The organism is Streptomyces fuscichromogenes, from assembly GCF_014645815.1.
GTDB lineage: Bacteria > Actinomycetota > Actinomycetes > Streptomycetales > Streptomycetaceae > Streptomyces > Streptomyces fuscichromogenes.
Genome location: NZ_BMML01000021.1, coordinates 1 through 55,968 on the forward strand (window position 1 = coordinate 1; position 55,968 = coordinate 55,968).

General features: G+C 70.7%; 53 protein-coding genes and 2 pseudogenes (1 of these 55 only partly in view). 26 read left to right on the forward strand and 29 right to left on the reverse strand.

Going from position 1 to position 55,968, the window contains the following annotated elements; all coding sequences use genetic code 11:
* The coding region (locus tag IEZ11_RS35355) for a biotin carboxylase N-terminal domain-containing protein (protein WP_308426560.1) at positions 1-488 on the reverse strand (488 nt) is incomplete at its 3' end.
* Between the two features lie 375 nt (positions 489-863).
* Here IEZ11_RS35355 and IEZ11_RS35360 point away from each other — a divergent pair.
* On the forward strand, positions 864-1,418 hold the full coding sequence (locus IEZ11_RS35360; protein WP_189267069.1) for a hypothetical protein: 555 nt from the start codon (positions 864-866) through the stop codon (positions 1,416-1,418).
* On the opposite strand, the gene IEZ11_RS35365 is transcribed toward IEZ11_RS35360, so the two are convergent.
* From IEZ11_RS35365 to IEZ11_RS35375, 4 genes are all read right to left on the reverse strand, one after another.
* Entirely contained in the window at positions 1,390-1,992 is a 603-nt protein-coding gene (locus IEZ11_RS35365; protein ID WP_189267070.1) for a Maf family protein, read from the reverse strand. The two genes, IEZ11_RS35360 and IEZ11_RS35365, sit on opposite strands and share 29 nt — an antisense overlap.
* A 95-nt stretch (positions 1,993-2,087) precedes the next feature.
* Entirely contained in the window at positions 2,088-2,216 is a 129-nt protein-coding gene (gene mmpB, locus IEZ11_RS52075) for a morphogenic membrane protein MmpB (RefSeq protein ID WP_268239945.1), read from the reverse strand.
* A gap of 135 nt (positions 2,217-2,351) precedes the next feature.
* A complete protein-coding gene (locus tag IEZ11_RS35370) occupies positions 2,352-2,564 on the reverse strand; it encodes an acyl-CoA carboxylase epsilon subunit (protein ID WP_189267071.1) in 213 nt (70 codons plus the stop codon).
* Positions 2,565-2,573: 9 nt separating this feature from the next.
* Positions 2,574-4,169: an acyl-CoA carboxylase subunit beta gene (locus IEZ11_RS35375; protein ID WP_189267072.1), complete on the reverse strand. Its 1,596-nt coding sequence runs from the start codon at positions 4,167-4,169 to the stop codon at positions 2,574-2,576.
* 110 nt (positions 4,170-4,279) lie between these two features.
* Between IEZ11_RS35375 and IEZ11_RS35380 the strand changes: the two genes are divergently transcribed.
* Together IEZ11_RS35380 and IEZ11_RS35385 are read left to right on the forward strand one after the other, a co-directional pair.
* Positions 4,280-5,155, forward strand: a complete 876-nt coding sequence (locus tag IEZ11_RS35380) for a biotin--[acetyl-CoA-carboxylase] ligase (protein ID WP_189267073.1) — start codon at positions 4,280-4,282, stop codon at positions 5,153-5,155.
* A 192-nt stretch (positions 5,156-5,347) separates the two neighbouring features.
* Positions 5,348-6,454: an adenylate/guanylate cyclase domain-containing protein gene (locus IEZ11_RS35385; RefSeq protein WP_189267074.1), complete on the forward strand. Its 1,107-nt coding sequence runs from the start codon at positions 5,348-5,350 to the stop codon at positions 6,452-6,454.
* Here IEZ11_RS35385 and IEZ11_RS35390 read toward each other — a convergent pair.
* The gene (locus tag IEZ11_RS35390; RefSeq protein WP_229713551.1) at positions 6,429-6,998 is read right to left on the reverse strand and encodes a hypothetical protein; all 570 of its coding nucleotides are present in this window, start codon (positions 6,996-6,998) and stop codon (positions 6,429-6,431) included. The two genes, IEZ11_RS35385 and IEZ11_RS35390, sit on opposite strands and share 26 nt — an antisense overlap.
* Positions 6,999-7,227: 229 nt before the next feature.
* On the opposite strand from IEZ11_RS35390, the gene IEZ11_RS35395 reads away from it, so the two are divergent.
* The 3 genes from IEZ11_RS35395 to hutH all read left to right on the forward strand — a co-directional run bounded on the left by IEZ11_RS35395 (position 7,228) and on the right by hutH (position 11,110).
* Positions 7,228-8,022, forward strand: a complete 795-nt coding sequence (locus IEZ11_RS35395; protein WP_189267075.1) for an enoyl-CoA hydratase/isomerase family protein — start codon at positions 7,228-7,230, stop codon at positions 8,020-8,022.
* Positions 8,023-8,326: 304 nt separating this feature from the next.
* Positions 8,327-9,472, forward strand: a complete 1,146-nt coding sequence (locus tag IEZ11_RS35400; RefSeq protein ID WP_189267076.1) for a GGDEF domain-containing protein — start codon at positions 8,327-8,329, stop codon at positions 9,470-9,472.
* Between the two features lie 99 nt (positions 9,473-9,571).
* On the forward strand, positions 9,572-11,110 hold the full coding sequence (hutH, locus tag IEZ11_RS35405) for a histidine ammonia-lyase (protein ID WP_189267242.1): 1,539 nt from the start codon (positions 9,572-9,574) through the stop codon (positions 11,108-11,110).
* Between the two features lie 113 nt (positions 11,111-11,223).
* On the opposite strand, the gene IEZ11_RS35410 is transcribed toward hutH, so the two are convergent.
* Both IEZ11_RS35410 and IEZ11_RS35415 read right to left on the reverse strand, forming a co-directional pair.
* Positions 11,224-12,006, reverse strand: a complete 783-nt coding sequence (locus IEZ11_RS35410; RefSeq protein ID WP_229713552.1) for a hypothetical protein — start codon at positions 12,004-12,006, stop codon at positions 11,224-11,226.
* 41 nt (positions 12,007-12,047) lie between these two features.
* Entirely contained in the window at positions 12,048-12,365 is a 318-nt protein-coding gene (locus tag IEZ11_RS35415; protein WP_189267077.1) for a hypothetical protein, read from the reverse strand.
* A 109-nt stretch (positions 12,366-12,474) separates the two neighbouring features.
* On the opposite strand from IEZ11_RS35415, the gene IEZ11_RS35420 reads away from it, so the two are divergent.
* From IEZ11_RS35420 to IEZ11_RS35440, 5 genes are all read left to right on the forward strand, one after another.
* Positions 12,475-12,816, forward strand: coding sequence for a hypothetical protein (locus IEZ11_RS35420; RefSeq protein WP_189267078.1), 342 nt, complete (start codon positions 12,475-12,477; stop codon positions 12,814-12,816).
* 223 nt (positions 12,817-13,039) lie between these two features.
* Positions 13,040-14,284, forward strand: coding sequence for a L,D-transpeptidase (locus tag IEZ11_RS35425; protein WP_189267079.1), 1,245 nt, complete (start codon positions 13,040-13,042; stop codon positions 14,282-14,284).
* 173 nt (positions 14,285-14,457) lie between these two features.
* Positions 14,458-15,948: an ABC transporter permease gene (locus tag IEZ11_RS35430; protein WP_189267080.1), complete on the forward strand. Its 1,491-nt coding sequence runs from the start codon at positions 14,458-14,460 to the stop codon at positions 15,946-15,948.
* A gap of 148 nt (positions 15,949-16,096) precedes the next feature.
* Positions 16,097-16,780, forward strand: coding sequence for an ABC transporter ATP-binding protein (locus tag IEZ11_RS35435; protein WP_189267081.1), 684 nt, complete (start codon positions 16,097-16,099; stop codon positions 16,778-16,780).
* A 230-nt stretch (positions 16,781-17,010) separates the two neighbouring features.
* A complete protein-coding gene (locus IEZ11_RS35440; RefSeq protein WP_229713553.1) occupies positions 17,011-20,316 on the forward strand; it encodes a S8 family peptidase in 3,306 nt (1,101 codons plus the stop codon).
* Positions 20,317-20,397: 81 nt separating this feature from the next.
* Here IEZ11_RS35440 and IEZ11_RS35445 read toward each other — a convergent pair whose 3' ends face one another.
* On the reverse strand, positions 20,398-21,321 hold the full coding sequence (locus tag IEZ11_RS35445) for a helix-turn-helix domain-containing protein (RefSeq protein WP_189267082.1): 924 nt from the start codon (positions 21,319-21,321) through the stop codon (positions 20,398-20,400).
* A gap of 174 nt (positions 21,322-21,495) precedes the next feature.
* Here IEZ11_RS35445 and IEZ11_RS35450 point away from each other — a divergent pair, with 174 nt between their 5' ends.
* Positions 21,496-22,539 carry an NAD(P)-dependent alcohol dehydrogenase gene (locus IEZ11_RS35450; protein WP_189267083.1) on the forward strand — a complete coding sequence of 348 codons (1,044 nt, stop codon included), beginning with the start codon at positions 21,496-21,498 and terminating at the stop codon, positions 22,537-22,539.
* 1 nt (position 22,540) lies between these two features.
* Here the strand turns inward: IEZ11_RS35450 and IEZ11_RS35455 are convergent, their stop codons facing one another.
* From IEZ11_RS35455 to IEZ11_RS35465, 3 genes are all read right to left on the reverse strand, one after another.
* Positions 22,541-23,551: a FecCD family ABC transporter permease gene (locus IEZ11_RS35455; protein ID WP_229713554.1), complete on the reverse strand. Its 1,011-nt coding sequence runs from the start codon at positions 23,549-23,551 to the stop codon at positions 22,541-22,543.
* A 179-nt stretch (positions 23,552-23,730) separates the two neighbouring features.
* On the reverse strand, positions 23,731-24,723 hold the full coding sequence (locus tag IEZ11_RS35460; RefSeq protein WP_189267084.1) for a FecCD family ABC transporter permease: 993 nt from the start codon (positions 24,721-24,723) through the stop codon (positions 23,731-23,733).
* Positions 24,724-25,749, reverse strand: coding sequence for an ABC transporter substrate-binding protein (locus IEZ11_RS35465; protein ID WP_229713568.1), 1,026 nt, complete (start codon positions 25,747-25,749; stop codon positions 24,724-24,726).
* A 115-nt stretch (positions 25,750-25,864) separates the two neighbouring features.
* Here IEZ11_RS35465 and IEZ11_RS35470 point away from each other — a divergent pair, with 115 nt between their 5' ends.
* Positions 25,865-26,248, forward strand: a complete 384-nt coding sequence (locus tag IEZ11_RS35470; RefSeq protein WP_189267085.1) for a VOC family protein — start codon at positions 25,865-25,867, stop codon at positions 26,246-26,248.
* Here the strand turns inward: IEZ11_RS35470 and IEZ11_RS35475 are convergent.
* Together IEZ11_RS35475 and IEZ11_RS35480 are read right to left on the reverse strand one after the other, a co-directional pair.
* Positions 26,230-27,027: a type 1 glutamine amidotransferase family protein gene (locus tag IEZ11_RS35475; RefSeq protein ID WP_229713555.1), complete on the reverse strand. Its 798-nt coding sequence runs from the start codon at positions 27,025-27,027 to the stop codon at positions 26,230-26,232. The two genes, IEZ11_RS35470 and IEZ11_RS35475, sit on opposite strands and share 19 nt — an antisense overlap.
* A gap of 29 nt (positions 27,028-27,056) precedes the next feature.
* On the reverse strand, positions 27,057-28,172 hold the full coding sequence (locus IEZ11_RS35480; RefSeq protein WP_189267086.1) for a serine hydrolase domain-containing protein: 1,116 nt from the start codon (positions 28,170-28,172) through the stop codon (positions 27,057-27,059).
* A 621-nt stretch (positions 28,173-28,793) separates the two neighbouring features.
* Here IEZ11_RS35480 and msrA point away from each other — a divergent pair.
* The 3 genes from msrA (at position 28,794) to IEZ11_RS35495 (ending at position 30,330) form a co-directional block, all read left to right on the forward strand.
* Positions 28,794-29,306: a peptide-methionine (S)-S-oxide reductase MsrA gene (msrA, locus tag IEZ11_RS35485; protein WP_189267087.1), complete on the forward strand. Its 513-nt coding sequence runs from the start codon at positions 28,794-28,796 to the stop codon at positions 29,304-29,306.
* A 99-nt stretch (positions 29,307-29,405) separates the two neighbouring features.
* Complete coding sequence (locus IEZ11_RS35490; RefSeq protein ID WP_189267088.1) at positions 29,406-29,903, forward strand: hypothetical protein; 498 nt, start codon at positions 29,406-29,408, stop codon at positions 29,901-29,903.
* Positions 29,904-29,940: 37 nt separating this feature from the next.
* Positions 29,941-30,330 (forward strand): cupin domain-containing protein, encoded by a 390-nt coding sequence (locus tag IEZ11_RS35495; protein ID WP_189267089.1) that lies wholly within the window; start codon positions 29,941-29,943, stop codon positions 30,328-30,330.
* 121 nt (positions 30,331-30,451) lie between these two features.
* Here IEZ11_RS35495 and IEZ11_RS35500 read toward each other — a convergent pair whose 3' ends face one another.
* Entirely contained in the window at positions 30,452-31,219 is a 768-nt protein-coding gene (locus IEZ11_RS35500; RefSeq protein ID WP_189267090.1) for a helix-turn-helix domain-containing protein, read from the reverse strand.
* Positions 31,220-31,306: 87 nt separating this feature from the next.
* Between IEZ11_RS35500 and IEZ11_RS35505 the strand changes: the two genes are divergently transcribed.
* A complete protein-coding gene (locus IEZ11_RS35505; protein WP_189267091.1) occupies positions 31,307-32,254 on the forward strand; it encodes an LLM class flavin-dependent oxidoreductase in 948 nt (315 codons plus the stop codon).
* A 68-nt stretch (positions 32,255-32,322) separates the two neighbouring features.
* Here the strand turns inward: IEZ11_RS35505 and IEZ11_RS35510 are convergent, their stop codons facing one another.
* Together IEZ11_RS35510 and IEZ11_RS35515 are read right to left on the reverse strand one after the other, a co-directional pair.
* Positions 32,323-33,303, reverse strand: coding sequence for a threonine ammonia-lyase (locus IEZ11_RS35510; protein ID WP_189267092.1), 981 nt, complete (start codon positions 33,301-33,303; stop codon positions 32,323-32,325).
* 443 nt (positions 33,304-33,746) lie between these two features.
* Positions 33,747-34,280: a hypothetical protein gene (locus tag IEZ11_RS35515; protein ID WP_229713556.1), complete on the reverse strand. Its 534-nt coding sequence runs from the start codon at positions 34,278-34,280 to the stop codon at positions 33,747-33,749.
* Positions 34,281-34,538: 258 nt separating this feature from the next.
* Between IEZ11_RS35515 and IEZ11_RS35520 the strand changes: the two genes are divergently transcribed.
* The 3 genes from IEZ11_RS35520 to IEZ11_RS35530 all read left to right on the forward strand — a co-directional run bounded on the left by IEZ11_RS35520 (position 34,539) and on the right by IEZ11_RS35530 (position 38,314).
* Complete coding sequence (locus IEZ11_RS35520; protein WP_229713557.1) at positions 34,539-35,777, forward strand: hypothetical protein; 1,239 nt, start codon at positions 34,539-34,541, stop codon at positions 35,775-35,777.
* Between the two features lie 378 nt (positions 35,778-36,155).
* Positions 36,156-37,475 carry an aminotransferase class I/II-fold pyridoxal phosphate-dependent enzyme gene (locus IEZ11_RS35525; RefSeq protein ID WP_189267093.1) on the forward strand — a complete coding sequence of 440 codons (1,320 nt, stop codon included), beginning with the start codon at positions 36,156-36,158 and terminating at the stop codon, positions 37,473-37,475.
* Positions 37,476-37,594: 119 nt separating this feature from the next.
* Positions 37,595-38,314, forward strand: a complete 720-nt coding sequence (locus tag IEZ11_RS35530; protein ID WP_189267094.1) for a glutamine amidotransferase-related protein — start codon at positions 37,595-37,597, stop codon at positions 38,312-38,314.
* A gap of 216 nt (positions 38,315-38,530) precedes the next feature.
* Here IEZ11_RS35530 and IEZ11_RS35535 read toward each other — a convergent pair whose 3' ends face one another.
* Positions 38,531-38,815 (reverse strand): hypothetical protein, encoded by a 285-nt coding sequence (locus tag IEZ11_RS35535; protein ID WP_189267095.1) that lies wholly within the window; start codon positions 38,813-38,815, stop codon positions 38,531-38,533.
* Between the two features lie 586 nt (positions 38,816-39,401).
* Between IEZ11_RS35535 and IEZ11_RS35540 the strand changes: the two genes are divergently transcribed.
* Positions 39,402-40,922, forward strand: coding sequence for a lysyl oxidase family protein (locus tag IEZ11_RS35540; RefSeq protein ID WP_189267096.1), 1,521 nt, complete (start codon positions 39,402-39,404; stop codon positions 40,920-40,922).
* A 497-nt stretch (positions 40,923-41,419) separates the two neighbouring features.
* Here the strand turns inward: IEZ11_RS35540 and IEZ11_RS35545 are convergent, their stop codons facing one another.
* Positions 41,420-42,013 (reverse strand): hypothetical protein, encoded by a 594-nt coding sequence (locus IEZ11_RS35545; RefSeq protein WP_229713558.1) that lies wholly within the window; start codon positions 42,011-42,013, stop codon positions 41,420-41,422.
* A gap of 401 nt (positions 42,014-42,414) precedes the next feature.
* On the opposite strand from IEZ11_RS35545, the gene IEZ11_RS35550 reads away from it, so the two are divergent.
* A complete protein-coding gene (locus IEZ11_RS35550) occupies positions 42,415-43,008 on the forward strand; it encodes a DUF4291 domain-containing protein (protein WP_189267097.1) in 594 nt (197 codons plus the stop codon).
* Between the two features lie 61 nt (positions 43,009-43,069).
* Here the strand turns inward: IEZ11_RS35550 and IEZ11_RS35555 are convergent.
* Positions 43,070-43,225: pseudogene (locus tag IEZ11_RS35555) on the reverse strand (DUF4291 family protein); the annotation flags it as partial.
* 384 nt (positions 43,226-43,609) lie between these two features.
* Here IEZ11_RS35555 and IEZ11_RS35560 point away from each other — a divergent pair.
* A complete protein-coding gene (locus IEZ11_RS35560; protein WP_229713559.1) occupies positions 43,610-44,812 on the forward strand; it encodes a DUF11 domain-containing protein in 1,203 nt (400 codons plus the stop codon).
* Positions 44,813-45,116: 304 nt separating this feature from the next.
* Here the strand turns inward: IEZ11_RS35560 and IEZ11_RS35565 are convergent, their stop codons facing one another.
* Complete coding sequence (locus tag IEZ11_RS35565; protein ID WP_189267099.1) at positions 45,117-45,554, reverse strand: GNAT family N-acetyltransferase; 438 nt, start codon at positions 45,552-45,554, stop codon at positions 45,117-45,119.
* A gap of 51 nt (positions 45,555-45,605) precedes the next feature.
* Positions 45,606-45,761, reverse strand: a pseudogene (locus tag IEZ11_RS35570) (peptide-methionine (S)-S-oxide reductase MsrA); the annotation flags it as partial.
* Positions 45,762-45,805: 44 nt separating this feature from the next.
* On the opposite strand from IEZ11_RS35570, the gene IEZ11_RS35575 reads away from it, so the two are divergent.
* On the forward strand, positions 45,806-47,293 hold the full coding sequence (locus tag IEZ11_RS35575) for a recombinase family protein (RefSeq protein WP_189267100.1): 1,488 nt from the start codon (positions 45,806-45,808) through the stop codon (positions 47,291-47,293).
* A 326-nt stretch (positions 47,294-47,619) separates the two neighbouring features.
* On the opposite strand, the gene IEZ11_RS35580 is transcribed toward IEZ11_RS35575, so the two are convergent.
* The 4 genes from IEZ11_RS35580 to IEZ11_RS35595 form a co-directional block, all read right to left on the reverse strand.
* Positions 47,620-48,987 carry a replication initiator gene (locus tag IEZ11_RS35580; RefSeq protein ID WP_189267251.1) on the reverse strand — a complete coding sequence of 456 codons (1,368 nt, stop codon included), beginning with the start codon at positions 48,985-48,987 and terminating at the stop codon, positions 47,620-47,622.
* Between the two features lie 299 nt (positions 48,988-49,286).
* Positions 49,287-49,484, reverse strand: a complete 198-nt coding sequence (locus IEZ11_RS35585; RefSeq protein ID WP_189267101.1) for a hypothetical protein — start codon at positions 49,482-49,484, stop codon at positions 49,287-49,289.
* A complete protein-coding gene (locus tag IEZ11_RS35590) occupies positions 49,481-50,782 on the reverse strand; it encodes an FtsK/SpoIIIE domain-containing protein (protein WP_189267102.1) in 1,302 nt (433 codons plus the stop codon). Before IEZ11_RS35590 ends, IEZ11_RS35585 begins: the two co-directional genes overlap by 4 nt.
* Entirely contained in the window at positions 50,782-51,129 is a 348-nt protein-coding gene (locus IEZ11_RS35595) for an SCO3933 family regulatory protein (RefSeq protein WP_189267103.1), read from the reverse strand. The genes IEZ11_RS35590 and IEZ11_RS35595 overlap by 1 nt, the downstream gene beginning before the upstream one ends.
* A 160-nt stretch (positions 51,130-51,289) precedes the next feature.
* On the opposite strand from IEZ11_RS35595, the gene IEZ11_RS35600 reads away from it, so the two are divergent.
* The gene (locus IEZ11_RS35600; protein WP_189267104.1) at positions 51,290-52,069 is read left to right on the forward strand and encodes a GntR family transcriptional regulator; all 780 of its coding nucleotides are present in this window, start codon (positions 51,290-51,292) and stop codon (positions 52,067-52,069) included.
* A gap of 949 nt (positions 52,070-53,018) precedes the next feature.
* Here IEZ11_RS35600 and IEZ11_RS35605 read toward each other — a convergent pair.
* Positions 53,019-53,315: a hypothetical protein gene (locus IEZ11_RS35605; protein WP_189267105.1), complete on the reverse strand. Its 297-nt coding sequence runs from the start codon at positions 53,313-53,315 to the stop codon at positions 53,019-53,021.
* Between the two features lie 317 nt (positions 53,316-53,632).
* The gene (locus IEZ11_RS35610) at positions 53,633-54,190 is read right to left on the reverse strand and encodes an ATP-binding protein (protein WP_189267106.1); all 558 of its coding nucleotides are present in this window, start codon (positions 54,188-54,190) and stop codon (positions 53,633-53,635) included.
* Between the two features lie 199 nt (positions 54,191-54,389).
* Between IEZ11_RS35610 and IEZ11_RS35615 the strand changes: the two genes are divergently transcribed.
* Positions 54,390-55,766, forward strand: a complete 1,377-nt coding sequence (locus IEZ11_RS35615; RefSeq protein ID WP_189267107.1) for an NsdA family TPR-like regulatory protein — start codon at positions 54,390-54,392, stop codon at positions 55,764-55,766.
* A 3-nt stretch (positions 55,767-55,769) separates the two neighbouring features.
* Here the strand turns inward: IEZ11_RS35615 and IEZ11_RS35620 are convergent, their stop codons facing one another.
* Positions 55,770-55,968: the final stretch of an aminoglycoside phosphotransferase family protein gene (locus IEZ11_RS35620; RefSeq protein WP_189267108.1), read on the reverse strand. 716 nt of this gene lie beyond the right edge of the window; the window shows 199 of its 915 coding nt (coding positions 717-915); the start codon falls outside the window, past its right edge — the gene reads right to left on this strand; it ends in the stop codon at positions 55,770-55,772.

A 55,968-nucleotide genomic window follows, 5' to 3' on the forward strand; every position in this document is an offset into this window, starting at 1 on the left:
CCGCCGCCGAAGGCCGCCTTGATGGCGATCGGCAGGCCGTGCTCCTCGGCGAACGCCACGACCTCCTCCGCCCCGGAGACCGGGTCCGGGGTGCCGGCCACCAGCGGCGCGCCCGCGCGCTGCGCGATGTGCCGGGCGGCCACCTTGTCGCCCAGGTCGCGGATCGCCTGCGGCGGCGGGCCGATCCAGGTCAGACCCGCGTCCAGGACCGCCTGCGCGAACTCCGCGTTCTCGGAGAGGAACCCGTAGCCCGGGTGGACGGCGTCCGCGCCCGCCTCACGGGCCGCGTTGAGGACCTTGCCGATGTCCAGATAACTGGTGGCCGGGGTGTCACCGCCCAGGGCGAACGCCTCATCCGCCGCTCGGACATGCAGAGCGTCCCGGTCCGGATCCGCGTAGACGGCCACGCTCGCGATCCCGGCGTCCCGGCAGGCCCGGGCCACGCGGACAGCGATTTCGCCACGGTTGGCGATGAGCACCTTGCGCACGATTGAGGCTCCCTCCTTGAAACAAGCCGAGTTTAGGGACTGCCGACACGGCACTTCGACCCGTCCCCAATGGTGAGCTTGCCCACACGGAGCGTGATGCGAGGCTCACCCGACCCGGGAAATCCCTTGTCGCACCTCGGTACGCAGGACTCCTTCGGGAAACCCTAGCTCCGTCATGTGGTCAAGGTCTCTGTGAGAGCGTGCCGCGCCCCACTCTGTTTCTTTGTTGAGTCCCTACGAATGGCCCAACGTTTCTTTGCTGCCGACCTGACCCTTGTCCCACGGTTTACCCGTTAGTAGCGTTCGCGATGTCTTGAACGAACTTCAAGTAACACCGGCTCGGTCCGGGCCGTGATCGAAAGTGGGTGGGGACCGGTGGTGCGCAGACCGGTGGCGTGGGTGGTGGCGGTCGTACTCTTCGCCGAGGCATTCGGCATCGCGGCACTCAACTGGTTCATGGGAGTGGTGGTCGACCGTCAGGACATGTCCCTGGCCGGCCTCGACCCGGACAGGATGTCGATGTCCGCGAAGGCCGGCGCCGTCGTCTTCGGCCTCTACTTCGCGCTGTGCGGCCTGGTGGCCCTGCTGGTCGCCGTCCGCAACCGCGCGCCCGCCGGCCTCGGCCGGGTGCTGCTGATCAGCGTCGCGGTCGTGCACGCCCTGCTGGGTGCCTTCGCGTGGGGCCTGATCGGTCCGGCCGCGTTCGTGTACATGGTGGTCGTCCTCGCGCTCGTGCTGCTGCTGCTCATGACGTACGACCAAGTGGCGGACGGGGCCGGTGACGCCGGGGCGCGGACCGACGGCGGGGACGGGGGCGGGGACGGCTCCGGTTCCGAGAACGCCCCGGACCCGGCGGAGCCCGAGCCGGAGGCGAAGAACGACACGCCGCCCGCGGGGCCGTTCACTCCGCCGGCGCCCACAACTCCGTGATGCCGACGCCGAGCTCCTTGAGCAGCCGGCGGATCAGGGGCAGGCTGATGCCGATCACGTTGCCGTGGTCGCCGTCGATGCCCTCGATGAAGGGCGCGCTGCGGCCGTCCAGGGTGAAGGCTCCCGCCACGTAGAGGGGTTCGCCCGAGGCGACGTACGCGGCGATCTCCGCGTCGGTGGGCTCGCCGAACCGTACGACGGTGGACGCGGTCGCCGACACCCGGCGCTTGCTCGCCGTGTCCCAGACGCAGTGCCCGGTCTGCAGGGTGCCGGCCCGGCCGCGCATCGACTTCCAGCGGGCGGTGGCCTCCTCGGCGTCCGCCGGCTTGCCGAGGGCCTGGCCGTCGAGGTCCAGCACGGAGTCGCAGCCGATGACGAGCGCGCCCTGGACGTCGGGGCGGGCGGCGACCACGGACGCCTTCGCCTCGGCGAGGGCGAGGGCCAGTTCGGCCGGGGTGGGGGCGGTGACGGCGTCCTCGTCGACGCCGCTGACGATCACCTCGGGGGCGAGGCCCGCCTGCCGCAGGAGGTTCAGCCGGGCGGGGGACTGGGAGGCGAGGACGAGTCTGCGCATGGGGGCAGCGTATCGGGGCGGGCCGACAGGGGGTCGCTCACCTCACGCGATGCCGACGGGGGGCGCTCAGCTCATGCGAGGCCGACCGGGGCCGGTCACCTCACGCCGAGCACGATCATCAGGACGACCATGACCAGGGCCAGGACGACGCCGAGCCGCCGGAGGGTGTTCTGCATGTCCTGCAGGTCCTTCGGCGGCTCGTCTTCGGGGTCCGACCACAGCATGTCACCAGCGTGCGGCTCGGCCGGGGGCGGCGCCTGAGTAGGGGTACTCAAATCGGTGCCCCGGGTTCCTCTTGGAGGCGCTCACGCGGCGGAGCCGCAAGTTGATACGGCCTCGCGCCCCTGAGGGGTCGGAGGCTAGCCCGGCCAGTAGGTGCGGGTCCATGCGTTCTGGCTCGGCTGGGGCAGCCGTTGGCGGGCGATGCGGGACGGGTCGGACCAGGCGTCCTTCGTTCCCGGGGGCTGGTCGGGGACGGCCGCCGCCAGGGCCGCCGCGCGGGCCCTGACCACTGCCAGTGCGGCGGCCAGTTCCTCCGGGGTCGGGTTGCCCCGTATGACCTTGATCGTCACAGCGGCTCCTTACAGGGGGATGTTGCCGTGCTTCTTCGGGGGCAGGGTCTCGCGCTTGGTGCGCAGCTGGCGCAGGCCGCGTACGACGTGGCGCCGGGTGTCCGACGGCATGATGACGGCGTCGACGTAGCCGCGTTCGGCCGCCGTGTAGGGGTTGAGGAGGGCGTCCTCGTACTCCCGGATCAGTCGGGCGCGCACCGCCTCCAGGTCCTCCCCGTTCGCCTCCGCCTCGGCGATGGTGCGGCGGTGCAGGATGTTGACGGCGCCCTGGGCGCCCATGACGGCGATCTGGGCGGTCGGCCAGGCCAGGTTGAGGTCGGCGCCCAGGTGCTTGGAGCCCATGACGTCGTAGGCGCCGCCGAAGGCCTTGCGGGTGATGACGGTGATGAGCGGGACGGTGGCCTCGGCGTAGGCGTAGATCAGCTTGGCGCCGCGCCGGATGATGCCGTCGTGCTCCTGGTCGACGCCGGGCAGGAAGCCGGGGACGTCGACGAAGGTGATGACCGGGACGTTGAAGGCGTCGCAGGTGCGGACGAAGCGGGAGGCCTTCTCGCTCGCCTTGATGTCCAGGCAGCCGGCGAACTGCATGGGCTGGTTGGCGACGATGCCGACCGGGTGGCCCTCCACCCGGCCGAAGCCGGTGACGATGTTGGGGGCGAACAGGGCCTGCGTCTCGAAGAACTCGCCGTCGTCGACGACGTGTTCGATCACCGTGTGGATGTCGTACGGCTGGTTGGCGCTGTCCGGGACCAGGGTGTCCAGCTCGCGGTCCTCGTCGGTGACCGTGAGGTCGGCCTCCTCGGGGAAGACCGGGGGCTCGGAGAGGTTGTTGGACGGCAGGTACGACAGCAGCTGCTTGACGTACTCGACGGCGTCCTTCTCGTCGCCGGCCATGTGGTGGGCCACGCCGGAGACGGAGTTGTGGGTCCGGGCGCCGCCCAGCTCCTCGAAGCCGACGTCCTCGCCGGTGACCGTCTTGATGACGTCCGGGCCGGTGATGAACATGTGCGAGGTCTGGTCGACCATGACCGTGAAGTCGGTGATGGCCGGGGAGTACACCGCGCCGCCCGCGCAGGGGCCGACGACCAGTGAGATCTGCGGGATCACGCCGCTGGCGTGGGTGTTGCGGCGGAAGATCTCGCCGTAGGCGCCGAGCGAGGCGACGCCCTCCTGGATCCTGGCGCCGCCGGAGTCGTTGATGCCGATGACCGGGCAGCCGGTCTTCAGGGCGAAGTCCATCACCTTGACGATCTTCTGGCCGTAGACCTCGCCGAGGGCGCCGCCGAAGACGGTGAAGTCCTGGGAGAAGACGGCGACGGGACGGCCGTCGACGGTGCCGTACCCGGTGACGACGCCGTCGCCGTAGGGGCGGTTCTTCTCCAGGCCGAAGTTGCCGGAGCGGTGCCGGGCGAACTCGTCCAGCTCGATGAAGGAGCCCTCGTCGAGGAGCAGCTCGATCCGCTCACGGGCCGTCAGCTTGCCCTTGGCGTGCTGCTTCTCGACCGCGCGCTCCGAACCGGCGTGTGTCGCTTCGTGGACACGGCGCTGGAGATCCGCGAGTTTCCCCGCGGTCGTGTGAATGTCGATCTCTTCCGGCTCGGACATCGGGATGCGGCTCCCTGCCTGCTCAAAAGGGGGGACGGTTACTCATCCGTAGCGTAGTGGGGTGCCTACCAAACGGCAGTGCGGCGTACAACACACCTAGGGTGGCTTGCATGACGCCCCGAGATGCAGCAGATGCGAACAACAGTCGTTGGTCCGATCTGGACCGTCCACCGCTGAACGCGGCGGGGCTGCGCAGGGCCCTGGTGCGGGACGGCGGGCACGGGGGCCTGTACGCCGACATCGAGGTCGTGGACCGCACCGGCTCCACCAATTCCGACCTCGTGGCGCGGGCCGTCGCCGGGGGCGCCGACGAGGGTGCGGTGCTGGTCGCCGAGGAGCAGACGGCGGGGCGGGGCCGACTGGACCGGCAGTGGACGGCGCCGCCGCGCTCGGGCCTGTTCTTCTCGGTGCTGCTGAAGCCGGCCGAGGTGCCGGTGGCCCGCTGGGGCTGGCTGCCGCTGCTCACGGGGGTGGCGGTGGCGACGGGGCTGGCACGGGCGGCGGGCGTCGACACGGCACTCAAATGGCCGAACGACGTTCTGGTGACCGTGGCGGGCGAGGAGCGCAAGGCCGGCGGCATCCTCGCGGAGCGGGCCGGCGAGGACGCCGTGGTGGTCGGCGTCGGGATCAACGTCACGCTCCGGGCGGCGGAGCTGCCGGTGCCGCAGGCGGGGTCGCTGGCGCTGGCCGGGGCGGTGAGCACGGACCGGGAGACCCTGCTGAGGGCGGTTCTGCGGTCCCTGGAGGACTGGTACGGGCGCTGGCGCGCGGCAGGCGGCGATCCGGCCGCGAGCGGGCTCCAGGAGGCCTACGCGGCGGGGTGCGCGACGCTGGGGCGGTCGGTACGGGCGGAGCTGCCCGGGGACCGGTCGCTGGCCGGGGAGGCGGTGGCGATCGACGGCGACGGGCGGCTGGTGATCGCCACGAAGGAGGGCGTTCAGGAGCCGGTGGGAGCGGGGGACATCGTGCACCTGCGCCCGGCGTGACGGTCGTGCGGCTATGACGTGCCCCGTAAGGGGCGCGGGGAACTGCGCGAGCAACCCCCACCGGTCCGCACCGGAAAATCGACCCCTCACCACCCCGATGTCGGCTTTCCTCACGAAGTGAGCTACCGCACAGCTGCCGTAGAGTTGAGGCCGGTCGGTATGCGACCGCGGTAGATCGGAAGGGCAGCAGGCGTGACCGTCGACGACACGGGCTCCGGCGCGGGCGCGGACGCCGCCGACTCCGGCGAGGACCCCCTCGCGCTGCGTCTCGAAGGCCTGATCCTCGGGGCCGAGCGTCGCTACACCCCCTTCCAGGCGGCCCGCAGCGCCGGTGTCTCCATGGAGCTGGCGTCGCGGTTCTGGCGGGCGATGGGCTTCGCCGACATCGGACAGGCCAGGGCGCTGACGGAGGCCGACGTGCTGGCCCTGCGCCGGCTCGCCGGCCTCGTCGAGGCGGGGCTGCTCAGCGAGGCCATGGCCGTGCAGGTGGCGCGGTCGACGGGGCAGACCACCGCCCGTCTGGCGGAGTGGCAGATGGATTCCTTCCTGGAGGGCCTGACCGAGCCGCCCGAGCCGGGCATGACCCGTACCGAGGTCACGTACCCGATCGTCGAGCTGCTCCTGCCCGAGCTGGAGGAGTTCCTCGTCTACGTCTGGCGCCGCCAGCTGGCCGCCTCGGCCGGCCGGGTCGTGCAGGCCACCGACGACGAGGAGATGGTCGACCGCCGCCTCGCCGTCGGCTTCGCCGACCTCGTGGGGTTCACCCGGCTGACCCGGCGTATGGAGGAGGAGGAACTCGGCGAGCTGGTCGAGGCCTTCGAGACCACCGCCGCCGACCTGGTGGCGGCCCGCGGCGGCCGGCTCATCAAGACCCTCGGCGACGAGGTCCTGTACGCCGCCGACGACGCCGGTATCGCCGCCGACATCGCGCTGCGCCTGGTCGAGACGATGGCGAACGACGAGACGATGCCGGAACTGCGCGTCGGCATGGCCTTCGGCACGGTGACCACCCGAATGGGCGATGTCTTCGGTACGACCGTGAACCTCGCCTCCCGCCTCACCTCGATAGCGCCACGCGACGCCGTGCTGGTGGACAGCGCGTTCGCGGAGGAGCTCATCCGGGTGGGCGAGGCGCCGGCCTCGGAGGCGGCCGCCGCGGAGGAGGCGGCGACCGCCGAGAAGGAGGGCGAGGAGCCCCCCACGTACCGTTTCGCGCTCCAGCCGATGTGGCAGCGCCCGGTGCGTGGCCTGGGTGTGGTGGAGCCCTGGCTGCTCACCCGCCGGGACGGGGAGCCGTAGCCGCCGGCGGGCTCACGCACAGTCCGACCACCGGCAGGCAGACGCCGTCGCCCGGCTGGTCCGCGGTGGGCGTCGGGGTCGGAGCCGGTGCCGGGTCCGCGGCCGGCGGCGGAGCGCCCGTCGGCCGGGTCGGGGCCGTCGGGATGGTGGTCGGGACCGTGCCGCCCGCGCCGGGCAGCGCGGTGGGCGAGACGGACGGTGACACGGCGGCCGTACGGGCGGCGGCGCCGGCCGGCGCTGTCGTGGCCGGTGCCGTGGTGGTGCCCGCGCCGTCCGGCACGGTGGCCGCCGAGGGCGTCGCCCTGAGGAGCGTGCCGACGGTCGCGGCCGCGTTGGCCGGCCGGGCGGTGGCGTCGGCGGTCGGGTCGAGGTGGGGTTCCGCCTCGGCGGTGCCGGGCGCACTGACACCGCCCCCGTCCGGTGTCAGCCGTACGAGACCGAGCACCCCGGCGGCCAGCGCGAGCCCTCCGGCGGCGAACAGCGGCTTGCGCGGCCGGGGCTTGCGGTGTCGTCCCCGGCGGCCGGCCGCCGACGTTCCTGTCATGGCGTTCCCTCCCCACGTGCTCCCGGTGCCCGCCGCGCGCGCCCCCGGGTGCGCTGCGGCGAGCGCACGTTATGCGCTCCCATGGGGCGTGCGCCGGGAGTCTCCCTGAATGTCACTCGAACGAGGTTGTCCAGGACCGGTCGGTGCCTCTTTCCCCCGGCCTGCCCCGGCTGCGATGATCAGGGAGTTAACAGGCGTTAACGCGTGGGCGAGTCGAGCGGAGGGTGCCATGAGCGAGGAGCGGTACGGGGAGTTCGTGCTGGTGCGGCGGCACGGACATGTCGCGGAGCTCGTACTGGACCGGCCCAAGGCGATGAACGCGGTGTCGACGGCGATGGCCCGCTCGGTCGTCGCCGCGTGCGCCGCGCTCGGCGACGACCGGGACGCGCGTGTGGTGGTGGTGACCTCGTCGCACGAGCGGGCGTTCTGCGTCGGCGCCGACCTGAAGGAGCGCAACGCGATGACCGACGCGGAGCTGCTCAGGTCGCGGCCGCTGTCGCGCGGGGCGTACACCGGCGTGCTGGAGCTGCCGATGCCGACGATCGCCGCCGTGCACGGCTACGCGCTGGGCGGGGGCTTCGAACTGGCCCTGTCCTGCGATGTGATCGTGGCCGACGACACGGCCGTGGTGGGCCTGCCGGAGGTGTCGGTGGGCGTGATCCCCGGCGGTGGCGGTACGCAGCTGCTGCCGCGCCGGGTGGGCGCCGCCCGGGCGGCCGAGCTGGTCTTCTCGGCGCGGCGGGTGGCGGCGCCTCAGGCGCGTGAACTGGGTCTGGTCGACGAACTGGTGGCGGCGGGACAGGACCGGGAGGCGGCGCTGGCGCTGGCGGCCCGGATGGCGGCGAACTCGCCGGTGGGGCTGCGGGCGGCGAAGCGGGCGCTGCGGCTCGGGCACGGGCTGGACCTGCGGGCGGGCCTTGAGGTGGAGGACGCGGCCTGGCGGACGGTGGCGTTCTCGGGGGACCGTGCGGAGGGGGTCGCGGCGTTCAACGAGAAGCGGACACCGCAGTGGCCGGGGGAGTAGGGCGCGGGTAGCCGGGGCCGGGGGGTGGGGACGCTTACCGGCGCTTGCCGGGTGCCGCCGCGCCCGCCCTCCCCCACTCTCGGCTTCGCGCGAGCGGGGGGACCCCCATCGCCCTGCGGCACGCCTGCCCGCGGCTGAAGAGGGGGGCGGGGGAGATGCGGCGGGCAAAGCGCCCCGTCAGGGGCGCGGGGAACTGCGCGAGCAAGCCCCGCCGGCCCGCGGCCCGCGACGATGCGCCCGCCCCGCAACACCTGTTCGCCGCACCAATGTCCCGAATGCACCTAATAATCCCTAACCTGGAGTGATGGGTGAGGACAACCGGCTGGCCGCCGTCGTCGCGCTGGCCCAGGGCATGGCTGCGGCTCACACCCCACACGAGTGCTGGCGCGCCGCCGCGGTCGGCGCCTGCCGCGCGCTGGACGGCAGCTTCGCCGCGCTCTCCGTCTGGGAGCGCGAGCTCGGCCGGCTCCGGGTCCTCGTGAACGTCGGCGACCGCGCCGCGGACGAGGCGGAGTTCCCGGAGGCCGAGGCCTATCCGGTGCACCAGTTCCCGGAGATCACCGAGTTCCTCCACGAACGCTGGGCGGGCGGCGGCGGCCCCAACGCCTGGGTCGAGACGGCCGAGGGTCCCGCCGCCGGCCGCCCCGGCTACTCGCACCAGCGCGTCGCCGCCCTGCGCCGCCGGGGCCGCGGCTGCTGCCTGGTCGCCCCGATCATGCTGCACGGCAGGGCCTGGGGCGAGCTGTACGTGGCCCGTGCCGCCCGCGTCGCCGTGTTCGGCCGTGCCGACGCCGACTTCGCCACCGTCCTCGCCTCCGTCGTCGCCGCCGGGATCGCGCAGACCGAGCAGCTGGAGGAGGCCCGCCGGCTCGCGTACACCGACGCGCTGACCGGGCTCGCCAACCGCCGGGCCGTCGACGCGCGCCTCGACGAGGCGATCGAGCGGCACCGCGCGGACGGGGCGGTGGTCAGCCTCGTCGTCTGCGACCTCAACGGGCTCAAGAAGGTGAACGACACCCGTGGGCACGCCGTCGGTGACCGGCTCCTGGAACGCTTCGGCTCGGTGCTGTCGCTGTGCGGGGCGATGCTCCCGGGTGCGCTCGCCGCACGGCTCGGCGGCGACGAGTTCTGTCTGCTCGCGGTCGGTCCGGCGGCCGACGACGTGGTCGAGGCGGCCGACGAACTCTGCCGTCGGGCGGCGGAGTTGGAGCTCGGGGAGGGGGTCGCGTGCGGGGTCGCCTCGACCGCGGACCCGATCGGTCCGGTGCGCTCGGCCCGACGGCTGTTCAGGCTCGCCGACGCGGCCCAGTACCGGGCGAAGGCGCTGCGCGCGGACCGGCCGGTGGTGGCCGGGCGGGAGGGGCCGGACGACCCCGTCGTACGGCTGGCCGACGCGCCGCCGCCGGAGCGGGCCGAGCGGCGCAGCTTCCGCGGGCGCCGGGGGCTGTGACGCGCGAGTCGTCGGGGCTGTGACGCACAAGTAAGGGGCAACCCCGTGCCCCAGTAGTGACAGCAGCCGCATTCAATGCGTACGCTCCTGAATATGGATATGCACACTGTGGTGGTGGGGACGTCCGGTGTCACCGCGTCCGACGTTCTCGCCGTGGCGCGCGGCGGCGCCCGGATCGAACTCTCCGCGGAGGCCGTCACCGCCCTCGCGGCGGCCCGCGAGATCGTGGACGCGCTGGCGGCCAAGCCGGAGCCGGTCTACGGCGTCAGCACCGGCTTCGGCGCCCTGGCGACCCGGCACATCAGCCAGGAGCTGCGGGGCCGGCTGCAGCGCAACATCGTCCGCTCGCACGCCGCCGGCATGGGGCCGCGGGTGGAGCGCGAGGTCGTCCGGGCCCTGATGTTCCTGCGGCTGAAGACCGTCTGCTCCGGACACACGGGTGTGCGTCCCGAGGTCGCGCAGACCATGGCCGACGTGCTCAACGCCGGCATCACCCCGGTCGTGCACGAGTACGGCTCGCTCGGCTGCTCCGGGGACCTGGCCCCGCTCTCGCACTGCGCGCTCACGCTGATGGGCGAGGGCGACGCCGAGGGCCCCGACGGGACCGTCCGCCCCGCGGGCGAGCTGCTCGCCGAGCACGGCATCGCCCCCGTGGAGCTGCGCGAGAAGGAGGGGCTCGCCCTCCTCAACGGCACCGACGGCATGCTCGGCATGCTGGTGATGGCCCTCGCCGACCTGGACATGCTGTACAGGTCCGCCGACGTCACCGCCGCGTTGAGCCTTGAGGGGCTGCTCGGGACCGACAAGGTGCTCGCGCCCGAGCTGCACGCCATCCGGCCGCACCCGGGGCAGGGCGACAGCGCCGCCAACATGCTCGCCGTGCTCCAGGGCTCCCAGCTGACGGGGCACCACCAGGACGACGCGCCGCGCGTCCAGGACGCGTACTCGGTGCGGTGCGCTCCGCAGGTCGCCGGGGCGGGCCGGGACACCCTCGCGCACGCCCGGCTGGTGGCCGAGCGGGAGCTGGCGTCGGCCGTCGACAACCCCGTCGTGCTGCCCGACGGGCGGGTCGAGTCCAACGGCAACTTCCACGGGGCGCCGGTCGCCTACGTCCTCGACTTCCTCGCGATCGCGGTGGCCGACCTCGGGTCCATCGCCGAGCGGCGGACGGACCGGCTGCTGGACAAGAACCGCAGCCACGGGCTGCCGCCGTTCCTCGCGGACGACGCGGGGGTCGACTCGGGGCTGATGATCGCCCAGTACACGCAGGCGGCGCTGGTCAGTGAGCTGAAGCGGCTGGCCGTTCCGGCGTCGGCCGACTCGATCCCGTCCTCGGCGATGCAGGAGGACCACGTGTCGATGGGGTGGTCGGCCGCGCGCAAGCTGCGGACGGCCGTGGGGAATCTGACGCGGATCATCGCCGTCGAGCTGTACGCGGCCACCCGGGCCATCGAGTTGCGGGAGGGCCTGACGCCGGCGCCGGCCTCGCGGGCGGTGATCGAGGCGGTGCGCTCCGCGGGGGTGCAGGGGCCCGGTCCGGACCGGTTCCTGGCGCCGGATCTGGCCGCCGCGGAGGAGTTCGTGCGGGGCGGGGGCGTGGTCGCGGCGGCGGAGACGGTGACCGGGGCGCTGCGGTAGTCGTTCGGCCGCGGGTGCGCGGGGGCTGGTCGCGCAGTTCCCCGCGCCCCCGAGAGTGCGGAGTTCCCCGCGCCCCTGGGCCCGTTTCCGTGCGGTCCTTCGCAGGGGTGCGGCTAACCCAGCTTCTTCGACTGGGCCTTGATCACTGCCGGTGGCACCGTGTACGTCTTGCCGGTCATCATCGCGCCGATGTTCATCGTGAAGTACGTCGCGACCGTGTTGCCGTGGCGGACCACCTCCGCGTGCAGGGGGCCCTTGTCGCCGTCGATGTCGGTGGTCGCGGTGAAGGCGACGGACTCGTCGCCCGATCCCGACGCCGTCGTGGGCGTCACCTTCGTGACCTTCTGCTCGTCGCCGGAGGCGCCGCCCGTGAAGCCCGTCGTGCAGTTCTCAAGGGCTGTCGAGACGGCCCGCACGGCTTCCCGGGCGCCGTCGCCGTCGTACGACGACAGGTCCAGCGAGGTGATGTCCAGGTTCAGGGAGTCCTTGAGCGCGCTCTCGAACTTGCCGTCGGCCAGGTCGTCGAGCGAGGTCGCGTCGTCGGTCGGGTCCTTCTTCTCCTCCCGTACCGTGCGGCCGATCTCGGTCGCCGGGGTGGCCGGGGCGAGTCCGGTGAGGACGTAGACCAGCGGGCGGCACTTCTCGTCGCTGGACCTGATGGTGCTCCGGGACGGCGCGGCTTCGCCGATCGGGTTGACCTTGTAGCCGGTCACCTCGCCCTGCGCCAGGATCCGCTGCTTCAACTCCCCGGTGCTCAGCGCCTTCACGGCGGCCGATTCCCGGGCGGTGCCCGCGGCGTCCTCGGAACTCCCGCCGGAGCAGCCGGTGATGAGGGCGAGGGACAGCGCGCCGCCGACGGCGAGGGCGCGGATCCGCACGCCCGGAGATCTCTTCATGAGAGGACTGTGCGGCTCTGGTCAAGAGCCGGTCAAGTTGTTTAAAACTCCAGCCGTTCCCGGCGCACCGAATAGGTCACGAAGCCCGCGCCGACGGCGAGGAAAAGGGTGCCGCCGATGACGTACGGCGTGGTGTCCGGGCTTCCGGTATCGGCGAGTTGGGTGGCGTCCCCGGTCGCCGCGGACGTGGCCTCCGACAGCGCCCTGGCCTGCTGGGTGACGCGCGACGCCGCCCCCTGCGACGTGCCGGTTCTCGCCGGGGCGTCCTGCGACGCGTTGGCGGACGGGACGAACCACAGCGCGCACAGGAGCGTGCCTGCGGCGGTGGCGGTCAGCAGCGGGCGGCGAGCGGATGACACGGAATATCGATCCCCTTGTGACGCTGGCGAATTGGCCGTGTGGAGCGATATTAGTGAAAGTCGCGGGTCACGGGAAAGTCACGGGAGGTTTCGGTCGTACGCTCCCGCCATGAGCACTCCAGAGACATCACGTTTTGTGCGGCTTCGGGTGGAGCTGGTCCTTGAGGTCGAGGACGCCGGCGAGGTCACCAAGGCCGCGCTGCGCCGGATCGCCGGGGACCCCGACCTGCCGGACGACGAGCGGACGCAGGCCGAGACCGCTGTGACGGAAGACACCGCCGAGGCCCTCGCCTATCTCGTGGATCCGTTCGACCTGGTCAGCGAGGTGCCCGGGGTGGAGCTCCAGCAGGCCTCCTGGTCCAGCGAGCGGATTTCCTATGATCCGGATTCGCCGGACTGGGATCTCGACGAAGATGATGGCGAGGACGACGAAGAGGGCGGCATCGGCTGAGCGATCCGGGGAACCGGTGACCCCGGACGGCAACCGCCGTCCGGGGTTTCGTCGTCTCAGAGGGCGCACGGACCGGCCCCTCCCGCACCAGCCGCCTCTGCGGACGTGGTGTGCCCCACAGATCCGAAGAATGTGGAACGGGACGACACGGCCGTAGCGTTGAGGTTTTCTGACGGGGACTCCCGGCGTGTTCGCGGACTCGGCAACGATGGAGAAGCGTGTGATGACGGACAGTAAGCGGCGCAAGGGCCTGATGGCCGCGTCCGCACTGCTCGGCGGTGTAATGGTGCTCACGGCGTGTTCCGGCAGCGACGACAAGGCGTCCGGCGGCACCAGCAGCTCGCAGTCCCAGGCGGACGAGGCCGCTGCCAAGAAGTCGTCCAAGGCCGACATCACGATCACGCCGAAGGACGGCTCGGACGGCGCGTCCATCAACAACTCCGCCGCCGTCACGGTCAGCAAGGGCACGCTCACCGGCGTGACCATGACCACCGCGACCGGTACGGCGGTCGCCGGCACCCTGTCCGCCGACAAGACGAGCTGGAAGCCGAACGCCCAGCTGGAGCGGTCCACCACCTACAAGGTCGCCGCCGAGGCCAAGGACTCCGCCGGTCTGGTCGCGCACGAGAACGCCTCCTTCACCACGGTCTCCCCGGCCAACAGCTTCATAGGCACCTTCACCCCCGAGGACGGCTCGACCGTCGGTGTCGGCATGCCCGTGTCGATCAACTTCGACAAGCAGATCACCGACAAGGCCGCCGTCCAGAAGGGCGTCACGGTCACCTCCAGCAGCGGCCAGGAGGTCGCCTGCCACTGGTTCTCCACCCAGCGCATGGACTGCCGTCCCGAGGACTACTGGAAGGAGAACTCCACCGTCACGCTGAAGCTCGCGCTCGACGGTGTGCAGGGCGCCTCCGGTGTCTACGGCGTCCAGCAGAAGACGGTCACCTTCCACATCGGCCGCAACCAGATCTCCTACGTGGACGCCAAGACCAAGGAGATGAAGGTCACCGAGGACGGCAAGACCGTCAAGACCATCCCGATCTCGGCCGGTTCGCCGGAGCACACCACGTACGAAGGCATCATGGTGATGTCGGAGAAGTACAAGCAGACGCGGATGAACGGCACGACCGTCGGCTTCACCGACAACGACGGCAAGGCCGAGTACGACATCAAGGACGTGCCGCACGCCATCCGCCTCACCAGCTCCGGCACCTTCCTGCACGGCAACTACTGGGGCGCCAAGTCCGTCTTCGGCTCCGTGAACACCAGCCACGGCTGCGTGGGCCTGTCCGACACCAAGGGCGCGAACGACACCACCACACCCGCCTACTGGATGTACACGCACTCCATCATCGGTGACGTCGTGGTCGTCTCCAACACCGGCGACAAGACCGTGGCCCCCGACAACGGCCTCAACGGCTGGAACATGAACTGGACCCAGTGGAAGGCCGGTTCGGCCGTCTGAGCCACCCGCACACCGCACGGAAGGCGGCCGCCCCCCGGGGGCGGCCGCCTTCCGCGTGTCCGGCCGGTGCTGACAGCCCGGTGCGGGGCGATTCCTGGCCTCCGGACAGCCTTCTCATGCATCTCTTATTTACGCCTTATCGAGCCATCACGGTGCGTCCCTACCTTGCGGTCATGTTCTTCACCTACCTGAGGCGCGAACTGCGCCGCCGCAGAAAGGCGGCTCTCGTCGTCGCCTCCGGCCTCGCGCTGGGCATCGCACTGGTCATCGTGGTCAACTCCGTGTCCAACGGCATGGGGAAGGCACAGGACAAGGTCCTCCAGTCGCTGTACGGCCTGGGTACGGACATGACGGTCACCAAGGCCGCGTCGGCGACCACGAGCGCCTCGCAGCGGCCGCGCTTCAACTTCGACGCGCAGAACAACGGCTCGTCGAGCACGCAGAGCAGTGACCGTGTCATGGTGCAGGGCTTCAGCACCCTCGCCTCCACGACCGTCACCAAGGTCGGCGCCCAGAAGGGCGTCGCGACCGCGGTCGGCGGGCTGAACCTCAACGTGGTCAAGATCAGCGGCCAGTTCACCCGGGGTCAGTTCAAGCAGAACCAGGGTTCCGGGGGCACCGGCACCGGCGGCAACCGTGGCGGCGGTGGCGGCACCGGAGCGCCGCAGGGCGAGGTCCAGGGCGGTGGCGCCAACTTCGACGTCAACTCGTACACGGTCTACGGCACCGACGTCACCCAGACCGAGGTCGGCCCGCTGACCTCGTCGAAGATCACCAGCGGCCGTACCTTCAAGACCACCGAGACGAACGCCAAGGTGCTGGTCGCCGACTCGGCGTTCGCCAAGGAGAAGAAGTACAAGGTCGGTTCGACCGTCACCATCAACAAGGTCAAGTTCACGATCATCGGTATCGCGACGGCCGACAGCGGTGACGCGGCCGCCAACCTGTACATGCCGCTCAAGCAGGCGCAGACGCTGGCCGACGAGAAGAACAAGGTCACCACGATCTACGTCAAGGCGACCGACTCCAAGCAGATCTCGGCCGTCAAGAAGACCATCCAGGGCAACGTCTCGGGTACGACGGTGACCACCTCCGCGGACCTCGCGAGCACCGTCTCCGGCTCGCTGTCCACGGCGTCCTCGCTCGCCACCAACGTCGGCAAGTGGCTGTCCATCGCGGTGCTCGTGGCCGCGTTCCTGGTCGCCGGTCTGCTCACCTCCTCGGCGGTCTCCCGCCGCGTCCGCGAGTTCGGCACGCTGAAGGCGCTGGGCTGGAAGTCCGGCCGGGTCACCCGGCAGGTCATCGGCGAGGCCATGGTCAACGGCCTGGTCGGCGGCGCGCTCGGGATCGGGCTCGGTCTGGCCGGCGCGTACGTGGTCACCGCGATCAGCCCCACCCTGGACGCCTCCCTCGGCGGTGGCGGCGGCGGTGGCGGCGGTGGCACCGGTGCTGGCGGCTTCGGCGGTGGCGGCGGCGGCTTCGGCGGCGGTCCCGGCCGGCAGACCGCGAAGACCCTGGAGGTCGCCCTCACGGCCCCGGTCAGCGTGACGACCATCGCGCTGGCGGTGGGCCTGGCGGTGGCCGGCGGCCTGATCGCGGGCGCGTTCGGCGGCTGGCGCGCGTCCAGGCTGCGGCCGGCGGACGCGCTCAGGCGCGTCGAGTAGCCGACGTCCGTCGAGGCTGGGGGCCCTGCGGCACGCCTGCCCGCGGACATCGTGCCCCGTAAGGGGCGCGGGGAACTGCGCGACCAGCCCCCACCCGCCCGCGGCCGACAACGCACCGCCCCACCCCGAAAACCCTCCAGGAGCCACCATGTACGAACTCAGAAACGTCACCAAGCTCTACACACGCGGCAAGGACACGATTCGAGCCCTCGACGGCATCGATCTGACCATCGCCGACGGCGACCGTCTGGTCATCCAGGGCCCCACGGGCGGCGGCAAGTCCACCCTTCTGCAGATGCTGGGAGGACTCGACCGCCCGACCTCCGGCGAAGTCGTCCTGGACGGGACCGACCTGGCCAAGCTCTCCGAAACGAAGCTCACGTCGGTCCGCAGCGAAAGCATCGGCTTCGTCTTCCAGTCCTTCAACCTCATCCCGACGCTCACCGCCCAGGAGAACGTCGAGACCGCGCTCGTCCCGCTCGGCGTCAAGACCAAGGAGCGGCGCGAGCGCGCCGCCGAGGCGCTGACCTCGGTCGGTCTCGGTGAGCGCCTCGGCCACCTGCCCTCCGAACTCTCCGGCGGCCAGCAGCAGCGTGTCGCCATCGCCCGGGCCCTGGTGAAGCACCCCAAGGTGCTGCTCGCCGACGAGCCCACCGGCAACCTCGACGAGGGCATGCGCGACGAGATCATGGAGGTGCTGGAGCGCATGTGGAAGGAGCACGGGCTGACCTTCATCATGGTCACCCACGACTCCGCGATCGCGAAGAAGGCCCCGCGCCTCGCGACCATCCGCAAGGGCAAGATCACCGTCAAGGAGAACGCCGGCGCGTAACACCGGCGCGCCGCGTACAACCACGCGGTTGTGTAACGGTGTTCGCCCCGGCGCGTAACAGTTGTCCCGCGCTCTTCTTACCGGCCTCTCATCTATTGAGCCCGCTGATCACCCCCCGGCATACTCCGTATTCCGGGGGGTTGACGTATGTGCGTACGAGACTGCCCCCGGCCGGGTGAACGGGGAATTCGCCCGGCACACCGTCTCCTGGGGGAGTCTTGCGCAGACAAGTGAAAAGAGCCGCCGCGGCCACGGTGGCCACGGCGGCAGCCGTCGCGCTCGCCGCGGGCATGACCAGCCCGGCGTCCGCGAAGCCGGAACAGCGCGCCGCCACGGCCGCCGCTGCCTCTTCGCTCACCGCCAAGCACCACGTCACCCTGATCACCGGTGACCGGGTCGCCCTGGACGCCAAGGGCCGCGTCGTCGGCCTGGAGCGGGCCGAGGGGCGCCGGCACATACCCTTCCGCATCAGCAAGGCGGGCGGGCACACCCTTGTCGTCCCGGGTGACGCCGTCCAGCTGGTGGCCTCCGGCAAGCTGGACCAACGGCTTTTCGACGTCACCGAGTTGAACAAGGCCGCGACCCGCAGGGCGCAGCGCAACGGCCTGAAGGTCATCGTCGGCTACAAGGGCGCCGCCACGGCCGCCAAGGCCGACGTGCGGGACGCGGGCACCCTGCGGCACAGCCTGAGGACGCTCAACGCCGACGCCGTGCAGACCCCGGTCAAGGACACGCCGGAGCTGTGGGACGCGGTCACCGACGGGGACAGGGCCGCCGCCGGCATCGCGCACGTCTGGCTGGACGGCGTCCGCAAGGTCAGCCTGGACAAGTCCGTGCCGCAGATCGGCGCGCCCACGGCCTGGAAGGCCGGCTACAACGGCAAGGGCGTCAAGATCGCGGTCCTCGACACCGGCGTCGACACGACCCACCCGGACCTCAAGGACCAGGTGATCGAGTCCAAGAACTTCAGCGGGGCCGCCGACGCCACCGACCACTTCGGCCACGGCACGCACGTCGCGTCCATCGCGGCGGGCACCGGCGCCAAGTCGCACGGCAAGTACACGGGTGTCGCGCCCGGCGCGAAGATCCTCAACGGCAAGGTCCTGGACGACACCGGCTCCGGTGACGACTCCGGCATCCTCGCCGGCATGGAGTGGGCGGCGGCCGAGGGCGCCTCCGTCGTCAACCTCAGCCTCGGCGGCTACGACACCCCGGAGATCGACCCGCTCGAAGCCGAGGTCAACAAGCTCTCCGCCGAGAAGGGCATCCTGTTCGCGATCGCCGCGGGCAACGAGGGCCCCGAGTCGATCGGTTCGCCGGGCAGCGCGGCCGACGCGCTCACCGTCGGCGCCGTCGACGGCAACGACAAGCTGGCCGACTTCTCCTCCACCGGCCCCGCCGCCGACGGTTCCATCAAGCCGGACGTCACCGCCCCCGGCGTCGACATCACCGCGGCCGCCGCCAAGGGCAGCGTCATCGACCAGGAGGTCGGCGAGAACCCGCCCGGCTACCTGACCATCTCCGGCACGTCGATGGCGACCCCGCATGTCGCGGGCGCCGCCGCCATCCTCAAGCAGGAGCACCCCGACTGGGGCTTCCAGGAGCTGAAGGCGGCCCTGACCGGCTCCGCGAAGGGCGGCACGTACACGCCGTTCGAGCAGGGTTCGGGCCGGATCGCGGTCGACAAGGCCATCAAGCAGACGGTGGTCTCCGACCCGGTGTCGGTGAACTTCGGTGTCCAGCAGTGGCCGCACACCGACGACACCCCGGTCACCAAGCAGCTGACCTACCGCAACCTCGGCACGTCCGACGTGACGCTCGCACTGAAGTCGTCCGCCACCGACCCCAAGGGCGCGGCGGCCCCGGCCGGCTTCTTCAAGCTCGGCGCGACCACGGTGACCGTCCCGGCGGGCGGTACGGCCTCCGTCGGCCTCACCGTCGACACCAGGCTGGGCGGCACCCTCGACGGCGCCTACTCGGCGTACGTGACGGCGACCGGAGGCGGGCAGAGCGTCCGCACGGCGGCCGCGGTCCAGCGTGAGGTGCAGTCGTACAGCGTCACCGTCAAGCACATCGGGCGCGACGGCAACCCGACCGGCGTCTACAGCACCGACCTGGCCGGCTACTCGGGCCTCGGCAACGGCCGTGACTACGTCGTGCCGGCCGACAACTCCGGGACCGCCACGATCCGGGTGCCGAAGGGCACGTACCTGCTCGACGCCTGGATCGCGAAGGACTTCACCACCTTCGACGGCGGTCTCGACTGGCTGGTCAACCCCAAGCTGAGCGTCACCAAGGACATCACGCTCACCGTCGACGCCCGCACCACCAAGGCCGCCGACATCACCGTGCCGGACGCCCAGGCCACCCCGCACTCGGCGACCGTCGACTACATGTACGACCCGGCCGGCATCGGGTTCGGGGTCGGCTTCGACTCCTTCGACAAGATCCGGATCGCACCGCTGGGCGGCGAGGTCAGCGGTCTGACCCAGACCTGGAGCGGCCAGTTCACCAAGGGCGCCGACGAGGAGTACGACGTCGCCACCAGCGCCCAGGTCAAGAAGGTCCAGGGCGACAAGGTCCGGCACTTCAGGACCGGTGAGCTCGCCACGGTGAAGAACGCCTTCGGAGCCTCCGCGTCCCACAAGACCGGCGCCATCGCACCCTGGGGCGTGGTCGGCGAGGACTTCCTGATGGGCGACGCGGTGGAGCAGAAGCTGCCCGCCACCCGCACCTTCCACGTCTCCACCGTGGACCACGCCCAGTGGGCCTTCGACGCCATACAGTTCTCCGGCCACGACGCCCAGGGGCTGCCGATCGCCGACGCCTACTACACGCTGGGCGACCCGAAGACGTACACGGCGGGCCGGACCTACCGGAACACCTTCAACACGGCGGTCTTCGGCCCGCACCTGAGCAGCGACTACGGTCTGTTCCGCAACGGCAACGAGATCTTCGGCGTGGTCCCGCTGTTCTCGGACAGCGGCAAGCACGCCGGGTCCTCCGACTTCCTGTCGGTGAACACCGTCCTGTACCGCAACGGCACCAAGGTGGGCTCCAACAAGGACCCGCTGTTCGGCGACGGCGTGTTCACGGTGCCGTCCGCGAACGCCGAGTACAGGCTGACCACCTCGGTCATCCGCTCGGTCAAGGTCGCCGCCGCCTCCACCCGGATCGACGCGAGCTGGACCTTCCACTCGAAGAAGCCGGGCAGCGGCACCACACTGGCCAAGCTGCCGGCCTCCACCGTCCACTTCGGTGCCCAGACCGGCCTGGACAGCCGCGTCGAGGCGGGCAGGAAGGTCACCTTCCCGGTCACCGTCGAGGGCGCGGCCGCGGGCGGCAACCTGAAGTCCCTCGTGGTCTACGTGTCGTACGACTACGGCCAGACCTGGAAGAAGCTGACGGTCAGCCACGGCAGGATCACCGTCAGGAACCCGGCCAAGGGCAAGGCCATCTCGTTCCACGCCAAGATCGCCGACAAGAAGGGCAACAAGTCGACGATCTCCATCTACAACGCGTACTACGCCAAGTGAGCGCGTCGGTCGCCGAGTAGAACCACAGCGAGCGGCCCGTCGGAAGCGCGGCTTCCGGCGGGCCGTTCTCCATGACCGGGCTCAGGCGGTGGAAGCGACCCGGGTCGCGTCCGTGCCCCAGCTGGCCAGCAGGCGCAGCGCCTGGGCCGACTCGGAGCCCGGTTCCGCGTGGTAGGTGACCAGGGACTGGTCCAGGTCGTCCGGCATCCGGAACGACTCGTAGCTGAGGGACAGCTCGCCCACCAGGGGGTGGTGCAGCCGCTTCACCCCGTGGCTCTTCTCCTTGACGTCGTGCGTCGCCCACAGCCGGCGGAACTCCTCGCTCTTCACCGAGAGCTCGCCCACCAGCGCGGACAGCCGGGTGTCGTCGGGATAGCAGCCCGCGTCCATCCGCAGCAGACAGACGATGTCGATCGCCTTCTGCTCCCACTCGACGAAGAGATCGCGGTACTCGGGCCGCAGGAACACCAGCCGCGCCCAGTTGCGCTCCGTGACCGGCAGCTCCGACCAGTCACCGAAGACCGCGGCCGCCATCCCGTTCCACGCCAGGATGTCCGAGCGGCGGCCCCCGATGTACGCCGGCACTCCCTCCATCGCCTCCAGCAGCTGCCCCAGCGCCGGGCGCACCTGCTGCGGCCGCGCCGACACCTTCTTCTTGTGCTGCTTGCCCTTGGCGAGATGCGTCAGATGCGCGTGCTCGGCGTCGCTCAGCCGCAGCGCACGGGCGATCGAGTCCAGCACCTCCGCCGACACGTTCCGCCCGTTGCCCTGCTCCAGGCGCGTGTAGTACGCCACCGACACCCCGGCCAGCTGAGCCAGCTCCTCGCGTCGCAGCCCCGGCACCCTGCGGTGCCGGCCGAAGTCCGGCAGCCCCACGTCGGAGGGGCGCAGCCGGGCCCGCCGGGAGCGCAGGAACTCGCTGAGCTCGGCGCGCCGGTCCAGGGACGGGGAGGCGGCGGCGGAGGCGGCGGCGGAGGCGGCGGCGGGCAGGGACTGGTCTTCCATACATCCAGTATTCACGGTCGTACGCACAGGAACCTGACCCCGCCGGTGGTAGGCACGGCAGACGTACGCAGAGGCGGGGGCTGGGTGACGGACGTAGCGTGGAGGAGCCTGGAAACGTGCCCGGGACGGAAGAAGGCGACCGGGTGCGAAGACACCTCTAGGAGAACCCCCCTCATGACCACTGTTGCTGCTTACGCCGCGCCTGCCGCGAAGGCCCCGCTGGAGCGGACCACGATCGAGCGGCGCGCGGTCGGCGAGTTCGACGTCCTCATCGACATCGAGTTCGCCGGTATCTGTCACTCCGACATCCACCAGGCCCGCGAGGGCTGGGGTACGGCGATCTTCCCGATGGTGCCCGGTCACGAGATCGCGGGCGTCGTCTCCGAGGTCGGCCCGGGTGTCACGAAGTACGCGGTGGGGGACCGGGTGGGCGTCGGCTGCATGGTCGACTCCTGCCGTGAGTGCGACAACTGCAAGGCCGGTCTCGAGCAGTACTGCACCGGCGGCGGCCCGACCTGGACGTACAACGCGGTCGGCAAGGACGGGCAGCCCACCTACGGCGGCTACGCGCAGAAGGTCGTCGTCGACGAGAACTACGTCGTCCGCATCCCGGACGGTCTCTCCCTCGACGTGGCGGCCCCCCTCCTGTGCGCCGGCATCACCACGTACTCCCCGCTCAGGCACTGGAACGCCGGTCCCGGCAAGAAGGTCGCGGTCGTCGGCCTCGGCGGCCTGGGCCACATGGGCGTGAAGATCGCCGCCGCCCTGGGCGCGGAGGTCACCGTCCTCTCCCAGTCCCTCCGCAAGAAGGACGACGGCCTGAAGCTGGGCGCCACGCACTACCGCGCGACCAGCGACCCGAAGACCTTCGAGGAGCTCAGGGGCACCTTCGACATCATCCTCAACACGGTGTCCGCCCCGCTCGACTTCGACGCCTACCTGTCGCTCCTGAGGACCGACGGCGCCATGGTGAACGTGGGCATCCCGGAGGAGCCGGTGCACATCCTGCTCTCCTCCGTCTTCGGCAACCGCCGCGTCCTGAGCAGCTCCGGCATCGGCGGTATCCCGGAGACCCAGGAGATGCTCGACTTCTGCGCCGAGCACCAGCTGGGCGCCGAGATCGAGCTCATCAGCGCCGACCGGATCAACGAGGCGTACGACCGGGTCGTCGACAGCGACGTCCGCTACCGCTTCGTGATCGACACGGCGACCATCTGAGTCACCTCCGTCTGCCCAGCAGATACAGCAGACAGGGGCCGCCGACCAGGGAGGTCAGCGCACCCACCGGGATCTCCAGCGGAGGGACCAGGGTGCGGGCCACCAGGTCGGCGCTCACCAGCACGAGTGCGCCCGTCAGCGCCGAGCAGATCAGCGGCAGCCGGGGGGTGCGGGTGAGCCGCCTCGCCAGCTGCGGCGCGGTCAGCGCGACGAACCCGATCGGCCCGGCGGCGCCGGTCGCGGCGGCGGCGAGCACGACGCCGAGGGCGGTGAGACCGAGCCGGGCCCGGTCCACCCGGAGGCCGAGGGCGGCGGCGGTGTCGGGGTCCAGCCCGAGCGGCCGCGCCGCCCGTGCCGCCCACACCAGCGCGGGCAGGGCGAGCCCGAGAACGACGGCGAGCGGTCCGGCCTGCTCCCACCCCCGCCCGTTCAGGCTCCCGGTCAGCCACAGTCTGGCCTGCTCGGCCGCGTCCAGCTCGCTGTCGGTGAGATACAGCTGGACGACGGCGGACAGGGCGACGCCGACACCGACGCCGGTCAGCACGAAACGGCTGGGCCGCATGCCGTGCCGCCAGGCGAGGACGTACACGAGGGCGGCGGCACCGAGGCCGCCGGCCACGGACACGAGGGGCATCGCGGAGGGCGCCGCGACGGCGCCGGTGGCCAGCGCGAGCACGGTCGCGGCGGCGGCGCCGTGTCCGACGCCGATCACGTCCGGGCTGGCGAGCGGGTTCCGGGTGACGGTCTGCACGAGGGCGCCGGCGAGCCCGAGAGCCGCGCCGACGAGGCCGCCGAGCACGATCCGGGGAACGCGCAGCTGGTTGACGACGAGGCCGTAGGGCGTCTGGTCGCCGCGGAGGGTGCGCCAGACGTCGGCCGGAGAGATGTAGGTCTGGCCGACGCAGGCCGAGGTGATCATCGCGGCGGAGAGCAGGGCGAGCAGCGCGAGGGCGACGAGTATCGAACGCCGGTGGAAGACGAGGGAGAAACGTGGGTGCGGCCGAAGTACCACGACTGCGGGCCGGTGGGGGTTGCCCGCGCGGTTCCCCGCGCCCCTTACGGGGCGCTGCCCAGCCGTCCCTCTCACAGCTCCCCAGCCGCGGGCGCTCGGGTCAGCCATTTCGGCCGCGGGCGGCACCCGGCCGGCGCCGGTGAGCGTCCCCACCCCCCGGCCCCCACCCGGGGTACCTCTCACGTCACGGCCCCTTTCCTCCGTACCAGCGCCACCAGCACCGGCACCCCCACCAACGCCGTCATCACACCCGCCGGCACCTCCGCGGGAGCCCGCACCACTCGCCCCACCACATCGGCGGCCACCAGCAAACCCGCTCCCAGCAGCGCGGACAGCGGCAGCAGCCGTCCGTACCCGCCGCCCCTGACCAGGCGTCGTGCCAGGTGCGGCACCACCAGCCCGACGAACGCGATCGGCCCGGCCGCCGCCACCGCGGACGCGGTCAGCAGGGTCGCGCCCAGCGCCGCGCACCCCCGGACCAGGTGCACCCGGTGCCCCAGCGCCCGCGCCGTCTCGTCGCCCAGCGCCAGCGCGTCCAGGCCCCGGGCGCAGGACAGCACCAGCGCGGCGCCCGCCGCCAGGAACGGCAGCATCCGTACCACCGTCCCCGCGTCCCGCCCGCTGAGCGCCCCCACCTGCCAGAACCGGAACTGGTCGAGGGTGGCGGAGCTGGAGGTGAGGACCACCGTCGTGGCGCCCGCGGTCATCGCGGACAGGGCGGTGCCGGCGAGCGCCAGCTTCACCGGGGACGCCCCGCCCCGTCCCCGCGCCGCGACGCCGTACACCAGGCACGCGGCGAGGACGGCGCCGGTGAAGGCGTACCAGACGTAGGCCCCGAAGCCGGCTCCCGAGCCGCCGAGGACGATGGCGAGCACGACCCCCGCGGCCGCCCCCTGGCTCAGGCCCAGGATGCCGGGGTCGGCGAGCGGGTTGCGGGTGACCGCCTGGAGCGTGGCGCCGGCCAGGCCCAGTGCGGCGCCCGCGGTGAGGCCGACCTCGGTACGGGGCAGGCGGAGGGACCGTACGACGAGCGCGTCGGGTGCGGACCCGCCGTGCAGGAGGGCGTCGAACACGGCGGCCGGCGGTATCGCACGGGTGCCGACGGCGAGGCTGAGCACGGCGACGACGGCCACCGCGAGGGCGGCCGTCGGCCAGACGAGGGCGCGGCGCACTTACCGGAGGTGCTCGGCGAGCTGTCGTACGACCAGACGCGCGGCCGTGGGACCGGCGTTGAGGTACCAGGGGTCGTCGTCGACTTGCACGGCGTGCCCGGCCTTCACCGCCTTCAGGGACTTCCACAGCGGCCCGGCGAGCACGGTCGCCGCGTCCGTCCTCGCCGCGTCGCCCTGCACGGAGTAGAAGATCCAGTCACCGTCGGCGATGTCGGCCTTCTCCGGGCTGATGTCCTGCGAAATGGCGGTGAACTGCTGGGACCTGGGGCGGGAGAGACCCATGTCCACGGCTATCGAGCCGGTGAAGGAGGACACGCCGAACATCCGGGTGCGGTCGGGTGTGAAGCGGAGCATGGACACGCGGTCCGAGCCGTCGAGGGCGGACCCGCTCGCCTTGGCGTTGTCGACGATGTCGGTGAGCAGTTCCCGCGCCTTCTGCCCGTCGCCGACCGCGTCCCCGACCAGCAGCAGGTCGCGCTTCCAGTTGATGCCCTGGCCGGCGGTGACCACGGTGGGCGCGATCTTCGACAGCTGGGGGTAGAGGTCGCCGAGCGAGTCGTTGACCAGGATCAGGTCGGGCCTGGCCGCGGCCAGGGACTCCAGGTTGGGGGACTGGCGGGTGCCCGCGTCGGTCATCGAGGCGAGCTTCTTCCGGTACCGCGGGAAGGCCTTGGCGAGGTAGTCGGGGACCAGCCCGGCGTTCTCGGCGCGGGTGCCGACCGTCGGGACGATGCCGAGGGTGAGCAGGTCGTCGAGCTGCCCGGTGCTGAGCACCGCGATCCGCTCCGGCCGGGCCTCGATGGTGGTCTCGCCCTCGAAGTGGGTGACCGTGCGCGGGAAGACGCCGTCGGTGCCGGTGTCGGAGCCCATCCCGTCGGCGAGGGCGCTCGGTGCGGCGGAGGGGCCCTCGGAGGCGCCGGCGACCTTGTTCACGGTCCCGTCGGCACCGGCGCTGCCGGCATCGCCGTCCCCGCCGGACGACGAGCAGCCGGCCAGCAGACCGCCGACCACGGACACAGCGGACACGGCCACGACGGCCCTCAACCTCAACGCGCGCACGACTGGCTCTCCCGATCGGTAACTAAGGCGAGCCTTACCTTATCTGTTGTCGGGAGTACGTTGGACAGGAGGAGGTCCCACGATGACCGTGAACCTGAACCACACCATCGTCTCCGCACACGACAAGCACGCGTCGGCCAGGTTCCTCGCCGACATCCTCGGTCTTCGAGTCAGCCCGGACTACGGCCCGTTCGTCCCGGTCGCACTGCCGAACGGCGTCACGCTCGACTTCATGGACACCCCCGGGGAGATCCCGCCGCAGCACTACGCCTTCCTGGTCTCCGAGGACGACTTCGACGAGATCTTCACCCGCGTCCGGGCGGCCGGGCTCGACTACTGGGCGGACCCGCACCACAGCCGTCCCGGCGAGATCAACACCAACGACGGCGGCCGCGGCACCTACTTCGACGACCCCGACGGCCACCGCCTGGAGATCCTCACCCGCCCCTACGGCAGCGGCGGCTGACCCAGCGGAACGGCCGCCCCGCGCGCGTACGACCGTACGACCGCCCCCGTCGCGGCACCGGTGCGTGCGGCGTCGGCCTCCGCGGCGTCGGTCTCCGCGGCGTCGGTCTCCACGGGGCGTACGACATGGACGCGCCCGCGTCCGCCGACCCGGCCCGTCCCGTCGGTCACCTCCAGCACGGTGTTCTCGTCGATCGCCACGCCGTACGGCACCGACCCCCGCGACACGGCCGCGACCAGCCGCCCCAGCGTGCCCCACTGGGCCGCGTGCACGTCCACCGCGAACGGCACCAGACCGAGCCCCGGGCGCACCTCGACCTCTTCCAGGTCCTCGGCGGTGTCCGGCGGACAGACCGGGACACCGTCCGCCAGCCAGCCGCCGACCACGGCCCGCCGGGCGGCGAGCACCGCTCCGGCGGAGAACCCGGCGTAGGGGATGCCGCGTTCGGCGAGCAGCCCGGTCAGCCGCCCCGCGCACTCCGCGAACGCGTCCTGGTACCCGGGCGTGAGCCCACCGCACACCAGCAGCCCGTCCAGACCGTCCGCCAGCAGGCCGGGTTCGAACCGTCCGCCGAGCGGTACCGGCAGGGGCACCGCCGCCCCCTCCCCGGCCCCGGCGGCCCGCAGCGCCGCCGCGTACCGCGCGAACTGCTCCTCGCCGTCGCCCTCGTCGAGGAGCACACACCCGATCCGGCCGCCGCCCGAGGCGCGCAGCAACGGCCCGTACACCTCGGGCGCCGCCTCCCAGCCGCCACCGATCAGAAAAGTCCCGCCGCCCACGAAGTGGTCCCTCCCGTACCCGGGGCCCGTCAGGCCCGCAGCCCCTTGAGTCCGTCCTGGGCGGCCATGACCAGCTCGATGCCCCGGTTGTCGGCGGCGGGTTCGCGCATCTGGTTCGTCACGTACGCCATCGCCAGCCGCTCGTCGGGGTCGATCCAGACGAGCGCGCCGCCCCAGCCGCCCCAGCCGAGGGCGTTGCCGAAGAGGCCGTAGCCGAGGCCGTAGCGGGCCGACATGCGGAGGATGCGGTCCTCGCCCTCGAACTGCACCTCCCGCGCCCGTGCGCACCCCTCGGGGGACAGCACCCGCACCCCGCCGACGGTTCCGCCGCAGGCGAGCAGCGACTGGACGAGGGCGACCGAGCGGGCGTTGCCGTAGCCGCTCGCCGCGGGGATCTGCGCGCGGCGCCAGGCGACGCTGTTGGCGTCCCGGACGCGGAGCGGGGTGGCGGTGCCGGCGGTGGCGGGGGCCGTGTCGCGGTTCGCCGCGCCGGCCGTGTAGTCCTCGTCCCGGCCCGGCGGCGGCACGGTCGGTGCCACCCGCGGGTCGTGCTCGGGGCCGAGGCCGAGACGGAAGTCCGCGTCCAGCGGCCCGGCCACCTCCGCGGCGAAGAACTCGCCCACGCTCTGCCCGGTGATCCGGCGGAGCACCTCACCCACCAGGAACCCCTGGGTGAGCGAGTGGTACCCGGCCGCGGTCCCCGGCTCCCACTGCGGGGCCTGCCCGGCCAGCCGGGCCGTGGCGGTCGCCCAGTCGTACACCTCCTCGACCGGCCACTCCCAGTCGGGCAGCCCGGCGGTGTGCGACAGCAGATGCCTCACCAGCACGTGCCGCTTGCCGGCCGCCGCGAACTCGGGCCAGTACCGGGCGACCGGCGCGTCCGGATCCAGCCGGCCCCGGTCGATGAGGACGAGCGCGCAGAGCGCGGTCATCGTCTTGGTCACGGAGAACACGTTGACGATCGTGTCCCGCTGCCAGGTCCGGGTCCGTCCGGCGTCGGCGAACCCGGCCCACACGTCCACCACGGGCCGCCCGTCCACGAAGACGGCCACGGCACCTCCCACGTCGCCTTCGTCGATCAGTCCGGCGAGTGCGGCGGGCACGGCGGTGAACAACTCGTCGTAGGAGCCCTCGATGTCGGCCATGCAGGCCATTGAGCCCGCGGGAGCGCGCCCCCGGCAACCGAATATCCGGCCCGGCGGCCCCGTGCCCGGCCCACCAGGCCGACGGACGTCGTCCGGTGCCCGGTCCCCACCTGGCCGCGTGCGATGCCGACGACCCGGCCCGCGTCCCGCGCACACAGCGCCGCCACCAGGGCCCGGTGCCCGCCGGTCGGCTGCGCCGTCCGCTACGACGCCTCGACGCCACCTACGTCCGGGAGCGCCGCGGTCCCGCCGTGCGGGGTCGTACGTCCTGGTCCCGGCGGTCGGCGCCGTCGTCGGCGTGTGGCTGCCGTGCCACCTCGACGACAAGGCCCGCACCCTCGGTCCGATCCGGCCGGCCATCCGCGTCCGCCGCCTCGCCAACCTCACCAGGGGCTTCCGCGAGGCCCCGCCGGTGACGGCCTTCGCCGGAGACGGCCTGCGACGAGGAACCGGCCCCGGCGACGGATCCGCGGCCGGCCCGCTGACGCCGGCTGCGGACGGCGGCGGGGCACGGAATCGACGGGAACCCTCCTGCGTTGAGGAGGGTGGGCATCGGACGCCGGTGGAGACGCGAGCCGGGTAGCCCGAGTGACCAGGCCGACGAGTATTGGAGGGGCCGCGATGACTGTGCAGACGCAGAGGGCCGTGCTGGCGGGCGGATGTTTCTGGGGGATGCAGGACCTGATCCGCAGGCAGCCGGGCGTGACGGCGACCCGGGTGGGATACACCGGGGGTGACGTACCGAACGCGACGTACCGTAACCACGGCACGCACGCGGAGGCCATCGAGATCCTCTTCGACCCCACGAAGACCGACTACCGGGCGATCCTGGAGTTCTTCTTCCAGATCCACGACCCGAGCACCAGGAACCGCCAGGGCAACGACATAGGCCTCAGCTACCGCTCGGCGATCTACTACGTGGACGACGAGCAGAAGCGGATCGCCGAGGACACCATCGCGGACGTGGACGCCTCCGGCCTGTGGCCGGGCAAGGTGGTCACCGAGGTCGAGCCGGTCGGCCCCTTCTGGGAGGCCGAGCCCGAGCACCAGGACTACCTGGAGCGCTACCCGGACGGCTACACCTGCCACTTCCCCCGCCCCGGCTGGAAGCTGCCGGCCCGCGCCCAGGGCTGACCGCACGGCGGCCCGGCGAACGGCGGAGCCCGGCAGCCCCGAGGCTCCGCAACCGGGCCCGGCGCGCGTACCGGCGGTAGCCGCTGGGACACTGCCGTCATGGACACCACACCCGAGCAGATAAGCGCCCGGACCGCGGCCGCATGGACGGTCGCGCTCGCGATCCTCGGAGGGTTCACCGGGTGGGCGTGGGACGGACCGTTCCTCGCCGTCACCTGTGCCCTCTCCCTCGCGGGTGGCGGCGCGGTGGGCACGGTCCTGTCCCGCCGCCGGATCATGGCGGCCGTCCAGGAGGACCAGGGCAAGGCCGCCGCGCTCGGGTACGCCGACGGGATCGCGGACATGGTGGTGCTCGGGATATCGGCGTACCGGGCAGTGGTCTTCCCGCTGTCCGGTTCCGACGCGGTGGACGTCGCCGAGCGCAGGGCGCGCCGCAGGGCCGCCTACCGCCTCACGGCCGCCGAGGGGCTCCCCCACCAGATCCGGGAGGCCGCGGCCGCCGCCCTCGAAGCGATCGACGACGGGGGCGACCGCCGGACGCAGTCCGCCATGGAGGATCTCATGAAGGCCGTCCGGGAGCAGCGCCACAGGGCGTGAAGACTGCTCCGCGGGGCACCTGCTAGCGTCCGCCCCCGTGAACGACAGCGTGTACGTCGGCAATGCGGGCAAGGACGCGTCCCTGGACCGGGGATGGCTTCTGGGGCACTTCAAGGACGTCGGCGATCCGCGCCACAGCGAGGCGGTGGAGGTCAAATGGGGCGTCCACCCCCGGGGCGACGAGCGCTCGCAGTGGGTGCGGGGCGAGGAACGCACCGCCCTCCTGGTGCTCGTCAGCGGCCGCTTCCGAGTTGAACTCCCCGGCCGCAGCGTCCTGTTGGCAGAGCAGGGTGACTACGTCGTATGGGGCCGCGGAGTCGACCACTGGTGGTTCGCGGAGGAGGACTCGGTGGTCCTCACGGTTCGCTGGCCGTCCGTGCCCGGCTACGCGGTGACGGACGGAGGTCCGGGGCAACCGCCGTGCTGAGCGCGCGGCTGAGCGCGCGGCTGAGCGCGCGGCTGAGCGGAAGCGACGGCCAGGGTCTCGGCCTGTCTCCGCCCCCGGCCGATCTCCGGTCCCGGTGACGACGGACCGGTCGAAGGGCTGACTACCTGGTCCCCGGAGCCCGACTCGCCGCGGCGGCTGCGGCTTTGTTGAGGGCCTCCGCCGTCTCCGGATCGGCCGGCAGGAACGCCTCCAGCTTCAGTTCGGCGAGTGTCACGTCGACGGCGGTGGCGAACGTCGTCACGGTCGTCATCAGCCGCAGCTCACCGTACGGTGACCGCAGCCGGAGCGGGACCGCGAAGCCGAGCAGGCCGTCGGACGGCCCCGGTTCGGGTACGTACCCGGCGAGCTCGGCCCGCAGCTCCTCCAGATGGCCGAGCCGGGCGAGGATGTGCCGCGCCCACTCCGCGAGGTTGCCGATCCGGGGAGCCAGCCCGCGGGGATGCAGCGCCAGCCGGTAGACGTTCGTGCCCGGTCCCCGCAGCTCGGCGGCGGCACCCTCGGTGATCAGGTCGAACGCGGTGTTCGCGGCGACCAGACCGCCCCCCTGGTCCACCACCAGCGCCGGGTAGGGCAGATGCCCGCGCAGGATGTGGTCGAGTGCCGTACGCACGGGCGCCAGATCCGGGCCGTCCAGCGAACTCTCCGTGTAGAGAGGCGCGTACCCGGCGGCCATGAGCAGTTCGTTGCGCTCCCGCAGCGGCAGCTCCAGCGACTCGGCCAGGCGCACCACCATGTTCCGGCCGGGAACGGACCGGCCGGACTCGATGAAACTGACGTGCCGTTGGGTGGTACCCGCCCGCAGCGCCAGATCGAGCTGGCTGACGCGACGGCGGGTACGGCGTTCGCGCAGTGCGCCGGGGAAGTCCATGGCACCCGTTGTAACGGCTGCGGGGGACACCGGGCCATTCCCCGCGGGGAATTGTCGCCGCCCACGGCGGCCGTGACGATCTCCGGCATGGACATCGGCGTACTGCTTCCGACCGGAACCGCCCAGTGGGGCGAGGCCGACGACCCCCGAGAGCTGATCGGCTTCGGCCGCCGGGCCGAACACCTCGGCTTCTCCTCCCTCTTCGTCAACGACTCCCTGATCAGCCCGCGTGTCGAGGCCCTCACCATGCTGGCCGCGCTCGCCCCGGTGACGGGCACCGTCACCCTGGGGACGGCCGCGCTGCTGCCGTTCCTCCGGCGGCCGGTCCAGGCCGCGCAGTCACTGGCGTCGGTCGACCTGCTGTCCGGCGGGCGGCTCACCGTGGCCGTCGGCGCGGGCTTTCCCGGCCGCTTCGGACAGCCCCTGTACGCGCTCTCCGAGGTGCCCTGGGCAAGCCGCTTCCGCCGCCTGGACGAGACCGTCGCGCTGTGGCGGAGCCTGTGGGACGGCGCGGACCGCTTCCACGGCCGGCTGCTCCGGTTCACCGGCATCCCGCCCACGACCAGGCCCTACCGGGCCGGCGGCCCGCCCGTCTGGCTGGCCGGCGCGACGCCCTCGGCACTGGCCAGGACCGGCCGGATGTACGACGGATGGCTGCCCTACCCACCCGACCCCGCCGACTACGCGACGGGCCTGGCCGCGGTCCGCTCGGCGGCCGCCGACGCCGGCCGCGCGGCAGGGGACATCACCGGCGCGCTGTTCGTGTCGGTACGGATCGACGACGACGCCGAACGGGGCCGCGGTGCCATGGACGCCTACGCGCGGGCCACGTACGGAATGCCGCTCGACCGACTGGAGCAGATCCAGGCGGTCGTCACCGGTCCGGCAGCCCGGGTCCATGAGCGTCTCGGGCAGTACGCGGCCGCCGGCGCCCGGCACCTCGTCATCCGCCTCGGCGCACTCGGCCTGCGCTCCCAGCGCGACCAACTGGAGCGGACGGCGGACCTGATCCCCGCCCTGGCCGATGCCTCCTGAGCCCCGCGGTTCAGGCCGTGCGGTCGGCGTCCCCGAGGTTCAGGCCGTGCGGTCGGCGTCCCCGAGGTTCAGGCCGTGCGGTCGGCGGCCGTGCCGACCCAGCGGTGGTAGGCGCCGGGGTCGACGTTGCTCCCGCACACGATGGTGACCACATGGCGGCCGGCGAAGCGGTCGCGGTCTTCGAGGACCGCCGCGACACCGAGCGCGGCCGACGGTTCGACGACCAGACCGGCGTGGTCGAGGAGCATCCGCATACCGGCGACGATCGACGCCTCCCGGACCAGCACGGCGTCGTCGGCGACCAGGAGCAGGTCGTCCAGGACGGCCGGGACGGGATGCCGGCCGGCGACCCCGTCGGCGATGGTCTCGGCCGAGTCGGTGCTGACCACGCGCCGGCCGTGCCACGAGTGCGTCATCGCGGGCGCGCCCAGCGGCTGGACACAGACCACCTCGACCTCGGGTGCCCGTTCCTTCAGCACATGACCCACGCCGGTGGCCAGCGCCCCGCCGCCCAGCGCGATCAGGACGGTGTCGAACGACGTCGCGGACTCCACCAGTTCCAGGCCGATGGTCGCCGCGCCCTCGCAGGTCTCGATGTCCAGGCTGTCCTCGACCAGCCGGATGCCGTCGCAGCGCGCGATCTCCGCCGCCCGCTCGCGAGCCGCCTCGTGGTCGCCGTCCACCAGTTCCAGCCGGGCCCCCAGCGCGCGGATGCGCTCCAGCTTGGCCACGGTCGCGAAGCGGGAGGCCACGACGGTGACGTCCAGCCCCCGGCCGCGACCCGACCAGGCGAGGGCCTGACCCAGGTTGCCCGCGCTCGCGCACACCGCGCGCGGCTCTCCGCGCCCGGCGAGCAGGCTCGCGACCAGCTCGGTCCCACGGGCCTTGAAACTGCGGACGGGGTTCGCCGTCTCGAGCTTGATGCTCACCGCGCACCCGAGGGCGGGTTCCAGCGCCTCACAGCGGTACAGCGGACTGCCGAGAAAGACCGGGTCGATCACCTGTCGAGCGTCCAGGATCCGAGCGGTGTCGAGGCGCGTCTGCGGCATGGCAGCGGAGCATAGCGCTCGGTTCCCGGCGGCAGCGGACGCCGTTCGTGGCCACCCGCGGCCTCCTGCCCTGATCGCGCGCGCCGTTGCGCCACCCCCGGGGGTTATCGCCGGTGCGGGCGCTCCCTGCGTCAGCCCGGTGGAGGGGACCGGAACCGGCGCAGCAGCTCGTGTGCGGCCGGGCTCTCCGCGTCGAAGGTCTGGGCCCGTTGTCCGGCGGGAAGAGCCGGTCGGTGGAGCCGTACGCCCGGATTCCCCACCCCGGGGGGGGAAGCAGCGGTACGGATGGCCTTCCGGCAGGGCGGCGATCAGGGACAGGGCCTGCCGGGCTCGGTGATGCGGACGACCTCGACGAGCTCGGTCTTCCCATGGGCCGGCGGCAGCAGCATGCCCCCAGCCTCACCGATCGTGACCGTCCTGACCAGGGACGGGCAGCCGTGGCGTCACATGTCCCGGCAGGCTTCGGCTTTGAACTCCGCCAGGGGGACGGCGACCGTGGATTCGTCGCCGTCGTCCGAGATGCTGTCGTAGAGGACCTTTCCCGGGGTGAGCCGGTCCCGGTCGGCCCGGGTGAAGGAGACGCTGCCCGCCGACCACGAGTTGTCCTTGGTCCAGCCGTAGAAGGCATAGGTGGTCCCGGCGGCGAGCGGACCGGGAGACTTGGTCGTGGTCCACCCGGCGGCAGCGGAATCCAGGGGCCAGGTGGCGACACCGGCCCTGAGGGGGCGGTCGGACGTCCACGAACCGACCGTCACCGTCTTGTCGGTGTCATCGCTGTCCACGTAGAGGGTCGCGCCGTCGATGTGATGCCCGCAGACCAACATGACACCGAGCAGATGACCGTCGGCGGTCACGGAGATCCCGGCGACGGCATCGACGGGAACCGTGCACCCGGAGGTCGAGGCCAGAGCCGCACCGACCGCGACGGCACCGGCGAAGCGCCGGAACACCGGCCGTGACATGGTGGTCGGACGCATGGCCCCCTGCCTCCGGAGACCGCGCACGGGCCTCCTCCCCTGTCCTCGGATGGTAGGACGCACGAGACACCGCGCCGCCCGCCGCCACCGACCCGATGCGCGCTCGTTGCCGTCTCGTGGCTGCGGACCCGGTAGCCGCCGGAGTGGAGGAGACACCAGACGTACAACCGTTCGGGACCGGCGGGAGTCTAGCGACCGCAGGAGTGTTCTCCTGGAAGACGCTGTCAGTTTGCCCCCTTTCCATCAGAGGTTCTCCCCATGCCGATGCGTCCGCACAACCGCCGTACCCGTCGTGCCTCCGGTGCCTCTCGTGCCGCTGTTGCCGCCTTCGGTGCGGTCGGTCTGATCGCGCTTGCCGCGGCTCCCGCCGCCTTCGCCGACGAGACCGCACCCGAACTGGTCGTCGGAGGCGTCGAGCCGATCGACGGGGTGAAACCGGGGAGCACCTTCGATGTGCCGGTCACCGTGGCGAACAAGGGCACCGGAGCCGCCGAGAAGGTGTGGGTCTACTACGGCGTCACCCGGGGACTGGACTTCGCGGAGGTTCCGTCCAACTGCCGAGCGCAGTACGTCCGGTCCTATGACGAGATGCCCGAGCGATGGACCGTGGTGTGCGAGTTCGACCAGGCCGTGGAGCCGGGCGTCGTCTACACGCCCGAGACACCTCTGCGTGTCAAGGCACTGGACCGCGCACTCAACGACGAACTGCGCCTGCGCGTCGGGGAAGACGATCCGGGGGTGGACGACAACGGCACTACGCCGGTGGCGGGAACCGCACCGGCGGTGAAACTGGTCGAGAGCCGGACCGGGGGCGCGGGAACCGGGTGGATCGTCGATGTGCCCGTCACCTCCGTCAACACGGCCGACTTCCAGGTGACGGGTGCCGCGTTGAAAGGGAGCGTCGGTGACACAGTGCCGTTGAAGGTGGGGTTCACCAACGCGGGGCCCGCCTGGGTCATGACCAAGGTGGGGGTCAAGTCCCCGACGGTCGTGATCACACCGCCGCCCGGAACGTCGGTCGTCAAGGCCACCCCGTTCTGCAAGGCCGAGGCCAAGGCCAAGGGCGCGGCGTACGAGTGCGGCATGAGTCAGCCGGCTCTCGACGAAGGCGGTCGACTGACCTACACCCTCCAGCTGAGGATCGACAAGCGGGTGGCGCACGCCAAGGGCTCGGTGGCGCTGAGCGACGACGCGCGGCCGGTCGACCCGGACAAGGCCAACGACAAGGCCGACATCACGCTGGACGTCACCGGCGGACAACCGACCGGCTCGAACGGCGGCTCGACGGGCGGCTCGACCAGTGGTGGCTCGACCAGTGGTGGCTCGGCCGGCGGGTCGTCGTCGACCGACGACGGTGGGACGACGGCGAACGGCGGCACCCTGGCGGCGACCGGGTCCTCGGCGCTGCCGGTCACGGGCGTGGCCGCCGCGGCGGTGGTCACGGGTGCGGGCGTGCTCGTCATCGCGCGCCGCCGCCGGGCCCAGAGCCCGAGCTGACGCCTGACACCTCACACCTGACACCTGACACCTGACACCTGACGACAGTCCGACGCGACGGCGGTACCCGCCCCGGATCACCGTGTCTGGAAGGCCGCAGTCTGCTTCGGCCCGGAAAATGCCGAAGCGCAGTCCGGGCAGGTCGTATGCCCCAACAGCTGAGTCAGATGGTCTGCGGCCGCCGACTGCCCGGCCCTGACGGCCGGACCGCGCAGTCGCGACGCCGGCGGAGTGTCCATCAGCGCGTTCGGCCTCCTCGGCGGCATGGACTCCCCCGGACGGTCCGGGCTGCCCGGCAGGCGGGCGCGACATTATGACCTATGACATATTCATATTGTCCTAGGTCAAATGCTAGGGTCGGGCCCGGAGGTGGACGGCATGCTGATCAGCGGGACGAGCGCGGCGGAGATCGCCGGCAGTGTGCGGGATCTGATCGCGTCGGGCGAGCTGGCGCCGCAAGACCCGTTGCCGTCGGTGCGTACGCTCGCGGAAGAGCTCGGCGTGAACCGGAACACGGTGGCGTCGGCCTATCGGCTGCTGGTGGTCGCGGGCGAGGCCGTGACGCGCGGGCGAGGTGGCACGGTGGTGGCCGGGGTACCGCAACTGGCCAGTGAGGGGGCGTGGTTCGGGGGGCGGCTGACCGATCTGGCCAGCGGCAATCCAGACCCGAAACTGCTGCCCGACGTACTCGACGCGCTCCGTGGCGACGGGTACCGGCCGGCGCTGTACGGTGCGCCTCCCGTCGACGAGCGACTGGCCGGCTGGGCTGCTGAACAGTTCGCGCCCGACATCGGGGAACGACGCTTCCGTGTCCTGATCACGCACGGCGCGGTGGACGCGACGGAGCGGCTGCTGAACGCCTACCTGACGCGCGGGGATGCGGTGGCGGTCGAGGACCCGTGCTTCCTTGCGAGCATCGGCACCCTGCGGCTGAACGGTTTCCGGACGGTGGCGGTGCCGGTCGACGGACAGGGGATGCGCCCGGATGCCCTGCGCGCGGCCCTGGAGAGCGGGGTACGGGCGGTCGTGTGCACCCCCCGTGCTCACAACCCGACCGGCGTGAGCATCAGTGAGGAACGGGCCGCCGAACTCCGGACGGTCCTGGCAGACCATCCAGGGGCGCTGCTCATCGAGGACGACCACTTCTGGGCCGTCTCCCGCACCTCCTATCACCGGATGACGCCCCCCGACAGTACGCGGTGGGCGCTGGTGAGGTCGGCGTCGAAGTTCCTCGGCCCGGACCTGCGTCTGGCCCTGCTCGCCTGCGACGAGGAGACCGCCGCACGCCTTGAGACCCGCCTCAACACGGGCACGACGTGGGTGAGCGGACTGCTTCAGCACGCCGCCCACGTCCTGCTCACGGACCCGGATGTCACCGACCTCACGGCGCGGGCGCGCGAGATCTACGTACAGCGCAGCACGCTGCTCCTTGTGCGGCTGGCTGAGCACGACATCGACGTCCCGGACGGTTACCGGCCGAACGGGCTGAACGTGTGGATCCCCCTGAAGACATCGGCGCGCCCGGTTGCGGACATGCTGGCGCGGCGCGGCTGGGCCGTGCAGCCCGGCGACCTCTTCACCTCGGGAACGTCCAGGGCTCAGGCCGTACGGGTGACAACGTCCATGCTCACCGAGGAGCAGGCCGCGCAGTTCGCCGCCGACCTCGCCGGCATCCTGCACGGCCCCGACCGGTACTGACCGGTACTGACCGGCACAGGCACCCTACGTCCCCCCTTTCCTTCCTCCCCGTCCCAGCCGGCTGCGGCGTGCAGCCCGGCGCAGGGTGGCACCGTCATCACAGAGAGGCTGGCTCCGCCATGCGTACACACTTCGTCGTCCACGAGTCCTTCGAAGCACCGGGGGCCTACGAGGACTGGGCCCGGACCCGGGGGCACGAGATCGGCTACTCCCGCATCCACGAGGGCGATGCGCTGCCAGCCGACGCGGAGGGCATCGATCTCCTGATCGTGATGGGCGGTCCCCAGCAGCCCAGCACGACCACGAAGGAGTACCCGTACTTCGACGCCGCCGCGGAGAAGTCCCTCATCGCCGCCTGCGTCGCGGCGGACAGGGCGATCATCGGCATCTGCCTGGGCGCCCAGCTCGTCGGAGAGGCGCTCGGCGCCACGTTCGACTCCAGCCCGCACACCGAGATCGGCTCCTTCCCCGTCTCCCTCACCGCCGCGGGCCGTCGACACCCCTTCCTCACCGGCCTCGGGGACACCTTCGACACCGGGCACTGGCACAACGACATGCCGGGGCTCACCGATGACGCCACCGTGCTGGCCACCAGCGCGGGCTGCCCTCGCCAGATCGTGGCCTACAGCCGGTACGTGTACGGGTTCCAGTGCCACATGGAGTTCACCCCGGCCTGCATCGACGCCCTGATCGAACACTCCGACAAGGAACTCGCCGAACTCGCCGACCGCCCCTACGTCCAGCAGCCCGACCAACTCCGGGCCAACGACTACACCGCGATGAACGACCGGCTGGCAGTCTTCCTCGACCGCCTCGCCGCGGACTACGCCGACCGCTGACCGTACTGGGGCGGCGTCTTGGGGGCTTGAGCGCAGTCCGACCGACCGTGCGGCAGAAGCCGCCTCTCACCTGCACGCAGCCGTCGGCGACGGCGAACCGCCCGCAACCCCCGGCCGACGGCGCCCCATGGGGTCAATGCGGAGAAGGGCGGCCTTGTGTGCACGGCAGGCCGGTGCAGCCCTGGAGGCCGTCTCACCCGGCTGGACCGAACACGGTCACGCGGAAGCCACCACCTCGCCGGCCATGACCTCAGGGGGGTTGGGGAGCAGTGACGCAAGGTTGTCCCGCACGAAGTCCGAAGCCATCGAGATCGACTCTTCGGCACCGGCCCGGTCCTGGAAGACGCTGGTCGAGACCATCACTCCGTTTCCGGCGTCGATCCAGTAGTAGGCCACAAAGCCGGAGACCCGACGCATGAGCGGCACGAACCCCTCGTTGACCAGACGTGCCGCCTCGGCCGAATCGGTCACCCCTTCGTACCGCCGGACTGCTACGTACATCCCCATACTCCTCACGGCTTACTGGGCTCGTCCTCTGCTGAGACGTGGTATCCCTGCAACAGCCGTCTGGTTCATGAGGGGTCCGACAATCACCCCAAGGGCCGCCTTGTGTGATCCGAACGGCGGTCGCCGGCCCGGTGGCCGCCCACAGCACGGAAGCGGTCGTGAACGCGGCTTGATGATCCACGTCATCCGGCCCCGCTTCCACACGGCGGGGAAACTGCCGTCGCGGACAGCCACAGCAGCCGGCCTTGGTCGCCGGCAAGCGCAAGGAAGAACAATCCGCGCTGCGGGGGCCGTCCACAAGTAGCGCGGGACGGGCGCGGTGAGCGGGATCCGCTCGCGACCCACCAGCCCTCGCAGAAGCCGCCCACCGGGCTGCATGTTTGCTCCGGCCCGGCCGAGTGGCAGGCGGCCGTCGATCACCGAGCCGGCGGCGGCAACGAGTCGGGCATTCAAGGCGACTTTCGGTTGCCAGGCAACCCGCGCCGACTTCTTACCCTTTTCACAGATGGCACACAAACACCTCCTCCTGTGCCTGCAACACGTGCACGACTCGTCCCGACCAGACGCAGAAAGAGCACTCATGACCAGACAGCACCCCAATGCCTTACGGCGTTCGGCGGTCATCGCCGCTGCCGCCCTCACCGTCGGCGCCGCCGGAACCCTTGCCGCGCCCGGCGCGGGAGCGGCGACACCGGCGGGCACGCCGAAGCTCCAACTGATCTCCGCTACCCCCGCGGTGACCGTCGACCGATGGGAAGGCGAGCCGGGGCTCTACCTTGACCTCGGCACTTACATCACGGTCGACGGGGGACCGTTCGAGCTTCGGGTGACGCGCAAGTCCTACAACGACCCCGTCGTCGCGTCGCAGGTGATCCGCTCCGGCGGCCGGACGGTGACCAAGACCCTGCCGAAGGGCCTGGTGAAGGACTTCTCGGGGCTGCCGGGCTTCCTCAAGGTCAGCATCAGCGACGAGTCGGGCGCGAAGAAGGTCGACACCACGCAGTCGTTCTGCCCGAACAACCGGGCGGGCCGGATCCGGCCGGATGCCCCGGCCACCTCGAAGTACCCCGACGGTTGCTCCGACAACCCGTTCGCCCTCGGCGGGGTGTGGGGTGTCGAGAAGGGCTGGGCGGCCGCCACATCCCAGGGCTTCCGTGCGGACAACGCGATCGACCTGCCGGCCGGCGTCTACACCGCGAAGGTGTCGGTGGCGAAGAAGTACCGCGACTTCTTCGGAATACCGGACAAGACGCGGACCATCAAGGTGACGGTCCGCCAGCAGGACTCCGGCGGGGGCCAGGGTCTGGCCGGCGCTGAGCGCGGGCGGAAGAGCGCGTCGAAGAGCCCGAAGCCGGCCGCCGAACGCCTGGTCGGCAAGGCGGCCGTCGCCGCCGACATGCCCAAGCCCGACCTGCGTGCCCTCCCCGCGTACGGTATCGCGATCACCGACGGGGCCGAGGGCGGAGCGGGTGCCGTCGCAGCCAAGGACTACCTCGCCTTCAGCGCCACCGTCTGGAACGGTGGCCCCTCGCCGCTGGTCGTGGACGGGTTCCGCAAGCCCGGCGCGGAGAAGATGGATGCGTATCAGTACTTCTACGACGCCAAGGGCAAACAGGTCGGGTACACACCCACCGGCACCATGGAGTGGGACCCGCGGGAGGGCCACCAGCACTGGCACTTCAGCGACTTCGCCAGCTACCGGCTGCTCGGCGCGGACAAGAAGGAGATCGTCCGCAGCGGCAAGGAGGCCTTCTGCCTCGCCAACACCGACGCCATCGACTACACGGTGAAGAACGCCAACTGGCACCCGTACAACACCGACCTCGCCACCGCCTGCGGTGAGGAAACCGCCGTCTCGGTGCGCGAGGTGCTCGACGTCGGCAACGGCGACACCTACAGCCAGTACCGGCCCGGTCAGTCCTTCGACGTCACGGACCTGCCGAACGGCACCTACTACATCCAGGTCATCGCCAACCCCGACAACCGGCTCAAGGAGCAGAGCACGACCAACAACGTCACGTACCGCAAGGTCGTCCTCGGCGGCACGCCGGGCGCCCGCACGGTGACCGTGCCGAAGTACGGCCTCATCGACGCTTCCTGATCACCTGGCGGGCGGGGGCAGACACCTCCGCCCGCTCACCGGCAGAACGCTGGACGCCGGTCGTACGGCACCACGCGTGTCCGCCGCTCCGCTACGGACCCATGATCTCGCGATGCAGTGCGGCCCAGAGGCGCCCCCGGCTCCATTGGGCGAAGCGACGGTAGACGCTGAGCCAATTGGAGTTCCGTCGGGTTCCTCAGATGCGGCAAGGAGGGTATCCCCGTATGTGGCCAGGTGAGAGCAGTATCAGGCAGTGCCACCGGACCGTTTGAAGTTCCTGCAGAAGACGGCAGATCCTGCGAGCGTGACCAGTAATTTGCCGCTTCGTGCAGGAATCCGGAAGTCGCCGTCGTCTGATGCTGCTTGCGCCTCCGGCCGAGGACACCGCCGGAGCCGTCGCGTCGACGCCGGTGGCTTCGGTGACCAGCCGAGTGGAGTTCTTGTCGTGGTAACCGAGGGCCTTCGCGATGACGGGGGCTGACGCAGCGGGGAACCTCTCACCGCTCCCCGGCAATCGTCCGTCTCGTGCCGGTCCTGCTCACGAGCCAGGCGCCGAGCGCCGCCAGGAGGGCTGCCGCCAACCCGTACACCGGCAGCCAGAGCGTCGTCGTGGACGCCAGGCAGTCGTTGACGGCGTGCTGGCTCTGATCGCTCTGCGCGTACGCCAGCGCCGGGCTGTCGTGGCTGCCCAGGTCGCTTAGGGCGGCCTGTGCCTGGAGCGCCGCGTAGCTGCCCACGTGGGCGCACTTGGTGCGGGTGGCCGGCATCGGGAAGAACCAGCTCCAGCGCTGCATGGCGGGGGCCACCGCGAGGGCCACGCACAGGCCGACGACCAGCGAGTAGGCCGTCAGGCTCCGCACGTACTCGGACCTCGCGCCGGGCGTGAGGGCCGGCGGGCGGGCGAAGGAGAGGATCAACGCGAGCAGTGTGACGCCGAGGTAGGTGGAGAACCACTGCCACGAGCCGGAGGAGAGCGCGAAGGCGAGCACGCCGGCGAGTGCGGTGCCCAGCACCCCGGCCCGATTGCCGGCTCCCTGGTCCGGGCCGGTGGTCATGGAGCCCTCGGCGCCTGGGCGGCTGCGTTCGTCCATGCTCTCTCCTTCCTGGCTCCGGGCCATCAGTGTCCGGCCGCAGCTTCCTCCGGGCACTCGCACCATGCCGTTCGACCCGCCCCGCTCGCCCGGTTGGCCGGGCTCGCTGCGTCGGACGTGTGCGCTCCACGCCGCGTGAAGAGAGCATCGCTGCGACCATGCCCCTAAGCGAACCCAAGTGTCTCGCGCCTGAAGAAGCCCCATCCCACTGCGGGTTAGCCGCCTCGCTGCCTTGAGAATTCGCGAACCCGCTGGTTTCCTCATCTCAGCGGACTCGTGAGCCATCCGGACTGGCAACTCGCACGGTGCTGCGGCTGTCGTCGAGACGGCGTACTCCGTCGTAGCGAGCAGCAGTCGAAAATCGGTGGCCACCTGAGCTGGCCGACCCCACGCTGTACGCCATGGAAGAACCGCACCGCGGGATCCGCGCGCTCCACACGGCATCCACGATCACCGTCTACCAGGCCTACGCCCCTGAAATCGGAGTGCCCGCCGTCCGCGACGGCCGCTTTCCCTCCACGTGGCTGCGGGATCGCATGACGTGGATCAAACCCAGCTTCCTGTGGATGATGTACCGCTCCAACTGGGGGACCGGTGCCGGGCAGGAGACCGTTCTTGCCGTCGAGATCACTCGCGTCGGCTTCGACTGGGCGCTGCGCCACGCCTGCCTGTCGAGCTACGTTCGCGGCCTGCATCCCGATCGCGGCACCTGGCAGCGTGAACTCAAGCGCGCACCGGGCCGTGTCCAGTGGGACCCTGAACGCGACCTGAACCTGCGTCCCCTGCCGCACCGCTCGCTGCAACTCGGACTCTCGGGCGAGGCATCGTCGCTCTATGCGGACGAGTGGACCGTGTCCATCAGCGACGTGACTCTCCTCGCCCGAGAAATCCGCACACTCGTCAATCGTGGCGATCTGGACTCCGCGAAACGGCTGCTTCCCCAGGAACAGCGATACCCCGCCGGTGACGAACTGCTCGCTCACCTGCGGCCCTGACCAGCAACACGCCGGCAGCCGTTCATGGTCATGCCGACAGCATGGTTGAGGTCTATGAAAGCGGCTTGATGACCCGCGTCATTCTGTCGCGCTTCCATACAGCGGGGAAACGGCCCTCGCGGACGGCGGGCAGGCCGATTTCCGGGGAGTACGCCTGGTAGACGGTGATCGTGGAGTCCGTATGGGCCGCACGGATCCCGCGTTGCGGTTGTTCCATGCCGTACAGCGTGGGCTCGGCCGGTTCGGGCGGCCACTGATCTTGTCGGGCACGGCGCCTTCCCGGCCTGTATCGAACGAGCCGCACAGGTCGTCAGTGCTGGGCGGTGCTGAGTTCAGGATGGCAGGGCCGGTCACGGCGGTCTGTCGCCGCTCGTCGTGAGGGCGACGGTCTCCAGGACCGTAGGCGCTCGCGTCGGGAGTCCTGCAGACGATGCCGACATCGGAACGGGACTCACGGTGTCCTGAGGGTCCGATCGCAAGGAGGAGGAGGCACCGGCCACCGGACGTGCAACTGTCCGGGATCGTCAGGAGTCTAGCGACGAAGGAATGTTCACCTGGGAAAAACCGTCCGTTTGCCCGCGTTCCGACAGAGGTTCTCTCCATGCCGATGCCCCCGCACTACCGTCACTACCGTCGCGCCTGCCGTGCCGCTGTTGCCGCCTTCGGTGCGGTCGGTCTGATCGCGCTTGCCGCGGCTCCCGCCGCCTTCGCCGACGAGACCGCACCCGAACTGGTCGTCGGAGGCGTCGAGCCGATCGACGGGGTGAAACCGGGGAGCACCTTCGATGTGCCGGTCACCGTGGCGAACAAGGGCACCGGAGCCGCCGAGAAGGTGTGGGTCTACTACGGCGTCACCCGGGGACTGGACTTCGCGGAGGTTCCGTCCAACTGCCGAGCGCAGTACGTCCGGTCCTATGACGAGATGCCGGAGTTGTGGACCGTGGTGTGCGGGTTCGACCAGGCGGTGGAGCCGGGCGTCGTCTACACGCCCGAGACACCTCTGCGTGTCAAGGCACTGGACCGCGCGCTCAACGACGAACTGTGGCTGCGGGTCGGGGAGAACGATCCGGGGGTGGACGAGAACGGCACTACGCCGGTGGCGGGAACCGCACCGGCGGTGAAACTGGTCGAGAGCCAGTCCGGGGGCGCGGGGTCCGCACGAGTCGTCCAGGTGCCCGTCACCTCCGTCAACACGGCCGACTTCCAGGTGACGGGTGCCGCGCTGAAGGGGAGCGTCGGTGAAACGGTGCCGATGAAGGTGGAGTTCACCAACGCCGGACCCGCCTGGGTCATGGCCAAGCTGGGGATCACGCCCGTCAGCGTCATCGTCACGCCGCCGGCCGGAACGTCGGTCGTCAAGGCCGCCACATTCTGCAGGTCCAAGGGCGGGGCGTACCGGTGCGGCATGCTTGCGGGGGCTCTCGACGAGGGCGGCCAACAGGCCTACACCTTCAAGCTGAAGATCGACAAGCGCGTGGCGCACGCCCGGGGCACGGTGGCGCTGAGTACCGAGGCGCGGCCGTTCGACCCCGACAAGGCCAACGACAAGGCCGACATCACGCTGGACGTCACCGGTGGGAGGCCGGGCGGCTCGACCGGCGGCTCGGCGGGCGGCTCGACCAGCGGTGGCTCGGCCGGCGGGGCGTCGTCGACCGGCGGGGACGGGACGGCGGCGAACGGCGGCAGCCTGGCGGCGACCGGGTCCTCGGCGCTGCCGGTCACGGGCGTGGCGGCCGTCGCGGTGGTCACGGGCGCGGGCATGCTCGTCATCGCGCGCCGCCGCCGGGCCCGGAGCCTGAGCTGACGACCCTCCGACGCGAGCGGTGTCAGCTGTCCCGGGCCGCCGGTCCGGGACCTCCGCGCTGCCTTGACCGGTGGCGCCCCAGGCGGCTCCCGGATCTGGGCCGGCCCTTCGAGCGGCGCCCACGAACTCCGTTGCCGGTGACGCGATGGAGTCCTCGGCGCGGCTCGGCGAACCGCAGGCACGCCGAGCCCCGGGCATTCGCCTGTGGCCGAGGGAAGCGGTCGGCCATCGAGTTGAGACGGGACCGGTTAGCCGGCCACGCCGGCGGATCTGTCCGTGCACGGGTGGGGTCTGGAGGAACGTCCTACCGGTTGATCGGGAAGCGGTGGACCGTTGACTGCCGGGTCCGGAAGCCGAGACGCTCGTAGAGCCGGTTCGCTGCCGCGCGATCGGGCCGAGAGGTGAGATCCACCGTCCGCGCGCCCGCCTCCCGGGCGATCCGCAAGGCCTCTTGAGCGAGGAGGCCGGCGACTTCCCGGCCCCGCGCAACGCTGTCCACGACGACGTCTTCGACGCGGGCGCGCACACCGGACGGAAGCGGCAGCAGCACCAGGGTCAGGGTGCCGACGATCTCATCGGACATCCGGGCGACGAGGACGGTGTTCGCGTCGCACGTCACCATCTGGTCGACTGCTTCATGGTCGAGCGGCTTCGCCGTCGACGACAGCTGGGGCAGCAGCCGACCGAAGGCATCCACGAGTTCCTGACTCGCTTCCCGGGCGATCTCCACACGGATGTCCATGCCCGTGAGCCTGTCCACCGCCCGGAGCCGGTCAGGGGCACCGTGCGCGGACTACGCCTCAGTGGCCTCCGGAGCAGGGGCGATGCCGGTCGGGCACGAGGCGCCCCAGTTCGCTTCGAACGGGTCGCCCAGCTTGACCCCCGTCCCGCCCAACCCGCAGTACCCGCCCGGGTTCCTGTCGAGGTACTGCTGGTGGTAGCTCTCTGCTTCAGGCAACATAAGAAGTCCTGAAGACACTAGGGGGAGTTGGCGTGAGCAGCAGCGATCACTTAGTACCTGTGGTGGCCTACGCGAGGATCTCGGCTGACCTGGCCAGGGACGCTCACGGGGTGGAGGACCAGCACAAGATCAATGACGAGACGGCCGCCGCGGTCGGCTGCCGGATCGTGCACTACTACACAGACAACGACCTCTCGGCGGCGAAGGCCGATCTTGTCCGACCGGGTTTCGAGGCGATGCTGAAGGTCCTCAAGGCCGGCCGCATGCCGGACGGTCAGGCCGTGCGTGGCGCCATCGTCGTTGCGGACGACCGTCTTGTGCGACGAGTGGGGGACTACGAGCGGTTCGTGGACGCCCTGACGTTCGAAGACGGCCGTGTGTATGCGGACGCCAAGGGGCTCAAGGATCTCTACAACGAAGACGTCGAGTCGATGGGTCTGTTCGGCGTCGTCATCTCAAAGGCCGAGGTGCGCAAGATCCGGCGCCGCACCCGCCGCTCTCACCGTCGCCGCGCCGAGCAAGGGATCCCGGTCGGCGGCACCCGCCCCTTCGGCTGGAACGACGACAAGCGAACTCTCCGTCCCGAGGAGGCGGAGCGGCTCGCCCAGGCGGTACGCGACGTCATCGCCGGCAAGTCGCTGCACTCGATCCTCCTGAAGTGGCGCGAGGAGGACGTACGGACGGTCCATGGCAATCCCTGGGCTGCACGGTCACTCAAACTGGCGCTCTGGAACCCCCGTCTCTGCGGATGGCGCCGCCACAACGAGGAGTTGGTACGCGACGTCGACGGGATCCCGGTGGTCGGTCAGTGGGAATCCATCATCACGCCCAAGGAATGGATGGCGATCGACGCCCTGTTCTCGGCGCGGATCAAGCCCAATGTGAAAGCGGATGGGACCGTGACGGACTACCGCACACCCTCGCATCTGCTCACGGGGATCCTGAGGTGCGGGAAACCCAAGGATGACGGGCAGATCTGCAATGCTCCGCTGCGAGTTAGCACGCGACTGGACCTGTCTGGTGGGTACATCTACCAATGTCCTTCGCGTTCCATGGGCGGATGTGGCGGCAGCGCACGGAACGGCGCCAAGGTCGATGAGTACGTGACCGAAGCGGTCCTCGCGAAGCTGGAGGAACGGGCCGCGGTCAAGCAGGAGCAGGACGCCGAGTGGGGCGGCGCGCAGGAGCTGGAGCGCCTCTCGAAGAAGCAGCGGACCATGCTTCAGAAGTGGCAGGAGGACCTCCTCTCGGATGAGCTGTTCTTCCCCGAGAACCACAAGATGGAGGTCCGGATCAAGGAACTCCGCAAGGAGCGCACCGAGCACGCGCTACGGGTTCAGCGCGCATCGAAGGTGACGGCCGATGTCCGAGAGCGATGGTTCTCCGACGGTCTTGACATGGCCCAGAAGCGGGCCCTCGTCCGGGAGGCACTGCACGCGGTGATCCTCCTTCCGGTTGGGGGAGGAGGAAGGCGCCCGTTCAACCCGGATCTTCTCATTCTCAAATGGACGGATGGCTGACGCCGCCGACACCAACGACATACGACCTCGGTGGTGTTGTCAGTGGCCCCGAGTACCGTGCGGTGCGTTGGGCCGGGCGGAGATCGTGAGGGACTCGCGGCCATGGGGGGTGGGTATAGAAGGTCCCCGGCACCCAGCTCGGGACTGGAACGGGATCCGTGTCCCCACCCCCCCCACCTCACCCACGGCGTCGCTGTCGCTTGTGACGCTGTTCCGTACTTGATCCTTCGATCAGCTCTATGCCGAGAATCCTTGAGACGCGATGCCAGCGCTCTTCGCTCCACGCAGGTGCTCTCTTCGCTTGCTCTCGTCCCCAATCACGGGCGCTAGGAGTGGTCACCGGCACCCCCAAATGCCCTGACTTCCTCACGCGCTGCTGTACGGGCTGTGGCGAGATCTTCGGCTACCCCGGCTGCAATGAGTGCCGCGCCGGGGGTGTGGCCGGAGCCGACATAGCGCCAGTGCCGTTCGGTGATGGCATCGGAGTTGTCGGTGTGGCCCATGTGGTGGGCGCGTTCGGCGCGGAGTGCTGCGTAGGTGGTCGAGTAGGTGCGGGATTTGGTGAGGATGTGGCCCCGGTAGCCGAGGGTGTGTGTCCAGGAGCGGAGGCGCAGAGGCTCGTACTCGGACAGGCCGCCGAGGCGCCAGCAGGCGCGCATGAGGGTGCGGACGTGTTCGTTGACGGGTGCCGACTCGATGTCCCTCTGATCGGTGACGGGGTGGTCGGTGCCGGCGCCTGTCTCGCTGGCTCCCTTGGTGACGTACTTGGCGACGTACGCGGCGACCGCGTCATCGTCGGGGCCGTCGCCGTTCGTGCGCAGTGGCCGGGCGTCGGCCTGGGCGCCCCAGCGAAGCGTCAGTTCTCCCGTGGCCGGGCTGTAGGGAGTGTGGACCAGGACCCGCCGGGCGGAGGCGCGTACCGCGTCGATGAGCAGTTCTGTGGTGCCCCAGGCCGGGGGTTGGTCTTCCGGGCCGTTGGGTCCGTCGAGGCGTACGACGGCGTGGACGTGGACGGCAGCGCGTTTTTGGTATTCGGCGACGCGGGCGAAGGAGAGCCGGGCGTGCTGGGCGAAGCGTGATTGCACCAGGCCAGCTGAGGTGGCCAGGCGTCGGCGGACATCGATGACGAACCGGTCCCACAGCTTGGATGCGTGCGCGTGCCAGAGGACATGGGCGGTGTAGTCGTAGCAGTCGAGGCAGAGCGGTTGACCGACGACGCCAGCGCCTGGGGCGTGGACGGCGTCGCAGCCGAGGGGCCGCCCGTGCTCGCAGGTTCCGCCGTCGCGGCGAGGACGGCAGGCTTCCCCTGACCGGTGGACGGGGCCGAAGGACGGGGCCGTCAGGGTGACGAAGAGCCGGGGCCGATGGCGCACGGTCGCGGGGACGTTCTTGCCTCCCAGCAGGCCCGCACGGACGAGGTGGAAGGTGTCTCCGGCGTGGAGGCGGGAGCAGGCGGGGCAGATGGTGGCGCGGCGGTTGCGGCAGCGGACGAGGAGACGTTCACCTGGTTCGGTGCGGGTGTCGTAGTGGTGGAGGATCTCCTCGGTTGTGCCGTCCAGCGTGGTGGTGGAGCCGGAGAGGTGGACGGGGTGAGCGCATCCGCCGGTTGCGGTGATCTGCTCCAGCCAGCGGGGGAAGTTCGGGTCTTGGGCGAGGCGTATGGCGTCGCGGTCGGTTTCGGGGAGCTGACGCAGGCGCGCCGCGCGGTCGAGGGCGGCGCGCCTGTCAGCCGGGGTGAACTTCGGGGAAATGGTGGTGACCTTCCGGGGTGGGCCGCCGAGGCGACTCGGTGGGTGGGTGGTGGTGCGCCGACGTCCATGGGGTGGTCCCTTCGCTGGTCAGGTGGATGGGGTTGTGGGTCAGCGGATGGTTCCGGTGCCGCGGCAGATGCGGCAGCGCCGCAGTCGTCCGGTCCAGGTGCGGCGTGCTCCGTCGCCCTTGCAGTGGGGGCACCTCACGCGAGGCATGGGCATGGTGGTGGTCCCTTCTCTGCTCAGTTGTGGGAGAAGCTGCTGATGAACCAGGTGACGAGTTCGTGCACGGTGAGGCCTATGGGGGTCTGGCCGAGGTAGAGGCCGAAGAGGCCGACGCAGACGGCTTCCCAGGGGCGGACATCGCGGGAGCGGACGAGGAGGACGGTGATGATCCCGAAGATCACCGCGAACCCGTAGGCCGTACCTTCACTGATCACTTGCTCTCTCCTTCCACCACCGCGAGAGCTCGGACGAGGGCGGGCAGTTGAGGGGTCAGCGCGCTGTACTTCCGGGCCGTCGACACGGCCTCTTCCGTGGGGGTGAGGTGGGAGCGGGCACGGCTCCAGCCGCCGTCAGGGCCGGTACACACCGCCACCCCGCGCTCCTGAGCCGTGATGGACTGGGCTACGGCCACGGCATCCTTGTTCAGGTCCCCGAGCGTCATCTCTGCCGTGCCGGGGTCGTTGACCCGGTGGCAGATCCGGCCGCCGAGCTGGGCGCGCAGGGCGGTGACGCCGGGGCCGAGGTCGGATCCGACGCGTTGCCCGGCGACGACCAGGTGCAGACCGAGGGCAGCCCCGAGCTGGGCCAGCCGGAGTAGGAGCGTGGAGCACTGCTCCGCCTCGGTCTTGCTCTCCCGCGTGCCGTCCGACAGGTACAGTTCCGCGATCTCGTCGACGATCACGACGATGGGCACCGGGCGGAGCTTGTCGGGGAGCTCCCAGATCGAGCGGACGCCGGCCGACCGGCACGCACTCATGCGCTCCCGCATGTCAGCCGCCAGCGCGAACAGCACGGCGACCGCTTCCTTCCGGCAGGTGGCCAGCGCGCTCAGCCGTTCGGCGAACAGGCCCAGTTCCATGCCGCCCTTGCAGTCGATCCCGACCAGAGCGACCCGCTGCGGGGCCAGCTGCGTGATCAGCCGCGCCAGGAGCGTGGACTTGCCAGAGCGGGTGGCCCCGGCGATCAGCCAGTGCGGCACCAACCTGAGGTTCATCACCCAGGCGCCACCGGACTCCAGGACACCGATGAGGGCCGACAGCAGCTCAGCCGGGGCCGTGGCTAAGCCGGGCCGTTGAAGCGGATCCGTGGCCGTCGCCGTCAGCAGGACGAGCCCGCGTTCCGGCGAGATGACCCGGACCGCATGGACCTTCCACGCGTGTACCAGCGCGTCCGCCGCCTTCATGTATGTCGCCGGAGTCTGCCCCGCGTGCAGGCGCACGGTCACCGTCAGACCCATGCGCGTGGCCCGCGGGAACGATGCGCGCGGGACGAGCGGCCGCAGCGGATCGCCCTTGACGACCAGGTCACCGAGGAGCCCGCGGGGCGGGCGCCGGGACACGGACAGGTCGTTGAGCATCGCAACCCTGCGCCAAGTCGCCACCACCCGGAACGCGGCGGTCGGGTAGCCGACGAGGTACCAGTGCCAGACCGGCCGATGCCGGCGCACCAGGTCCCCGACCACGAGCATCCAGGCCAGCACGGCAAGCGCGAACGCGAGCAGGATCGGTCCCATCAGGCGTCACCGCCCTTGCTCTGCACGGGGGTTCCGTGCACGGGGGTGATGGCGTCGGCGCGGAAGCTGACGCCGTGGCGGTCGCCCATCGACCACATGAACGCGGTCAGCCCGGTGACCTTGAGGATCTGGCCTTCCTCGATGCCCCGAGGCTGGCCGCTGACGGCGATCTCGATGACGGAGATACGGCGTCCGTCCTGGCGCACGGTGACGGCGACGGTCCAGACCGGGTTGCCGTCCCGGTCGCGCTTCACCTCCTGGGTCTCGGTGTTGGTGATCTTCGCTTCGGGTGCGATGGCGCACCGCAGTACGCCCAGTCGCGTCGTGTCCACGGGAATGGACTGCATTTCGTTGGCCTCCCTGGCCAATCAGACGCCAGACTCGCTCTGACGTCACTTGTCCTTATGAGTGATGACTATGAAGTCCTGTACGGCGAGAGTGCAAGTACTTATGCTGACGAGTGATGTCGCGCGTGCGACGTGCCTACGACGACACCCAGGAGACCCGATGTCGGAGATCCAGCGCCCCGGAGCCCTCTACCAGCAGGTGGCCGCCGCGATCCGCGAAGCGATCCTGTCGGGCGAGTTCGCACCCGACTCCCTGCTTCCGTCCGAAGCCCAGCTCATGACCCGCTACGGCGTCTCCCGCCCCACCGTCCGCAACGCCATCGCAGCCCTGCGCGCGGAAGGCCTGATCGACGTCCGGCACGGCAAGGGCAGCTTCGTGCGCTCCTCGGGGCAGCCCACCCTCACGCTGGAGCGGAGCATCAGCCACACCCGCGAGGGCAAGTTCGTCATGCCCACCGGCGACATCTGGCAGGAAGCCGAGGAGCCGCACACCTACCGCACCCGGACCACGAAGAGCACCGGCCGCCTGCTCCAACTCGGTGCGGAAGAGGCCCTGTTCGGATGCGACCGACTGCTCATCGATCCCAGCACCGGTACCCGTGCGATGCACCGGACGCTCATCCCGTTCGAGGTCGCCGAAGCCGTCCCCCTGCTCGGCGAGGAGCCGTGCAAGCCGGCGGCAGCGGTCGACTGGGTGCTCACCCAGGCCGGACACGCCCTGTCGTGGACCGAGACGGTACGCGCGCACATGCCGCTGCCCGACGAGCGCGCCGCGCTCCAGCTCCCCGACGCGACCCCGGTCCTGCACGTTGCCCGCGTCGCGCACAATGCCGGCGACCGTCCCCTGTTCCTCGAAGAGCTGCGCTTCGGGGCGGACCGTGCCGAACTCGCCTACCGGATCACCGCCGACAAACAGCCCACGCGACGCACTCGCGCGTAGGGACTGTGACTCACCGGACACCAGAGCCATTGCGCCCACGCTGCGGCACTCAAGCAACATCCCTACTCCTGAGGGGAGATGAAAATGCGTCACGATGGAAAGTCAATAGCTATATAGGGCTAGTCATTTATGACTACCTTGGCGATGCTGGTCCGGTAGCGCCGATCTCGGCACGCTTCGAACCTTTCGAGAGGCGACAAGGATGTCTTCAACAGGCCGGGCATCAGATGCATCAGGGTCGCGCCACCCCGCTCCTGCGGGCCCGCAGGTTCCTTGGTGGGCGATCGTCCTAGTCGTTGCCATCGCCGCAGGCTCTTACGTCGTGTTGGTTGTGATCGGAAACCAAGATGGCGCAACCACAGCAGGCTCATTAAGCGCGTTACTGACAGGAACGCTTGCCGTGCTCGGCGTTGGCCGCAGGTCGTAGGCATCGCCACGGTACCGACTTCGATCAAAACCGTACATTGGCGAGACCTGCGCCGATGTCGCCGCTCAAGATGACCTCTGGCCCTTGGGCGACGTGATACCGCCGACGGACTCGGCCAGCAGTTTTCATCGGTCGAAACAGCCTTCACTTCCTCAAGGGCGCGCCTGCGGCGCGCCGGGGCGCCCGGCCGCCTCGGCCGGGCGTGCGGCGTGGCCGCCGGTCCCGTCCGGTCGGCAGGCGCCCCCGACCGCAGCACGCCCAGGGAGTCGAGGCGTCGACCGGCCGACCGGAGCCGGGGCCCACGTGGCTGGGGGTCGACGGCCTCCGAGACTTTAGGCAGCTCCCATGGGGCGAGCCTCGAAGAACAGGGGGCCGATCGGGCTATTGCGGGCAGGTCCAAGGACTGCCCGATCCGCTGGCGAGCGTAAGGCCCCCTGTTCACTCGCCCCATGGCAGCTACCGCCCAAAGTCTCGACGGCCGGCGACGTGCCCACGCGCACCACCCACCAGCGGAGAAGCCCCTCACGCTGCACCACTGTCGCCATCCGTACGCGCCTCCAGGAGCGCGGCGAGCCGGTCCACCGCACCGGGCCAGCCCGCCAGCCGCACGACCCCCTGCCCGTCCTCGTTCGTCGAGGCGACAGCCCGCACCACGGACAGCTCGAACCCGACGCCCAGGAGTGCACGGTTCAAGCGATCGGCGGACTCCCGCGCCTCACGCCACCCCGCGATGTAGTCGACGCCAGGCGTCCAGAACTCGAAGTCCGCGCCCGGCACGTCGAGTCCGTCACTCAGCCAACCCTCACCGGAGCCTGTCATCTTGCCCACCTCTGCCCTGATCTAGGTAACGGATCGTCAACTTCCTTGAACCAGGGCCAAAACGCAGCACGGCGGCCCCGGTACCATCAGGCACCGGGAACCGCCGTGTTCCCAGCCGGGCCACCCTTCGCTTTCCAGGGCTGACGGGGTGGCCCGGCCTTATCGGGTTATGAAGCGCAGTCCCTCCGGAAGGGGAGCCCCCGGGTGCTACAGGAACCGCGCTCCGTGGCCGAAGTGGTCAGGCTTCGGCCGTTTTCCGGCCCGCCGCCTGCTCCCGATCGCGTGGGAGTGATGTGGGGGCTGCGGACCGGCGATCATCAGTACGGTCCGTCCTCCACTTCGCCATCCAGATCGAAGCGGCACCAGACGGTCTTGCCCCCGCCGTCTTTCGGCGTCCACCACACAGCTGCTGCCATCCGCTGGGTGATCATCAGCCCACGGCCGCTGTCAGCCAGGACCGCCTCTGAGAACTCCGTCACCAATTCCGGCGAGTAGAAGTCACCCATGGGCAGGAGCGGGGGTGTCGAGTCCTCGTCCGCGACCCCGATGAAGAGCCACTTGGGGAACAGCTTGTAGGTCACGTCGATGCGCCGGCAGGCGCCCGGACTGGAGCGGTGGCGGTCCGGAACCGCATGGTTCACCACGTTTCCGACTAGCTCCGAGATGGCGAGCTGCGCGTCATACATGAGGTCACGCGGGACCGCGCCCCGCAGAAACACCGTGGCCGTGTCGCGCGCGATGCGTCCCGTGTCGGCAAACTCGGCGAAGAGCGTCACCGTCATGTAGTGACCGCCGTGGGACGGATTCGGCGCCACGAACCAGTGAGCGTATGCATCCAGCTCACTCACCACGTGCTTGGCTTTCCCCGCGTCCATCGTGTCCTCCGGCAGCTCTCATGTCTCCGCTTGCTTCACGCAAGTCAGTACACGGCGCAGTGGACCCGAGCGGGAGCGTTCATTGGGGGGTTCACCTGAGCACTTGCAAAACGAAGGGGGGTTCAGGAATGAACCCCCCAGCCGGATAGCCCTGTGACAAGATGAACACTCGCCGTCATTCTCGGGTTGGCAGGGGAGCATGAGCCGAGAGCCCAACGCTCAGTTGATCGCCGTCATGAGCGAAGCGAAGATCTCCAACAAGGGCCTTGCGAAACGCATGACGGACGAGGCCTACCGGCGAGGCATCGAGCTGGGTACAACGCACGTATCCGTACAGCGCTGGCGCAACGGCTCAAGCATCAGGCCGCAGACAGCGGCGATCATGGCGGATGTCCTCTCGGCCAAGCTTGGCCGCCGCATCACGCCGGGCGATCTCGGATTCTTCGGCGACACCAAGCCGACTGTGCCAGAGCCGATCGGCTACCCCGGCACCGTTCCCGATGTCCTGTCGATGCTTGACGGACTCGCCCAGGAGCGCGCCGACGCTCCCGCTTCGGACCAACTGGTCATCGCGGAGACCGACGTCAGCTCTGCCGTCCTGGCATGGATGATCGCGCGGCCCGACGGCGTCCAGGCGGACAGGCCGGCTCTCCAACGAGTGGGCATGCGGGATGTCCGGGCGATCAGGGACGCCGCCGGAACATTCATGGCCCTCGACTTCAAGTACGGCGGAGGCCACGGTCACAAGGCATTACGCCACTACTTCCGGCACGAGGTACTGCCGCTCCTGAACGTCAGCTACAGCGAGAAGGTGGGCACGGCGTTATTCGGCGCAGCCGCCGAGGTGTCCCAGTTGCTGGCATGGACCGCGTACGACGCCGGGAACCATCGACTCGCCCACCGCTACCTGACGTCCACGCTGCGCCTGTCCCAGGTCATCGACGACCGCATGTTCGGCGCCCGCATCCTGGGCAACCTCAGCCACCAGGCCAACTACCTCGGTAATCACGCCCACGCCATCCAATTCGCCCGTGCCGCGGTCGAGGGCGCCAAGAACCGTGCCACGCCCCGCGCCATGGCGCTGAACTCGGCGATGGAAGCCCGCGCCCTGTCCAACGTAGGCGACAGCATCGCAGCGGCCCGCGCGATGAAGGAGGCAGAGCACCACTTCGAACGCGCACCCACCGCCGACGACCCGGCATGGCTCAGCTACTTCGACGAAGCGGAACTCATGGGCGAGCTCTGCCACTGCTTCCGCGACCTCAAGATGAGTCGTGAAGCCGTCGAGCAGGCCCAGCGCGCAGTGGACAGCACCGACCCGAAGTACGCGCGCACTCTCGGTTTCTGCCGCATGGTGCTGGCCCAGAGCCAGCTACTGAACGGCGAGTTGGAAGCCGCCGTCACCACCGCGAGCCTTGCAGTCGACGGCGGTGACTCCCTCCAGTCCAGCCGGTTCCAGCGCTACGTGACCGACTTCCAGAACGAGGTCAGCGTGCATACGACAAACCCCGCCGTGGTTGCCTTCAACGACAAGGTGCACGACGCGATGACCCGCTTGGACGAGGACGACGAGTAGCGACTACCAGGGACGCCAGTCCCGGGGTGCATCGTCATTCCGCAGTCCGGCGATGCGCCGGCGGTACTCGGCCGCCGTTTCCTCATCCTCCTGAACGTTCTGCATGAGCCACGTGGTCATGCCGAACTCTTGGATACCCCGCAGCGTCTCGTACCCGTGCCAGTCGTACAGATCACGCCCGTACGCGGCCACGAAGTCGGCG

Coding starts and splice junctions, on each gene's coding strand:
- IEZ11_RS35365 (WP_189267070.1), bottom strand. CDS start 1,992: ATGCGCAGACTCGTCCTCGCCTCCCAGTCCCCCGCCCGGCTGAACCTC.
- mmpB (WP_268239945.1), bottom strand. CDS start 2,216: ATGCTGTGGTCGGACCCCGAAGACGAGCCGCCGAAGGACCTGCAGGAC.
- IEZ11_RS35375 (WP_189267072.1), bottom strand. CDS start 4,169: ATGTCCGAGCCGGAAGAGATCGACATTCACACGACCGCGGGGAAACTC.
- IEZ11_RS35380 (WP_189267073.1), top strand. CDS start 4,280: ATGACGCCCCGAGATGCAGCAGATGCGAACAACAGTCGTTGGTCCGAT.
- IEZ11_RS35390 (WP_229713551.1), bottom strand. CDS start 6,998: ATGACAGGAACGTCGGCGGCCGGCCGCCGGGGACGACACCGCAAGCCC.
- IEZ11_RS35395 (WP_189267075.1), top strand. CDS start 7,228: ATGAGCGAGGAGCGGTACGGGGAGTTCGTGCTGGTGCGGCGGCACGGA.
- IEZ11_RS35400 (WP_189267076.1), top strand. CDS start 8,327: ATGGGTGAGGACAACCGGCTGGCCGCCGTCGTCGCGCTGGCCCAGGGC.
- hutH (WP_189267242.1), top strand. CDS start 9,572: ATGCACACTGTGGTGGTGGGGACGTCCGGTGTCACCGCGTCCGACGTT.
- IEZ11_RS35410 (WP_229713552.1), bottom strand. CDS start 12,006: ATGAAGAGATCTCCGGGCGTGCGGATCCGCGCCCTCGCCGTCGGCGGC.
- IEZ11_RS35420 (WP_189267078.1), top strand. CDS start 12,475: ATGAGCACTCCAGAGACATCACGTTTTGTGCGGCTTCGGGTGGAGCTG.
- IEZ11_RS35425 (WP_189267079.1), top strand. CDS start 13,040: ATGACGGACAGTAAGCGGCGCAAGGGCCTGATGGCCGCGTCCGCACTG.
- IEZ11_RS35430 (WP_189267080.1), top strand. CDS start 14,458: ATGTTCTTCACCTACCTGAGGCGCGAACTGCGCCGCCGCAGAAAGGCG.
- IEZ11_RS35435 (WP_189267081.1), top strand. CDS start 16,097: ATGTACGAACTCAGAAACGTCACCAAGCTCTACACACGCGGCAAGGAC.
- IEZ11_RS35445 (WP_189267082.1), bottom strand. CDS start 21,321: ATGGAAGACCAGTCCCTGCCCGCCGCCGCCTCCGCCGCCGCCTCCGCC.
- IEZ11_RS35450 (WP_189267083.1), top strand. CDS start 21,496: ATGACCACTGTTGCTGCTTACGCCGCGCCTGCCGCGAAGGCCCCGCTG.
- IEZ11_RS35470 (WP_189267085.1), top strand. CDS start 25,865: ATGACCGTGAACCTGAACCACACCATCGTCTCCGCACACGACAAGCAC.
- IEZ11_RS35480 (WP_189267086.1), bottom strand. CDS start 28,172: ATGGCCGACATCGAGGGCTCCTACGACGAGTTGTTCACCGCCGTGCCC.
- msrA (WP_189267087.1), top strand. CDS start 28,794: ATGACTGTGCAGACGCAGAGGGCCGTGCTGGCGGGCGGATGTTTCTGG.
- IEZ11_RS35490 (WP_189267088.1), top strand. CDS start 29,406: ATGGACACCACACCCGAGCAGATAAGCGCCCGGACCGCGGCCGCATGG.
- IEZ11_RS35500 (WP_189267090.1), bottom strand. CDS start 31,219: ATGGACTTCCCCGGCGCACTGCGCGAACGCCGTACCCGCCGTCGCGTC.
- IEZ11_RS35505 (WP_189267091.1), top strand. CDS start 31,307: ATGGACATCGGCGTACTGCTTCCGACCGGAACCGCCCAGTGGGGCGAG.
- IEZ11_RS35510 (WP_189267092.1), bottom strand. CDS start 33,303: ATGCCGCAGACGCGCCTCGACACCGCTCGGATCCTGGACGCTCGACAG.
- IEZ11_RS35515 (WP_229713556.1), bottom strand. CDS start 34,280: ATGCGTCCGACCACCATGTCACGGCCGGTGTTCCGGCGCTTCGCCGGT.
- IEZ11_RS35520 (WP_229713557.1), top strand. CDS start 34,539: ATGCCGATGCGTCCGCACAACCGCCGTACCCGTCGTGCCTCCGGTGCC.
- IEZ11_RS35525 (WP_189267093.1), top strand. CDS start 36,156: ATGCTGATCAGCGGGACGAGCGCGGCGGAGATCGCCGGCAGTGTGCGG.
- IEZ11_RS35530 (WP_189267094.1), top strand. CDS start 37,595: ATGCGTACACACTTCGTCGTCCACGAGTCCTTCGAAGCACCGGGGGCC.
- IEZ11_RS35535 (WP_189267095.1), bottom strand. CDS start 38,815: ATGTACGTAGCAGTCCGGCGGTACGAAGGGGTGACCGATTCGGCCGAG.
- IEZ11_RS35540 (WP_189267096.1), top strand. CDS start 39,402: ATGACCAGACAGCACCCCAATGCCTTACGGCGTTCGGCGGTCATCGCC.
- IEZ11_RS35545 (WP_229713558.1), bottom strand. CDS start 42,013: ATGGACGAACGCAGCCGCCCAGGCGCCGAGGGCTCCATGACCACCGGC.
- IEZ11_RS35550 (WP_189267097.1), top strand. CDS start 42,415: ATGGAAGAACCGCACCGCGGGATCCGCGCGCTCCACACGGCATCCACG.
- IEZ11_RS35560 (WP_229713559.1), top strand. CDS start 43,610: ATGCCGATGCCCCCGCACTACCGTCACTACCGTCGCGCCTGCCGTGCC.
- IEZ11_RS35565 (WP_189267099.1), bottom strand. CDS start 45,554: ATGGACATCCGTGTGGAGATCGCCCGGGAAGCGAGTCAGGAACTCGTG.
- IEZ11_RS35590 (WP_189267102.1), bottom strand. CDS start 50,782: ATGGGACCGATCCTGCTCGCGTTCGCGCTTGCCGTGCTGGCCTGGATG.
- IEZ11_RS35595 (WP_189267103.1), bottom strand. CDS start 51,129: ATGCAGTCCATTCCCGTGGACACGACGCGACTGGGCGTACTGCGGTGC.
- IEZ11_RS35600 (WP_189267104.1), top strand. CDS start 51,290: ATGTCGGAGATCCAGCGCCCCGGAGCCCTCTACCAGCAGGTGGCCGCC.
- IEZ11_RS35605 (WP_189267105.1), bottom strand. CDS start 53,315: ATGACAGGCTCCGGTGAGGGTTGGCTGAGTGACGGACTCGACGTGCCG.
- IEZ11_RS35610 (WP_189267106.1), bottom strand. CDS start 54,190: ATGGACGCGGGGAAAGCCAAGCACGTGGTGAGTGAGCTGGATGCATAC.
- IEZ11_RS35615 (WP_189267107.1), top strand. CDS start 54,390: ATGAGCCGAGAGCCCAACGCTCAGTTGATCGCCGTCATGAGCGAAGCG.